Raw genomic sequence first — 57,671 nt, 5'->3', positions numbered from 1 at the left:
TTTACTGGCTTCTGTTTGCCGTCATATTTAGGATAACCGTAAATATTTGATTTCATTCACCTTTTTAAAACTGTGGCGGCAAACAGAGCTTTCCTCCCAGCTGGAGCCATGTCTCAGGCCCAATTGTTCAGCCTGCCAAATAATTGGCTTCTGCTTGCCGCATGTACAGTTTGCACACAATTGCATTGAACCATGCAAAAAATGCTTAAAAATCTGAGTAGGGTTCCAAGCTTTCTCCTGTCAGCTCTTCCTCGACCTGTAACCAGAACTCGTTCATTATCTTTAAGCGTTTGGTGAACATTTCCCGACCCGTTTCGGTATACAGGTGCAGTTCCTGCAAGCTATGAAGATCCCTGGCGGCGCGGCCAAAGCAGCCCCGATAATCCATGCCAATCCGTCCGGCGTGGATTCCTACCCAGATTACCCCCAGGGCGCCCACTTCGTCCAACCGGTCTGAATCCTTCAAGACCAAAGTCTCCAAACTCAGGTCATCTTTATAAGTATCATATGCATGATAACGTACAGCTTCCACTACTTTATGACTGTAATCAGAGGGCAGGCCTGCCTGACGCAGGTATCTTTCTGCAACCTCACTCCCCAACACTGCATGATGCGTTGTTTCCGAGCGCGGGTCCAGTTTAGCTACATCATGCAACAACACTGCCATTTCTAATACGTCCATATCGGCCCCTTCGGCTTTGCCGATTATCCGGGCATTGTTTAACACCCGCAACATATGCCGCCAGCGAAAACCGGCGGTGCTGCGCTTGCCCATCTCCGGGCGCTCTGTTTTCTCAAGGTATTCCTTGACAAAACGAGCAGCGGCGACAAACTCCTGCTCCACAATTGCACCTCCTGGCGTTATTAATACTCATCTTACACCAGCAGCGACACTCTGTGCAAAGGTCAAAGTTACTAGCAAAACGCAACCAGCAGAAGCTTTAAGCCGCCTGGGATACCCGGGCTGTCTTCCAGGCGCCCCGGCGGAAAACAACGAGCGTCAGCAGGCCAAAAAGCACGGTGGTTACAGAAATCGCTATCCAAACTCCGGTAGCTTCCAGTCCTGTTTGAGTTGCCAGCAGCCAGGCCAGCGGCGTCCGCACAAACAGCCAACTAAAAACTGTAACCTGAAACGGACGGTACGTATAGCCGGCGCCCTGCATAGTCCGGGAAAGCACAATTCCCAGGGCATGAAAAGGCTCCGACAAGGCGATTATCCGCACAAATACCACACCAACCCGAATCATATCCGGGTCATCGTTGAAGAACGCCAACAACCAGGGCGCGAAAATAAAGATGATGAGACCAAAAAAACTCATAATCCCGGCACCTACCCCGGCGGCGCTCCAGCCACTGGCTTCAGCCCGCTTCGGGTCATTGGCGCCAAGATTTATACCTGACAGGGCTGCGGCGGCAGTACCAACTGCCAGGCCGGGCATCAGGGCATATTGGTTTAGGTTCATGCCGACAGTGAACGCCGAAACTGCGGCCATATCTACCGCGGTGCGGGCCAGAATTGCAACCAGCAGAACATTGCTGATATTCCGGGCAGCGCCCTGAAACGCCGAGGGGATGCCGATTCGCAGGATCTCGCCCATCCCCTTTGTGTCAAAACTGAGTAGATGCGGGAGACTGACCTTGATTGCAAAACGCCCGCTGAGCAAGGCGCCCCAGCCCAAAGAGGCGCCGATAAACCTAGAGATAGCCGTCCCCATTGCGGCTCCAGCCACACCCATTTCGGGAAATATCCATACTCCGTAAATGAACAACCAGTTAAAAAGTACATTGGCGATGTTCATAATTATGTCGATTAACAAAGGAGTCCTGGTGTCACCGCCACCCTGAAAGACTGCCTTGGCCATAAAATGCCCCAGAAAAAATACCACACTGATATAAAAAATACGCATATAATCAAGGCCTAATTCCTTGACTAGGTCAGTGGCGCCCAGGAGGTCAAGGGTGATTCCTGCCGTTGCCAGCCCGATTGGCGACATCACCGCGGCGAACAAAATCACCAATGTGAAGGCATTGCCGATTGCCCGGGAAGTCCCGTGTTGGTCGTCGCTCCCGACAGCACGGGCCACCAGGGCGACAGCGCCGGTGGATATCGCCAGCACCAAAATCATTATTATCATAATTACCTGTCGGCCCATGCCCACCGCGGCAATTGCGTCTGCCCCCAGCACACCGACCATTTTTAGATCTACGGTACCAATCAGCACTTGCAATAATGATTGCGCGACAACAGGCAGTGCCAGGGTTAACACAGCTGTGAGAACCGGGCTACTGCGCAAATCACTTGCATATGCAGCTTGTTTGGACATATGTCTCTCCCCCCAGTTACTTCTATTGTATATTATTTCGCCTATGCAAACAATCTCTGCAGGAATAATCTCCTGCTGCGGGCGGAAAAGTACATTTAACGTGCAGAATGGAGGAGTGCAAAATGGTTAAACCCCGCAAACCTCTAAAACTATGGGAAAAAAAAGCCCGGGAACTGGAGCAGGAAAATTCGCCCGAACCGCAAGCGATTTCTGATGATTTACATACTAGTAGCGCTATCTTGGATGATATTTTTCGGGATTGCGCCGATGTGGGCAACCGGGATTTCCTGATACCGCTCAGCGCCCCCCGCCCGGCCCGTCTCTACCTGCTTAAGGGCATGATGGACAAGGACATGATTAACGAAAGTGTCATTGACCCGCTAACCGACCCACAAAGGATAAGACCTGAAAGTGAAATAACCGATTTAATAAGCGCTCACAAGTTAACGCCGGTAGAGGATTTTGAGCAGGCCACTAAATCAATTTTGAATGGAGAAGCTTTGCTTTTAGTTCACGGCAGCGCCACCGCCTGGGCAATAAACACCAGGGCAGCTCAAACCCGTGGTGTCGATGAACCGGAGACCCAATCGGTGGTCCGTGGTCCCCGGGACGGGTTTATCGAGGATTTGGAGACAAATATCGCTTTGGTGCGCAAGCGTCTGAAAACACCACTGCTCAAAAGTACAATTATCAGTATCGGGACTATGAGCCAAACCCAGATTGCCGTCCTCCATATAGACAGCGTCGCTAACCCCAAGGTGCTGGACGAGGTCCATGCCCGCCTGGACAAAATCGATATCGACGGCATCGTCGACTCGGGACAGTTGGAGCAATTAATTGAGGATAACGCGATCACCCCCTTTCCCCAGATTGCCAACACCGAACGCCCCGACGGCGCTGCCGCTGCTCTGCTTGACGGGCGGGTGGCGATTATGACCGACAATACCCCATTTGTCCTGATTGTGCCCACAGTCCTCACCGACATGCTCCAGTCCAGCGAGGACTATTATGAACGTTTTCACTTCGCCACGGCGATTCGCGCAATGCGCTATGTGTTATTCGCCCTTGCCCTTTTGGGTCCGGCCCTCTACATCGCAATAACTACATTCCATCATGAGCTGATCCCAACCCTGCTCTTAATCCGTCTGATTGGCACCCGGGCGGGCATCCCCTTCCCGGCAATTGTCGAGGCGCTGATGATGGAACTGGCCTTTGAGGCGCTACGGGAAGCGGGGGTGCGCCTGCCCAAGCCGGTGGGCCAGGCGGTAAGCATTGTCGGCGCCCTGGTCATCGGCCAGGCGGCGGTGCAGGCCGGCTTGGTGTCGCCAATCATGGTCATCGTCGTTGCTGGCACCGGCATCGCCTCATTTACGGTTCCCGGATTCAATCTGGCGATTTCGGTTCGCCTGCTGCGCTTTGTGTTTATGCTCTTGGCAGCCGGAATGGGCCTGTACGGCATTAATCTGGGCTTAAGCATTTTACTTTTCCACCTGGTGAGCCTGCGATCCTTTGGCGTCCCCTACCTGGCCCCGTTGGCGCCCATCACCATCGGCGATTGGAAGGATATGATTATCCGGGCCCCCACCTGGTGGCTGCAGGCCCGTCCCACCTTTGTCGCCAAAGAGAATATCCATCGCCAAAAAAAGGGGGCCCGCTCCGTTCAGCCCCCGGTGGAGGAAAAAGACGAATGACAAGAGCAATTGCGACCCTGTTGATACTTTTGCTGCTTATAGCAACCTCCGGTTGTTGGGATATGCGGGAACTAAACGATATCGGCCTGGTTCTGATGCTAGGCATCGATACCGACCCCAAGGGTGATGGATTTGAGGTCACAGTCCACGTTCATACTCCCCTGGCCGACCCCGGGGGTGAGGGCAGCACCGGAGAGGCGGGTATCGAAAACATCACCGTGCTCAGCGCCCGGGGACAGACCATCATGGATTGCTTCCGCAACTTGCGGGGACGGGTGGCCTTTCGACTTTCCTTTCATCATGTCCGGCTGCTGGTTATTGGCGAGGACCTGGCCCGCAAGGGGATAAAGCCGGCGATGGATTTTATGATTCGCACCCAGGAGATTCGGATAAACTCCCTGTTACTGGTCAGCGAGGGGCCCGCAAAGGAGCTTCTGCAGACCAAACCTGAGGTAGCGGAGAGTTTGCACTTGGAGCTGGAGGGAATCCTGCGAAACGAAGTCGAGTGGTCAAAAACGGCATCAATCGAGTTATCTCGCTTTTTTCAACACATGATTGACCCGGGCAGGCACGCGGTAGCCAGCCGGCTGTTTACAATTGAACCGGAAGTGTCTGACCCGGTAACGGAGGACACTGAAGCTAAAGAAATCCCCGAAGCGATTGTAGCCCAGGGATTGGCGGTTTTTAACGACGATCAGCTGGCGGGCTGGCTTACCGGAACTGAGACCACTGGCTATCGTTACATGGTCGGACTGGGCGGGGAATCGATCTTGGTGGTTCCCTGGCACGGCGGCTTGGCGGCCCTGGAGGTTAACTTTGAATCTTGCTCCAAGCTGTTTTATATGCGTGGCGATACACCAGTACTCCAGGCGAAGATCATGACCAATGCCAACCTAGTTGAATATACAGGCTATATCGATCTGGCGAACAAAGAACGGGTTCAAGAACTGGAAAAGCTGGCTGCCGATCAGTTGGCCGGGATACTGTATTCCACAGACGAAAAGGCGAAAGCGTTGGGTGTAGACATCATGGACTACGGCGGTATTGCCAGTCGTCGTAACCCCCGTCTCTGGGCAGAGTTAAATAAAAACTGGCGGGAAATTTTCCCCACCATCGAGACAATTTTTGATGTCCGTATGCAAATCGACAACTTGGGCATCATCACAACCCCGTTGCCCCGCTGAGCTAAAGGGAGGAACAGACAATGCAAAATGCTTTTGCGATTTTTGTGCTGTTGCTGGCAGTCGGTTTTATCTGGGTTTTCGGTGGCGCCATGGCCCGGGCCCGGGAATGGCCGGACCTAGTTGTTACGATAATTTTGGCCTCAATCAGCCTGGCCTACGCCCTGGTTTATATCTGGAACCTAGAACCAATCTTCCCATCCCAGGTGATTGGCGATCTAATCATGCCGCTGATTGAGGTGGTCTACGGAGACTGGCTTTAAGCGCTCCTGCAACCAGTCTACCAGCAATAGGGCTAGAGGATAGATTATTTCTACCGGCACAGCGATAAAAGGCAGAATAAAGAATGACATAAATCCAAATTCCTGTTCATTGGGGAAACGCAGCGCTGAAACAATCAACACTAGGGCCCCCACCGACAGCCATAAATTTTCCAGGCGCTTCACTCCCGTCAGTTGGGCCAACCCCAAGGTCATGGCATATAGTGTTATCACAAATTTCAGCAGCAGTCCAACATACCAGATTCCGAGAAACAATCCCTCCACCCGGTTGAAAAAATCTCCGAGGTCTACGACGCGAAATACAGTCATTATCGGCAAGGTGAACATACTCAGCAATTCAGGCCCCAGCACCATCAAAGCCACGAGCGTGCGAAGCAGCAAGGCAATGCCTGCGCCGCCAATAGCAAAGAAATAATAGCGTTCTGACCTAGTGTCTATAGACACAAACGGCAGCAGCATTGCGGGTATAAACACCTCCGCAAAGGGAAACACCAGGGAATTTATTGTGCCGACTACAACGCCATGCCAGTTGATTATTGAGAAGGGCTGTAAGGCGGCAAGGCCCAGCTCTTGGTATTCCAGGATTGGTAGCGCCACCACCAGGAGCGTCAACGGAATGAAGGCCAGCTCACACATGCGAGCGATGGACTCCACTCCTTTGTAGCATCCATATATTGCCACGAACACAAACGTAAGCCGGATTACATCAGAAGGTGTTTGGGGAAGAATCACTATCGATGTAACTATTACCAAGTCTTCGATAATTAGTAGATTAATCAAGAACATTACATACACAAGATACAAGCCAATCGGATAACCGATCCAGGGCCCAAGAATCTTAATCCCATACTGAATTAAACTCATTCCCGGGTGTTTTCTTTGCAGGTGCAACCAGATTGCCAGCAAAAGCATGCTGATTAACGGTGCGATTAGCACTGAAATCCAGGCATCCTTGCCAGCAAAAATCGCCTCTGGCACAAACAGCATGGAGGCGCCAATCAGATAAACATAGAGCATGAAGACAAATTGTTTGTGGGAAAGAACCACTTTCGGCATGAACTCATCCCCTCGTGTTGTAACACCTAAACCTCGTCACATATTTTGCACCCATACTTCACCTGAGAAAACGGCCTGCCTTCTCAGCAGAGCGTTTGTAGTTTGTCCAATTTCTACCGGGGAAATAACCAAAAACCGGCTGAAAGCCGGTTTTTGGTTAACAAATGTTATTTCACCAGGGCAATTGCCTCGATTTCGATGTCCACGTCCTTGGGCAGCCGCGCTACTTCTACGCAGGCCCGGGCGGGAGGATTATCGCCAAAGTATGTGCCGTAGACTTCATTGATGGCGCCAAACTGATTCATGTCCTTGATAAAGATTGTCAGCTTGATGCAGTTGTCCATATTGGTACCTGCTTGCTCGAGGATTGCTTTGACATTTTCCATGCATTGCTTGGTCTGGGCCTGAATATCGCCGGTTACCAGTTCCATACTACCAGGGACAAGGGGGATTTGCCCCGAGGTAAAGAGCAGGTCGCCTACCCGTACCGCTTGGGAATAGGGGCCAATGGCGGCGGGAGCTTTGTCGGTGTTGATGATGGTTCTGTTCATTTTTTTTCCTCCTTGATTTGGGTATCAATCAGTCTTTTAACTCAGTAGAGTAAAAGCCAAACAAGCATCGCTTATAGTATGAATCATAAGCAGACTTGTTAAACAAGTTTAAAAGTTGCTGTAAAGTGGCGCAGAATTGGCGGTTCGTCAACAAAGGCAACGCCCCGGACAGTTTCTGCCCGTTCCTTTATTGCAATCAGAGCGTCGGCAACCACATCCATATGTTCATTGGTGTAGACCCGTCGCGGGATTGTCAGCCGCAACAAGTCCAATTGCGGGAACAAGTTTTCGCCAGTCTCGGGATCGCGGCCAGCCAAAACTCCACCAACCTCGACACCGCGCACACCTGCCTCTTTATAAAGCTCAATACAGAGGGCCTGGGCCGGGTATTGTTCTTTGGGAATATGGGGCAGGAATTTCTGACCGTCTACAAAGACGGCGTGACCACCCACCGGCCAGACAATTGGTATACCGGCCTCTCGCAGCCTGTTGCCGAGATACTCCACCTGATAAATTCTGTATTCCAGGTAACCGGGATCGACGATTTCCTTCAAGCCAATGGCCATGGCTTCCATATCCCGGCCTGCCAGACCTCCATAAGTGGGGAACCCTTCAAACACAACCGCCAGCCGGGAAACTTCTTGATAAAGGGCTTCATCCCTAAGCGCAACAAACCCACCAATGTTTACCAAGGCATCCTTCTTAGCGCTCATTGTACAGCCGTCGGCATAGTCAAACATCTCGCGGACGATTTGGGGAATTGATTTTTGACGGTAGCCTTTTTCCCGCTGCTGGATAAACCAGGCGTTTTCCGCAAACCGGGCGGCATCAATGAACACCCGCAAATCATATTTGTCGGCAATTTTGCGAACACCACGAATGTTTTCCATGGAAATCGGTTGACCACCGGCGCTATTGCAGGTTGCAGTCACCAGGATAAAAGCAATATTTTCTTTACCCTTCTCGGCGACAAACCTCTCCAGGGCCTCCAGGTCAAAATTTCCCTTAAACGGGTGATATGTCTGACTGTCATGAGTGATGTCGGCGACAAAGTTCACTGCCCGACCCTGTTTGATCTCGATGTGGGCCTTGGTGGTGTCAAAATGCATGTTGCCAGGGATGTACTGACCGGGCTTAATCAAATGTTGGAAAAGAATATTTTCAGCGCCTCGCCCCTGATGGGTGGGAACAACATAATCTAGACCCATCAACTCCTTGACAGTGTCCCGCAGGTGATAGAAATTGCGACTGCCGGCGTAGGATTCATCGCCCTGGAGTAGTCCGCCCCACTGTTTGTCACTCATCGCAGAAGTCCCGCTGTCGGTAAGCAAATCTATGTAGACAGCGTCACTTGGCAAGGCAAACACATTATAACCAGCCTGCTCCAGCAGCTTTTCCCGTTCCTCACGGCTAATCCGGGTGATTGGCTCCACCATCTTAATCCGCCATGGCGGCGCCAGTTTCTTTTCAGTCACGATTGCGCACCCTCCCTTTGGTAAGTTCCAACTAATTATGCCACAGTGCCAATATTTTCTCAACCAGACCATGCCACAGCTTTACTAATGGAAAGTGATAATAAAATACTCGTTTTTTGCAATTTGTTGTTGACTATTATTCCCCAATGCCGTAAAATCACAGCTAAATAAAAATTTTTAGTTTAGAGTTGCCTCACCAGCAGGTGAGGTAGAGGAGCGGCTGGTTATCAGTACTGTGGGGAGCCCGGACGGGGCAGTGAAGCACAGGAAAGGAACCGCCGCCGAAGCGTCGGAGTTCGTCCGTTCCGACAGCTGGGCCGGCAATTAATAATTGCCGGACTGCTGTTGTCGTCCGCCCCTGGACGGCAGCAGTGAGCTACTTCACCCGGGGAATGAGGCCAATTATCGCCAAAAACGGCAGGCATTGGTCCGCCGTTTTTTTTGTTTTCCAAGTGATTAAGGCAAATAGCTATATAAAACTAGGAGGTTCCACTGATGCCAAAAACTAGGATTGCCGTTGTCGGTTGTGGAAATGTCGGTCAGAACGCCGTAAACGCTGTACTTACTTCGCCGGATATGGAATTAGCAGGTATTGTTGTCAGACACCGCTCCAATAACCGGGTAAAAAAAATGTATGACTTTCCGGTGACCGAAGACATTGCTCGACTGGGCAAGGTTGACGGCGCTCTCCTCTGCATTCCCAGCACAACCATCCCCCAGGTTGCGCCAGAGTATCTTCGCAAAGGTATCGCCACTACCGACAGTTACGACATCCATGGTCAGCCGTTACTTGACACCCTGGACACGCTGGAAACAGCTGCCGTCGAAGGCAACACTGCCTCGGTAAGCGCGGCCGGTTGGGACCCGGGCACCGACTCATTGGTGCGGTCGATATTCCAGATTATCGCTCCCCAAGGCATCACCCACACTAATTTCGGCCCTGGGATGAGTATGGGGCACACAGTTGTTGCCAAAGCAATTGATGGGGTTAAGGACGCTCTCTCGATGACCATTCCCAAGGGACGCGGTCTTCACGATCGACATGTTTACGTCGAACTTGAACCTGGGGCAAATTTGGAAACTGTCCGGGAGCAGATTTGCGCCGATCCTTATTTTCGCAATGACCAGACAACTGTTTTTCAGGTGGAACGGGTGTCTGATCTGCTGGACATGGGGCACGGCGTGCATATGCAGCGCCACGGCGTAGCCAGCGGCGTGCACAATCAATGCCTGGACTATAGCTGCCGAATTACCAACCCGGCGGTGACTGCCCAGGTGATGGTCGCCGGGCTGCGGGGGGCCCTGCGGCAGCGGCCCGGCGCTTATGTAATGCTAGATTTGCCACTGCTGCATTTCCTGCCAGGAGAACGCAGACAGTTGATTGAGGACCTCTGCTAAGCAAAATCTACCAAACGGTAATTTTTTCCGAGGGGAGGAATGTAGTTCTAAAAAGCGAACATAAGTACCAAACGGCGATGGAGGTGTGCGTATGGAAAGGTTGCAGCATATCTGTGATTTCTTGGAACAAGGCCTAATCGTTATCGACCGGGATGGTATCATTAAGGTTTATAATCACACGGCCAAGGATTTTTTCGGCCTGCTCCCCTCACCTGGACCCGGGCATCCATCTGGACGCCTGGAACAAGATGATATTGTCATAATCGCCAACAACCGCGTTGGCAGAGATGACGGGAACATGGATAAACAGCATTTACAGCAACTGGGTCTAGGCCAGGTTAAACTTAAGAAGGATATGGGCATACTGGCTGTCGGCCAGGTCAAAACAGGCAAAGCACGTACCGCGGTTCGCACCTTCACCAATGAATCAGAACCGGTGATAATGGATTTTCCACTTCGCGGCAATTGCAAAATATCTGCCGGCTACGACCGCAATCAGCGACTGCTTTGGATTGATGTGGAGGGTCAAAGGTTCCCATACAATTACCATATTGCTGTTGGCCACATGGTCATCCTCTCTTCAGACCTGCAGGTTAAATTTTACCAGGCCCCCGGTTACACAGCTCGGGGCGAGGCCATCGGCGATATCCTTAACGGCGCTCCCTGGACGGCCAAAGGCAATCAGGATCTGCCCCAGGTAATCGGCCGCCATATATCAGATATCCACCCGCGGAATCTAGGAATTGAGCGTCTGCTGACAGTTGCCGGCGGCCAAGAAAATGGTTTTGTAAAACAAGATTACGAAATAAACGGCATCCCCACCCGATGCTCTATCCACCCGATTGACACCAACGGTATCCGCCAGGGAGCAATGCTGCAAGTAACAGATATCAGCGAGATGCGGATTGCGGAAGAAGAACGGGATCAGGCCGTAGCCAGTCTACGCCGTCTGAAGGAAAATCAAGCCCACCCTGCGTTCGCCCGCATCACAGGCAGCAGCACGGAGATTAACCGCATTCGCGAGCTGGCTTCCCGGGCAAGCACTTCCAACTCAACCGTCCTCTTATTAGGCGAAAGCGGCACAGGCAAAGGATTACTTGCAGAGGTCATCCACCAGACCGGTCCCCGGGCAGAAGGCCCCTTTGTTTATGTAAACTGTGCGGCAATCCCAGGCACTCTTCTGGAAAGTGAACTTTTCGGTTACGCCCCGGGAGCGTTCACCGGCGCCAGCCTCCAAGGCAAAGCCGGCAGCTTTGAACAGGCCCAGTCTGGCACGCTATTCTTGGATGAAATTGGCGAGCTGGACGTAACACTACAGGCAAAAATTCTCCATGCTCTCCAAAATCGCCGCATTCAACGTCTGGGAGAAAACCACCCCATCGACTTAGATGTTCGCATTATTGCCGCAACCAACAGGAACTTGGAAAAGGCGGTAGCTGAGGGAAAATTCCGGGAAGACCTTTTCTACCGGCTAAATGTAATCAGTTTAGAGCTCCCGCCGCTCCGGCAACGCCCCGGCGATATACCTGACCTAGTCAATGTGTTGCTGCCCCGAATCTGTCAGCGGGCAGGGAAATCACTGCTGATGCCCCACCCCCAATTAATCCGTACGCTAACCAATTATCATTGGCCGGGCAACATCCGGGAGCTGGAAAATGTCCTTGAACGCTGTGTTAACTTTGCGGAAGGCAAAGTGTTGCTGCCGGAACACTTGCCCCCGGACCTGCATCAACCGCAAACCAAAGCTGCCGTAAGCGTCAACCAGGTTATCCCCCATCAACAGGCAATTGAACTAACAGAGCAATCACTGCTGGCACTTGCCCTCAAGCATACTGAAAACAATCGTACCCGGGCAATGTCTATGTTGCAAATGGGCAGAACAAACTTCTACCATAAGTTAAAGAAATACAACCTCCTCCGCTGACTGTTTGCAAAACCAAACATCACGTTCGCAAAAGCGCACACACCGCAGCCCATACAAACCCATACCCAACGCCCCAGACAAAGACATTCCATTCACAAAAGCGAACACTCCGGAGCCGTGTAATCCCGGAACAAGGATGGCACGGCTTTTGCTTTAATAATTGTCAGCAGCAACAAGGAGGAATGACTGGTGTCTAATTACAAAGTCGCTGTAGTCGGGTGTGGAAACGTGGGCAAAAACGCCGCCAACGCAGTTCTAGCGGCCCCGGATATGGAACTTACCGGTATTGTTGAGCAGCCTGAGCTCTGTGAAAAAATCGCGACAGAATTCACCTGTCCTGTTGTGGACAATCTTGGCGAACTGGCCAATCCGGATGGGGTTCTGCTATGCCTGCCAAGTATTTTGATCCCGCAGGTAGCGCCGATGCTTCTGCGCCAGGGTATAGCTACAGCGGACAGTTTTGATATCCACGGCCAGCCTTTACTGGATATGCTGGATACCTTGGAAGCCAGCGCCAAAGAGGGGGGAGCAGCCTCAGTGAGTGCAGCAGGTTGGGATCCTGGCACAGATTCAGTGATTCGCGCAATCTTTGAGATTATCGCGCCCCAGGGCATCACACATACCAACTTCGGTCCCGGCATGAGCATGGGGCACACCGTGGCGGCCAAGGCAATAAACGGCGTCCGAGATGCTTTATCCATGACAATTCCTAAAGGACTGGGGATCCACGACCGCCATGTCTATGTGGAACTTGAAACCGGCGCAGATTTTAAAGCCGTTAAAGACAGAATCTGCACCGACCCGTATTTCATCAACGATAAGACCACCGTCAGTCAGGTGGAACGGGTTTCCGACCTGCTGGACATGGGGCACGGCGTGCATATGCAGCGCCACGGCGTAGCCAGCGGCGTGCACAATCAATGCCTGGACTATAGCTGCCGGATTACCAACCCAGCTGTCACTGCCCAGGTGATGGTCGCCGGGCTGCGGGGCGCTCTGCGGCAGCAACCAGGCGCATATGTAATGTTAGATCTGCCATTATTGGACTTTTTGCCGGGGGAACGGAAACAGGTGATTAAGGAATTATGCTGAAATTTTACAAACTGAGCGGATGCGGTAATGACTTTATTGCCATTGACAACCGCGCGGACAAATTTTCAAAGCAAGATAAAGAACGCCTGGCGGCAACCCTTTGTCAACGCGGGAAATCGCTGGGAGCCGACGGCATGCTGTTTATTGAAAGTTCAACAGAAGCTGACGCACGGATGGACTACTTCAATTCCGACGGCAGCAATGGTGAAATGTGCGGCAATGGGCTCCGCTGCTTTGCAGCCCTGACAACACATCTAAAAATCTGCCCCCGGGAAATGATGGTTGAAACTAGCGCCGGCTTATATCAGGCAAATGTTCTTGACTGCAATACCGTCCGCGTCAAGATGCCGCCCATAGATTTTCCGCACGTTGCAATCCGGCCTGACCCGGAGCTTCCGGAAATGCACACCCTGGTGGTTGGCGTGCCCCATGCAATTGTCTACAACCAGGAATGCCTTGATTGGCCCCGGAATCAAGTGCACACCCTGGGGAAAAAGATCCGCCGGCTAAACTATTTTGAGAGCGGCACTAATGTTAATTTCGTTTTCCTGGAACAAGACCAGATCTGGGTGCGCACTTATGAACGGGGAGTGGAAGCTGAAACCCTGGCTTGCGGCACCGGCGCCACGGCCTCTGCACTGACCACTGCAATTACCCATCAATTTTCTAGTCCGATCAAGGTAAATATGTTGGGAGGTGAGTTACTGGTAGAATTCACGCTAGCTGAAAATCGGTTTGACGAAGTCTGGTTACAAGGTCAAGCATTGTTGGTTGCCTGCGGAGAGATATTCCCCGGCGCCTGCAACTACTAATGAGAGGAGTTATATAATATGGAATTTGGCATTTTGTCCTTACTACCACCCTTGGTTGCAATTTTGCTTGCCATGCGCACTAAGCGCGTAATCCCGGCCCTATTTTTGGGGATATGGTTGGCAGCGACGATGGTCAACGGCTGGAATCCGTTCCTGGGCTTTTTCGCAATGTTCCGGGACATGATTATCCCAAATCTTGGTTCATCCTGGAATGCTACCGTTATCCTTTACGGCGCAGCCTTTGGCGGCCTGATTGCCATGCTGCAAAAGACCGGCGGCGCCTTTGCGATAGCTGACGCTATTTCCAAAAAGGTAAAAACCGCCCGGGGCGGCCAGTTGGCAACAGCCTGCTTTGGTCTGGTCATCTTCTTCGAGGACTATTTTAACGCCCTTACTGTTGGCAGCGTGATGCGGCCAATCACCGACAAACTTAAGGTGTCGCGGGAGAAGCTGGCATACATCGTCGACTCTACCGCCGCGCCCATCTGTCTCCTGGTTCCTGTGTCCACCTGGGTTGTATATGTCATGGGCCTCATTGGCAGCGAATTTGACAAGGCCGGTATGGCTGACGCGCCGTACCTGACCTATATCAGAACCATCCCCTACAACTTCTATTCCCTGCTTGCTCTGTCTTTGGTGTTTATTCTTATCTTCACAAAATGGGAATTTGGCCCGATGGCGAAAGCCGAAAATCGTGCCCGTAAAACCGGTAAAGTCATGGCCGATGGCGCCAATCCCCCTGTTTCTAAGGAAATTACCGATGTCCAGCCTCTGGAAGGCACCAAGCCACGGATGATGAATTTAATTGTCCCGCTGATTGTGCTAATCGGCATGATCATCCCGCTGTTCCTCTGGACCGGTGGCTATGGCGGAGATGTAGGATTTGTTGAGGCAATCGGCGAGTCCAGCGGCGCACTCTCAATTCTGATCGCCGCTGTCGCAGCCGGATTTGTAGCCCTGTTAATGGGCGTTGGCCAGAAAATATTCACTTTCGGCGAAGGTGTTGACTATTACGTTGGCGGCATTAAAGGCATGATGAGCGCCTATATCATCCTGGTTCTGGCCTGGGGCATCGGCACCGGTGCCCAGGCGGTGGGAACAGACACCTTTGTGGTCGGTTTCGCGGAACAGAACCTGGCCGCGGCCTTCATCCCCGCTGTAATCTTCCTTTTGGGCGGCGTAATCGCTTTTACAACCGGAACATCCTACGGTACCTTTGCAATTCTGATGCCAATTGCGATCCCGGTTGCCCTGAGTATGGATATTAATCTCTACGCCACGATTGCTGCAGTGCTCAGTGGCGGCATCCTCGGTGATCACTGTTCACCAATCTCAGACACAACTGTTCTTTCCTCCACCGGCACATCCTGTGATCACATTGACCATGTCAATACCCAGCTGCCCTATGCGTTAACAGCTGGCATATCTGGTGTGGCCGCCTTCATCCTAATTGGCCTCACCAACTCTCTGCTGATTTCATTGGTAGGCGGCTTCGGATTCATGCTGGTGGCACTCTACTTGCTTAGTAGAACAGTGGCGGTGGACATCAAAGACCAGCCCATTGCCAAATAAGACTCTTATCACTAAAGGCAGCCACGCAGGCTGCCTTTTTTTCCCCCTTTGGCTGAATTAGCCCTTCAGGGGTTTTATTCAAATCGACCATCTCCGTGCCAATATTCCGTCTTAAGCCTAAAATATGCTACAATAAACTGATAAACCATTGTGGGGTGAACTAATGCGCAAGTACATACAGATACCTGACGCCGAAAATGAGTCCTTCCAAATAATGTCGGGCTATGCTTTTTCCCTAGAACCACAGGTGCCCAAGGATCCTGAACAGCCATTTGCCCTCTGGCGCGGCGTCGAGGTTCACGGGCAGCTGGTGGCAGGTGCTGGTCTCTACCCGCTCCCCGTTCGACTCAAAGGAGCGACCATAAACCTGGGAGGGATTGGCAGTGTTGCCACCTGGCCCCAGCACCGCCGCCAGGGCAATGTCTCCTGGCTACTGACGGAAATACTTCGGGAAATGCGGGAGCGCAAGCTTTTCTTATCCGCTCTCTGGCCCTTTAATTGGCAGTTTTATCGACGATTTGGCTGGGAACTAGCCACCACAGCCCTGTCCGCCGAGGTCAAAACCAGTGAGTTAGCGACCCTGCCTGAGCCGGACTGCGGTCAGGGAGAACTGTTTGACGGGGACCACGGCGCCCTGGAAGCAGTCCATACAAAAATGGCCGAAGAGTACCAGCTGCACTGCCTGCGAACAGCGAAGTGGCTGAGGATTGCCCTTAAGCCCTGGGGCAAAAAAGCTGTCACCTGGTGTTGGCGTGAAAATAACGGGATAACGGGCTACTTCACATGCTCTCAAGACAAAGAAAAACTGGTCGTCCACGATATATTTTGGGCGAGTGCCAACGCAATGTGGGGGATGTTTCGCCTCCTGGCCAATCATGATGCCCAGGCGGAGAAAGTCGCATTTCGGCAACTGCCCAGCAATCATCCACTACCAATTTTGCTTGGGGACCAATACCAGGATTTCCGACTCAAGCCCTTGATTATGGCGCGGATTGTCGATGTTGAACGCTTACTTGCTGCCCTGGACTGGCCAATTGTTTCGGGGCGAATTTGCCTGCAAGTTGCCGACCGACACGCCCCCTGGAATAATGGTATGTTTACCCTCAGTTTCACTGAAGGAAGCTGCGCTGTCTCACGAAACGGCGGGCGCCCGGACCTGGAGCTCGGAATTGAACAACTGACCCAATTGGTAACAGGTTATACTGGACCCCAGACTCTGAATGCAGGCAAAAAGATTACCATGCATGCCCAACACATGTTGATCAATACTCTGTTTCCGCTGCATACTCCCTTCTTTGGCGAACGATTTTAGCCCGTGCGGGCTTTTTTTTATTCCAGCTGGTTAGACTAACATTTAAGGCGCAACAATGGAGGTATTAAATGAACGAATACCTGGTAATCATCGGCCGGGTATTTATCACCTGGCCACTCCTGTATGTAGTAACGGTGCTAATGGGAAAACGAAACATGGGACAGCTGCCGGTATTAGACTTCATCATCGTCATTACAATCGGCTCGATTGCCGGCGCTGATCTTGCCGACCCGGCAGTGCCCCACGGCCCAACGTTGGCGACAATAGTCGCGATTGCCTTGATTCAGTTTGGCTTTACCTGGCTGAAGATCCGCTCTCGGCGCGTGCGACAGTGGGCGAATATTACGCCAACTGTCATTTTTGAAAACGGACGGTTTTTAACCCATAACCTGGCTAAAATCCGCTATTCAGTTAATGACATCCTGCCTTTGCTACGTAAACAGGGGGTGTTCAATCTTTCTGAGCTGGAGTATGCGATTATTGAGCCAGACGGAAATATAAGTGTACTGAAAAAGGCAGAATCCAGTCCCCTCACACCGGCGGCTATGGGACTGAAAGTTTCCAACACCGGCCTGCCCTGGTTGCTGGTGGCCGATGGTCGGCCGGTGCCAAACATCTTTAAACATGGCCCCAGGGATCGAAAATGGCTGGAAACCCAGATCCGTAAATCGGGACTCCCATCCATGGAGGACGTGTATATAGCCCAGCTGGAAGGTGACGGGAGTGTGTACATGTCACCCAAGCGCTCTAATCATCCTGGACGCAGCTTGCATTATTAAACGGAGGTCGCAATGAACGATTACTTGATAGTTCTATTCAGGATTTTTACACTGTTTCCGGCTATGTATCTGATGACAGTATTGATGGGTAAACGCAGTATCGGCGAGTTACCGATTTTTGACTTCCTGGTTGCAATAACGATTGGCTCAGTCGTTGGCGCAGATATTGCTGATCCGTCAATTCGGCATGGACCGACATTTGCAGCAGTGATAGCCATTGCACTATTTCAAATAAGCTTTACCTGGTTGAAGGTTAAGCTACCTATCGTTCGGGACTGGAGCACCCTCACCCCTACCGTTGTAGTAGCCAACGGCACATTCCTGATGCACAATATCGCCCGGATCCGTTACACGGTCAATGACCTACTTAGCATGTTAAGACAGAAGGACATTTTTCAGCTCTCGGAAATTCAATACGCCATTGTTGAACCCAGCGGACAGCTAAGTGTACTAAAAAAAACAGAAGCAACACCGCCCAGCGCCAGGGACATGGGACTTAAGGTGCCAGCTAAAGGACTACCAACATTACTGATCGTCGATGGAGAGAGGGTGCCAGGCGCCCTGGAGCAAATTGGACGCAGTGAGCGCTGGTTGAACAGTCTACTACAGAAACAGGGCCATGGAAAGATTGAAGACGTCTATCTTGCGGCGCTGGAATCTGACGGCACACTCTACACAACTGCGAAAAGGCAGGTATCGACTGGCGAGAGCATATATTATTAAAGCCCCGACACGAGCCAGGGGCTTTACATTACAGAGTTGTAGTCGCCGTGCCATCAATGCTGACAGTGATGTCTTTTATCTCAACGTCACGTCCGCAAAGTTCCAGCGCCTGCTTGACGAGATAGACCAAACCTGAACAACAGGGCACCTCCATATGGGCGACAGTTATCGATTCAATATCGTTGGCAGCAATGATTTCCGCCAACTTGCGCGCATAATTGCTGGTTTCGTCCAATTTGGGACAGGCAATTGCCACAGCATGTCCGCGCAACAGCTTCCGGTGGAAGTCTGCATAGGCCAGGGGCACACAATCGGCGCAGACCAAGAGATCAGCCCCTTTAAAGTATGGCGCGTTCACGGGCACAAGGTGCAATTGCACCGGCCATTGGGCTAACTCCGACTCCTGCGGGCCAGCACTATCACCTGTCCGGGCTTTTGGTATTTCTCTAGAGACCACCCTGCTTCCCGGACAGCCCTGGAAAGCTGCTGGCTGCTGAGGGGCTTCGGCCCGGCCTAATTCCTGCAAACGCATGGCCACGGCCGCTTCATCAAAATCATCGGCCTCCCGTTAGATGATTGTTATTGCACCCAGAGGGCACTCCTGCAAACAATCGCCCAATCCGTCACACAGATTATCACTGACCAGCTTGGCCTTGCCGTTAATAATCTGAATGGCGCCTTCGTGACACCCGGGAACGCAAATGCCGCAACCATCACATTTTTCTTCATCGATTTGCACAATTTTGCGTACTACTTTTGCCATCTCTATCCCTCCGCTTGTATGATATCTGTTCTCAATTCTACACCAGCGGTTGGAAAAAGTCTGTGATTCACATCATACTTATCTGGTCTGTTGCTACTTTTAGCATGTAAACTTTAATCCCCAAAGGCAAGCAACATCCCGGTATCTGTAGCCAGATACAGTCGCCCTTGGTCCAGCGCAAGAAAAGATACCGCACCCGCTGCCTGGCCACTGTCGAAATCCCAGAGCAGACGACCACGGTTGCTAACGGCACGCAGCCAAACCCTGCCGTCTTTAACCCCGGCAAGATAGATTGTGCCGCGACTGTCCATTAGGCAATTGCTCTCCCAGCCTTCAAACTCAAACTCCCATCGGGTATTGCCGTCAGCGTTCAGGGCCAGCAACCGGGTTCGCAGCACATTAGCGACCACATAGTCCGGCGCCGCCATAATCTGCACCACCCGTTGCCCCGCATCCACTCGCCAGCGCAAATTCCCGTCTTTGTCTACTGCATAGAGCCAGCCCGGGCTATACAGGCGATTGATATCTTCCACACGGTCGCTGCCAAAATAAACAGTGCCATCCTCGGCGGCCGCAATTGCCAACCCCACCGCCCGGGTCTCCTCGGAAACAAACTCCGATTCCCAGGCAATGGCGCCATCGGGAGCGATTGCAAGCAGGCGGTTATTGCCGGGACCGGTAGTCTCTACAAACACATAGGCCGTGCCATCGGGCTGCAAAACTGGAATACTGCCGGACCACACCGCGTCCTCATCTTCGAACTTTAAAGACCATAAGGGCTCGCCCTCCGGCGCCAAACCGTAGATTCGCAAGCCAACACTATCGGCCCCGGCCACATACTGATTGCAAACCACGGTATAACCGTTGCCGATAATCGCAGGGTTGTTGGCAGCCGGCCAGGGCAGCCATGGTTCCACATCAAGCAAATCACCCTGCTTGTTCAGGCGAAAACTTTGTTCGTGATGTAGTGTGCTTATCAAGACCTCTCCTTCCGACCCGATGCCTGCCAGCGGGGGACGAGCTCCATCTTGACTGACCCAGCTGTCATAGCGCCACTGTACCGTGCCGTCCCTGTCTATTCGGGTCAAACTGCCACCGCTGTGGGGCACATATACATTGCCTTCCTGGTCGACAACCGGGCTGCCGGGATCGGTGGCCGCTAGATTAGCAACCCATAATAACCGTTCCCGGCGGGGTCCGCGTTCATCCGCAACCAAGGCGCGGGTGCTGTCCCCTCCATAGGTAGTCCAACCGGTCGCTGATTGAGCGCAACCCGTAAGGGCGGTCAATAGAAGTAAAGCCAGAAATCTTTTCACTGCGACACCCCCTCTGACTTGTACTAATTTTATTCGCCGGAAACTGTTTAAGAACGATTGGGCCATTAATTGCTTCATAATATGATACACTTGTACAAGCACATAACATACCGAGGAGTGAGCTACATGACGAATCGTCCCAAACTCACCCGGGAAGAAAAGGAACTTTTAATAGACAGACTCAAATTATATTTTGCAAATGAGCGGGAAGAGGAAATAGGCGACCTTCAGGCGATGCTGCTTCTGGATTTTATTACCGCGGAACTTGGCCCCAGCTATTATAATCGTGGCATTGCCGATGCAATGCAGTGGCTGACAGAGAAGATAGAGGACATGCATGTTTTGGAAATCCATAAATGAAAAAACCGCCCAAGGGCGGTTTTGTTATTGACGGGACAGAGTCCGATAGAACCAGTTTAAACATTCGTCGACATTGACCGACAAGGCCGCGTGGATATTGGCCCTTTGCCCTGTCCGGCGATTAAAATCTGCCACTGTCTGCCCGCGGCAGCCGCCGCTATCTTCAACACGCACCGGCAGTTTCTGCTTTCCAAACCAGTCAGGATAGAGCGCCGCCATTACCGCCAGCGGATCATGCAACGGGCACCCTTTGTCCGGTCCTGCCCAGTGAAAATAATGTTCCAGCATTGCAGCAATTCCAATCCCCTGGTTACCGGTGGCGCGAATACTTGGCAAATCACGGGGATATACCTGCACCTGATGTGTGACATCCAGCCCGACCAGGGTCAGCGGCAGACCGCTGTCGAAGACAATCTGTGCCGCTTCCGGGTCCGCGTGTATATTAAATTCCGCCACCGGTGTCACATTGCCCGGCACCGCCAGGGCGCCGCCCATTATTACGATACGCCGGAGTAACGCAGCCTCCCTTGGGTAACGATCAACCAATAAAGCCACATTGGTCAACGGGCCGGTGGCGACCAGGGTTATTTCGCCGGCGGCCTCGCTTAACGCCGCAGCTGTATATTCCACGGCATGCTCCCGGGCCAGCCGGTGGGGGGCGTCCGGCACCTGCCAGTTGCCCAGGCCGCCGACACCATGAATATCGGTCGCCGGTTGTGGCAGCCCAAACAGAGGCGCCGCCGCTCCCTGTCGGACGGAGGCCGACGCGCCCAAGACCTCCAAGAGGCCGCAGGCATTGGCGGTGGCAGCACCCACCTCTAGATTGCCGGCGACAGTGTTCACAGCGACGACCTCAGCCTCCGGAGCCAGCCCGGCCAAGATCAGAGCGATAGCGTCATCAATGCCGGGATCCATATCGAGAATCAATTTAGTTACCATGGGGTATTCACCACTTTACGCAAAGCAGAAATCGTAGGCAACGAGGGGCGTGCACCGTGTTTGGTTACAGCCAGAGCGCCAGCGGCAGCCGCGATATCCGCGGCCTGGTCCACCGGCAACCCGTAAACCAGGCCCATTGCCAATGCGCCAACGAAAGCATCACCAGCAGCTGTGGTATCGACTGCTTCTACAGCTGGCGTGTTTATCCGCACTTCGCCGTCAGGGCCGCTAAAATAAGCGCCAAACTTGCCCATTGTCACCAGGACATTCTTTGCCCCCTGCTCCCGCAAGTTGGTGGCGGCCCGGGCCGCGGTTTTCCAGCAATGAACATCGATGCCGGTTAAATCCGTGGCCTCTGCCGCATTTGGAGTCAGTACATCTATCAATGACAAAACACCAGGAGACAACGGCTGGGCCGGGGCAGGGTCCAGTATTATCGGAACACCGGCAGAAGCGGCTATTTGCGCCGCCCACTCCACGGTATCCAGCGGAATCTCCAATTGCAGCATCAGCACCCCTGCTGATTCCAGAATGGGTACGGTCTGCGCCAGGCGTTCCGGCACAACTTTGGCATTGGCCCCGCCATAGATCGCAATCGAGTTTTCGCCATCGGGCAATACGCCTATTCCCGCACACCCTGTTGGCTCGCTGACCACTTGCAGATAAGTACAGTCCACCCCTTCCGCCTTCAGGCCCGCTACCAGCTGCCTGCCAAAGACGTCCTCGCCCACACAGCCGACCATGGAGACATCCCCCCCCAAACGGGCTGCAGCTACCGCCTGGTTAGCGCCCTTACCCCCGGGAAACAACTGAAAATCGGCGGCGGTAATAGTTTCGCCCGGGCGGGGCAAACGGGGGAGTGTAAACACCAGGTCCTGATTAATGCTGCCCAGTACAACTATCGGTTTCATGCCGCCTCCTAATAGCCGCGTACGGGGTCCACCAGATTGGGCATCGGTTGGCCGTTGCGATAGGCCTCCAGATTGCGGCAAAACAAGTCCACAGCCCGGGCCATATATTGGGGGGAAAGGGCTGCACAATGGGGGGTGATAAGGCAGTTTTCCAACTCCCAGAGCGGCGAGCTTTCAGGCAATGGTTCAGTCTCAAAAACATCCAGGCCAGCACCGCCGATAATGTTTTCCCGGAGAGCTTCAATTAGCGCCGCTTCGTCAATAACCTCACCGCGGGCAACATTTATCAGGATGCTGTCCGGTTTCATCAGCTCTAATTCCCGCCGACCAATCATCTTATCCGTTTCCGGTGTCAGGGGTACTGAGAGAACCACGTAATCGCTCTCCTTGAGCACCATATCCAGGCCCTCCATGCTGACCATACGGTCCACACCCGGATATTGTTGGCCGGGGTTGCGCTTGACACCCAAAACCCGCATACCAAATGCGGCGCCATGCTGGGCGATTTCCTGGCCGATGCTGCCCATGCCGATAACGCCTAGGGTCTTACCGTTTAACTCAGACAAACGCAAACGCTCCCAGCGCCGTTCTTTTTGCTGTCTGGCATAGCGGAAAATTCCGCGACTAAAGGCCAGCATGATTGCCATCACATGCTCGGCCATTGGCAGACCATGGATTCCACTGGAATTAGTGAGCAAAACCTCGCCACTTTTTATTGGGGGCAAAAAGAAACCGTCGACACCTGCTGCCAAAGAATGCACCCATTTAAGCTTAGGAGCTTGCAGCAAGTCGGGGACGAAATTGCTCCACCAGGTGACAAGCACTTCGCAATTGGCAATCAGCGCCTCCGCCTCATCAATCGATTCTGCGCGATGCACCGTTAAATCGGGAAAGCCGGCACGCACCCGCTCCAGATGTTCATCACTAATTTTGGTATTAAATAAAACCTCCACAGTAAAAACCTCCTTGTCATTTACGAGCCACCAGCACAGCTGCGTGATCTTTGGCGCGCAGCGGACTATGCCGGTAATTACGATATAAATCCATCTGTTTAAAGCCGGCAGTAGCAGTCAGGGCCGCCAAATCTGCCCGGCTGGCACGGTACTCATTACAGGCCACTGCTTCCACCCGGGCGCGGCCCTCTGCCTCCAAGTGTATGGTCAAGAAATTGAGATTGACAAGCCCGGGCGCCAGCGGCCTGGTCTGATAAAAACTGACCAACTGATTGAGCCCCTGGCGGCGATGATAGCTAAAGCGCGGGTGATTCCCGGTCCACTCTTCGCCTTCAACCCAGACGGGCAACTCCATAACCAAGACGCCCCCAGGCTGCAAATGCCTCCAGGCACGGGCAAAAAAATTTTCTCGTGCCCTGCTCTCGGTCAAATGGGTGAATGAATAAAGCGGGACTATGATCAAAGGGAACTTCCTTCCCAGGGAGAAATCCGTCATGTCGCCATGGATTAATTCCACTCGTGACTGTACTGGCTCGGGCTCCCGGGCCAATTTTTCTTTAAAGACACCTAACATGTCAAGCGAACGATCAAGACCGACTACGCTAACCCCGTCCCTGGCAAGGGGCAGGGATATTCTGCCCGTGCCGCAAGCCAACTCCAGCACCGGTCCGCCCTGACGCTCAGCCCATTGCCGGTAGTAGTCGAGATCTCCTGTCCAGGCCTGAGTTAAATCGTAACTTTCTGCCTGCCGGCCATGATAATCGTGCCCGACAACCACACGGCCCCATTGCACCAAGTCGGCAATGGCGCCGAAAAACTCTGCTTCAGGCATTTTCCCCCTCCTAATGCTGCTGATCGGCAAAATAGAGCAGCTTTGCTTCCGGCGCATCGCCAGAGGATGGCGCTTTGTGGTGCCCGGCTATTAGGGCGCAAAGAGTTTCGCCGCTCCCATGCATGCGCACCAGTTCTGCGCCTATCTCCGGATGCTCATAGTGTATGTAGAAGGCGTGGTAGAGACCCCTGCCTTTGCTTGCCCAACGCTGGGTGCGTCGGCCGAAGATCTTCTTGCCCAAGACAATCGCTACCCGGTCCCAGAGCCGAAGCTCCCCTGCCTGCTTACCGCAATCATGGAGCAGGGCCGCCTGGGTAAGCAGTTTTTTGTTTGTCTTCTCGCCGGCCCGGCGGAGAGCTTCCCGGGCCACATCGAGACAATGGCGCTGGTCAACTACAGACATGCCGAAAAACAAATCTTGCAGGCTTGCTAGTTCCTGCTCCACCCAGGCCCGTTCCTCGGGGCTGACCCGAGCAGTTACTGCAGCGATAAATTGTCGAACTCGGTATGTAAGCATCCCCCACCCCCGTCTATCAATACATGAATTATACCATGGAAACCAGGGGTGACAAAACTCTCAAAGTCATGAAGGTTATCGCCGGGCGAGACTCCAGCTCCGCATAAATTTCGACATGCAGGGGTATAAAAACAGAATGAATGACGCGGCTAAGGAGGGACCATGAAACGACTGATAATCATCGGCGGTGACGTTGCCGGCCTTAGTGCCGGGATATTTGCACAATTAAATGGGTTTGAGAGCATTGTGCTAGAAAAACAACCGACCCCAGGCGGCAACTGTACTGGCTGGGATTGTGACGGCTATATTATTGATGGGAGCATCCATTGGCTAATCGGGACCAAGGAGGGGACATGGCTTAACAGGCTATGGAAAATCGTTGGCGCGCTGGAGGGGATAAAACTCTACCACCTTGCGCACTTTTGTGCCCCTGGGTTATAACGCCGTCTCGGCCCTATATCCTTTGGCCGAATTTACAAAAGGAAATGCTGACATCCCCTATCAGGGCTCTAAAGCCCTGAGTCTGCGAATGGCAAAAAATATCAATCCCTGGGAGGCACCATTTCGCCGTCAAACGAAGTGATTGATTTTGAAATTAGCGGCAGCCGCGTCCACTCCCTAATCTGCCGTAACCATAAAGTTTTTAGCGCCGATTACTTCATTGCGGCCTGTGACGCTCATCATTTCTATATATCTTTGCTCAAAGGCAAGCACCTGGACAGAGCCTTTAAGAAGCGCTTCGATAACCCGCAAGCTTACCCCTTGGCCTCAAGTATTTACGTTGGTATGAGATTGGAAGATTCGCTGACTGACGTCCCGCAAACTCTAAACTTTCCGGTAAACTCCTTTAGAATCAACAGCCGGCTAATCGACCGGCTGACAATAACACATTATAGTTATGACCCTTCATTCGCGCCCCCGGGCCACTCTGTAATAACCTGCGATATACACCAGTTTCATGGCGAATTCGACGCCTGGAATGAGTTGTATACAGAAAGGCAGGCGTACCAACAGGAAGTCGACCGGATTGGAAAACAGGTGCGCGAGGCAATTGAGTAGCGTTTTCCTGATATGGCGGGCAAGCTGAAGTGTTTGATGTACGCACCCCCAAGACCTATCAACTAACATCCAATGCTTTTCGCGGTGCCTACCTGCCGTTCTTGCCCACCGCAGCAGGAAAAGTAATGTTCCATTCCGGGCGGGTCAGGGGTTTAAGGAATCTCTTTTTCAGTGGCCAATGGCTGCAGCCCCCAAGCGGTGTCCAGGCAGCATTAATCAGTGGCAAGGATACAGTTATGCGTCTCTGTCAATTGTTAAAGCAGCTTTTCTCCACATACGTGCGACCTGGCTCAAAAAGCTGCGGTCGCTATTTGGCGTCTTCTTGAGCACGTACTAAACCGGTAAAAGCTGTAGTGTTACCGGCAAGAAAATTAACTGTATATAAGTAATTGATGACATCGTTAACAATACATGGCCAAATTAAACTGTAAACCCGAGGAAAATCAAGTCCGTTCTGTATTGCCCCCAACGCCTCCAAACTGGTTTTCAACACCGGATAATTGAGCCTGTGCCAGGATAGCAACACCGGCAGCAGAAACGCCTCCAAACTTCGGAGCAATTCCCCGTGCTCAGGTTTCCACCAGGGCAAGAGAAACATAAGCTTGTCCCCCTCCCAGTCCAGGCAACCCAGGGCCACCAACAACGCAATCAGATCATCGCTTCCTGGGAATTGCTGCTTAACCTGGCGGAGGCTGGTCTCACCCTCAGATACCTTCGCCAGTATCGCTGCGCAATCAGCTGCCAGCGCCCGCAAGCGCCTATTGACGGCAACCTGATATGCTATGGGCCCCTGAACGCCCTTGCGCAGTAAACCAGGCAAGGATTGGGCAGCCTCAGGGCCAAACCCGCAAAACAGACTATTGTCAAGGGGCAAAGTAATTAGCTTCGGAGGCTTGAACGGTGAGACCAGCGACTCACATGTATACCCGGACTCCGTCAAGTAACGGGGAGAATTTTCGATTAGAAAAAAGCAGCCTACAGCTGCACCCGCCAGTACGTCTGTTTGCACAGACGGATTTGGGTAGCGGGCAAGCACTGAATAGACATCGGGTCGCTGAGCGGCAAAGGATTCTGCCAAATCGCGGGCGAAAGTAGCCGCAACACCGCGCGCCAAGCGACGGTCTGAAGCATCAAGAAGCACCAGATTCAACCGATATACCTTGCCATCCCGGCGAATCAAATCCTGCTCAACTAACTCACCCAAAAGCGCTCGGTCGGGCAATTTTGAACGCAGCTGCCATTCCGTAAGCGGTTTCCGGTGCAAGCAGGCCAGAATCCCTCCCAGCTTATGCTTACAAATAAATTCACGTGCTTTCATTCTGCGCTGCCTCCCCCCTGCTGACTTTGCCATAACCGTCCCTGCCAAGTCTGTCGCCGGGAAAACTCACGGTCTATTGCCTGAAGCACTTCCCACTTGCGACAAATCCAGGGCGGGGCGAGTAAAATCTCCCGGGGAGCGTCACCAGTCAACCGCTGCACAACTACATCTGGTGGCATTCGCTCCAAAACATCCACCACGGTTTCCACATATTGCCCCCTGTCCAAAAGGCAAATTTCACCCCGGGACCACATATGCGCCAGCTCTGTATCCTTGACAACATGCAGCATATGCAGCTTCAATCCCTGGATTGGCAATGCCGCCAGGGCATTCGCAGTTTCCCGCATCATTGCCCGGGTTTCACCAGGCAGTCCGAGGATAATATGGGGACAGACGCGAATATTTCGCGCCCTAAGCGCATCTACGGCCTGAAGAAAACTGGCATAATCGTGGCCACGCCTGATTAATTGTAATGTACGGTCATGAATTGTCTGCAGGCCAAGCTCCACCCAGAGCCAGGTTTTTCGGTTCAATTCGTCAAGTAGATCCATAACAGGTGTTGGCAGGCAATCGGGTCGGGTTGATATTGACAATCCAACCACACCGGGCTGGGCCAACGCTGTTTTATACAAAGCGGCCAAATATTCCGGATCCGCATGGGTGTTTGTATAGGCCTGAAAGTAGGCGATGAACTTCCGGACCCCCGGCCACTTGCGCTGCATACGCTGCACAATTGTTGAAAACTGACGGTCTATTGGCAGCTCCCGCGCACCGGCGCAATCGCCGCTGCCCCGGGGACTGCAGTAAATACACCCACCCCTGCCCCGGGAGTCACGGTTGGGGCAGGAAAACCCCGCGTCCAGGGAAATCTTCGCCACTTTTTCGCCAAACCGGGCACGCAAGCAGTGATTCCATGTGTGATAAGCCTTGTCAGACCATTGGCTCTTCATGATTACCACCTGTTCCTGGTTTCTCCAACCACTTTTTATTTGATATAATAACCGGAGGTGAGAAGGATGCGCAAGCTAGCAGTACCTTTAGCTCTAGTAATTTTGTCATTGCTTTTGCTGCAAACACCGGCAAATGCGCCTGAGCGCGATTTACCCGCGCCTGCCACAGTAGAGCGTCTAATGGCGGAGATGACAAAAACTGAACTTCTCGGGCAGTTGCTGGTCAGCGGATTCCCCGGCAGCGATGTGACAGAAGCAAAAGCATTACTGCTTGATGTGCCAGTAGCAGGCTTCATTCTCATGCCCAGTAATATCCAGTCATTGACACAGACCAATGAACTGCTCAACGCGCTCAAGGCCGCGAACCAGGGGCCAGCGCCCCTGTTCTTGGCCATCGACCACGAAGGTGGGCGCGTCAATCGTCTGCCGGCCCCTGTGACCAATTGGCCGGCGGCAGCGCAGATAGGACAACGCCCTCTGCTCGCTGAAGCTGTGGGCGCGGCAATGGGCAAAGAACTTGCTTCCCTTGGCTTTAATCTTAATTTTGCCCCCGTGTTGGATATAAACACTAATCCTGACAACCCTGTAATTGGCAGTCGGGCTTTTGGCAACGATGCCCAGACGGTGATTGCCGCCGGCATTCCGCTTGCCCGGGGGGTGAATGCGGAACATGTGATTGCGGCAGGAAAACATTTCCCCGGCCACGGTGATACCCTGGCAGATTCCCACCACACCCTGCCCCGGGTTGACATCCCCCGGGAAAAACTGCTGAATCGTGAACTAAAACCCTTTGCCGCAGCTGTGGAAGCAGGGCTGGAGATGATAATGACTGCCCATGTCGTCTATCCAGAGCTCAGCGCCAAACCAGCGACTATCAGTCCTGAGATACTCACAGGCATCTTGCGGGAACAACTGGGATTTGAAGGCGTTATCATCACCGATGACTTAGAAATGCATGCTCTACAGGATATTCCGGTGGAGACTGCAGCCCTGGAAGCCTTGTTGGCCGGGGCAGACTTATTACTTATCTGTCACTCGCCGGAAAAAACACGGCTAATCCACCAACACCTGGTGGCGGCACTGGAGCGTGGGGACCTGCCGATCGCCCGGGTCCGCGAAGCCGTGACCAGGGTGTTGACCCTAAAAGAAAAACGAAGACTTAAGGATAATGCCGTTGTGTGGAGCGAGCCCGACTGGGAACAACATCGCCAGCTGGCGCGGCAGTTCCCTGAACCTTGAACAGGAGGTGGTTAATATCAAAGAGATTTCTGCCGGAGGTATTGTTTACAGGCACAATCACGGTGTCCCTGAGTTGTTGGTAATCGAAGACCGCTTTCGGCACCTTACTTTTGCCAAGGGACGGATCGAAGCAGGTGAAGACTTACCTACTACAGCCCTCAGGGAAATTCGGGAAGAGACAGGCATAGTGGGACGAATCACTGCCGAATTGGGCACAGTTAAATATAATTATTATGACCCGGCCCGGGGCGAGATTGCAAAGGAAGTAACATATTACCTGATTGAAGCGCTAGGCGGACACCCCACGCCCCAGGTTGAAGAAATTAATAAAGTTATGTGGCTGCCTCTACAAGCCGTTGAGACCCTGCACAAGCAACGCGGTTATGCCAACAACAACCAGGTCTTGGCCCGAGCCCTGGAGCTGCTCCGGAACACAGCCGATGCCTGAAAAAGAAACATCCCTCTACAGGCCTGTCCGTGATTTCCTTCAACATCTAGGATATCAGGTGCGGGGCGAGGTGCAGGCCTGCGATTTGGTTGCCGTCCGTGGGGATAAATTATTAATAGTGGAGCTGAAGCTGCGATTCAACCTTGAACTAATCCTGCAAGCTGTGGAGCGGCAAAAACACAGCGGCAATGTCTATCTTGCAATCCCCCGACCCAAAAAGCAGGACAGGCGCTGGGCACAGATCAAAAGATTGTGTGCGCGGTTGGGTCTGGGCCTGCTTACCGTTCATGGTCAGGCAGTGGAAGTGATTTTGGAGGCCGATTGGCACGATTCCCGGGGCCGTGGCCGCAGCCAGCTGCTGCGGGAATTTCGCGAACGAAGCGGCGATTACAATTTGGGCGGCGCCAGCAGACGACCAGTGGTCACAGCCTACAGGGAGGATGCCCTGCGGATTGCAGCAAAACTTTCCCACCAACCGAAACAGGTGCGGGACATTGTCCGCGAGACCGGGGTGGAAAGAGCGGGGAGAATCCTCTGGGATAACCACTATGCCTGGTTTGAGCGTGTAAAGCGCGGGGTCTACCGCCTTAGCGAGTCTGGCCGTCAGGCGTTGATTGATTACGACGATGTCGTAACTGCCCATCGGCAGGCGAAATAAAGCAGCCCGTGGCTGCTTTATTTGTTTGCAAGCTATTTAGCCATCATCAATATTTGCGACCAAAATTGAGGCGGGACAGGCATTACTGACAAACGGGACAAACGTACCAACTCCCAGTCAGCAAACGTGGGCTCGGCCTTGATTTCTGACAGGGAAACCGGTCTGGGCAAAGAGCGCACCGCCCGCACATCAATCCATAAAAACCGGTGATCGCCAGGGTCGGGATATGGTTCGCTCACTACCTCGGCAATCCCCACAATCGCCCGTTGGCGCCCTGTATGATAGATAAACGCCTGGTCACCGGGGGCCATTTTTTTGATATTTGCACGGGCCTGGAAGTTGCGAACACCGTCCCAGGTATCGCTACCGGCAACCTCAAGATCGTGGTAGCTGTATGTTTCCGGCTCCGTCTTCAGCAGCCAGTACTTCATAATTTTCCTCCCGGATAGTTAGTCTTCTAGAGTAGCAGCCGTCTGTTTCAACATCTCTCGAATCGGCAAATCGTAAGGACATTTGCTTTCACAAATCCCGCACTCATCACATTCGGATGCTTTGACCGGCAAGGTATGATAGCGCTCCCGAGCCCATTCTTTTAGATTGTAGCGGGTGTAGTAGCCCTCAAACAGGAACATGGCCGGAATCTTCAAACCCCGGGGACAAGGCTGGCAGTATTCACAGCGACGACAGAAATTGCTGCCCAGGCCACTTACCAACTCCGCCAGCTCTTCCTTCTCCTGAGCACTGACTGTACGCGTGAAAATTGAACAATTCTCTTGTACTTGCTCTGCCGACTCCATGCCCGGAATCGCCACATCGATTAACGGATTTACCCGCAACCAATCAATTGCAGCCCGGGCAGCTGTCAAAGCCCCCCCTGCCAACGGCTTCATGGCAATCGTGCCCATGGAAAACTCCCGGGCCAACTTAAGCAAATCAGCTGCCTGCTGCTCCAGAGGACTGAAGGGCACCTGTACGGTGTCAAAGCGGCCGGTGCGCACAGCCGGCTCAAGAATGTCCGGCTTATGACCAGTAATGCCGATATGTTTTACCAGCCCCGCGGCCTGCGCCTGTTCCAACGCTTCCATCGCGCCTCCTGGGGCCAGGATTTTTTCCAAATCTTCTTTGCTGGCCACGTTATGGAACTGATACAAGTCAATATAGTCACAATTCATAAGCTCTAAACTGGTCCTTACTTCCCTGGCCATGCTTTCAGTGTCCCGGGCCATTGACTTGGTGGCGATGTACCACTTGCTGCGCTCATTCCCCTCTAGGAAAGCGCCAATCTTCTCTTCGCTGTCACCATACATCCGGGCAGTATCGATGAAATTCATACCTTGGTTGGCGCATTCTGCCAAGACCGCTTTCGCCCTCGGCATGTCCACCCGCTGGATTGGAATGCCACCGAAACCCAGCGCTGAAACCTTCATTGCTGTTTTACCAAGTGTCAGATATTGCATTTAGTCATCCCCCTAAATTTAAGTATTCAACACTTTGAATTTATTCGCCAACCCTGTATAATCAGGGCCGGAGGTGAAGTTATGGGCGCACCCTTTCATCAACATCTGTTTCCGTTGGTCAAGCGGGCGATGCGTGATTACGACATGCTGCACGACGGCGATTCTGTGGCAGTGGGTGTGTCGGGCGGCAAAGACAGCCTGACCACCTTGTATACTTTGGCCCGTCTTCGTCGGATGTTACCGATTAAGTTTGAACTCCATGCCATCAGTGTTGACATGGGTTGGCCAGGCAGTGACTGGTCGGATGTGGCCGCGTTCTGTCGGGATCAAGACGTCCCCTTTCATCTGGTGAAAACCGAGATTGCCCAGGTCTTATTTGATTTACGAAAGGAAACCAACCCCTGCTCACTCTGCTCCAAACTCCGTCACGGTGCCCTGAACAGCGAAGCAGTCCGCCTCGGTTGCCACAAAGTTGCCCTCGGTCATCACCGGGAAGATGCGGTGGAAACGCTGTTCTTAAACATGATCTACAACGGACGTATAGATTGCTTTAAACCTGTAACATGGTTGGACCGGCGGGAACTTTATCTCATCCGGCCGTTGGTCTATGTTAGTGAAAACACCACCCGCAGGGTCGCTGCCAAACTGGAGCTCCCAGTCCTGCATAACCCCTGTCCAGCCGACGGTTATACCAAACGCCAACAGATTAAAGAATTGCTAGCCGCTCAGGCCGCCACCGATAAAAACGTCCCCAAGCGCCTGCTAACTGCCGTGAAATCCCTCTGGGTATAAAAATATTATAATCCATACAACTACTCCCGGCAAATTTCAAGCAATATGCCCTGTCAAACGTCTGGCCAGATTGCATAATTTATATCAGGAGGCGATGTTATGCAATGGCCTGTATTACGTCCTGGAAGTAGTGGTGAAGCTGTCCGGCTACTCCAAATACAACTAAACGCGATTGCAGCGATTTTTTCAGAATACAGGGCTGTAGGCTCTGCCGGGGGCAATTTTGGACCCAACACTGAGGCAGCTGTCCGCCACTTGCAACGAGTGGAAAACATTGCTGTTGACAGCAGCGTCGGTCCAGAGACCCGTGCCCGAATTTTGGCGTTGTTGAACAAAATGGCTCAACAACGCGGGCGGGCGTTTATGCCCCAGTACAATGTTCGGGAATGGCTGATTAGCGGTAAAAACCGCCCTGGCGTTCAAATTACGCCTAAGTTTATTACCGTCCATCAAACTGGAAATCCCCGCGCCGGCGCCAACGCCGCCGCGCACCGCAACTATGCTCAAAACAATGATCGTCAGGTATCATATCAATGGGTAGTGGATGACCGGGAGGCGATTCTCTGTGTTCCCGAAAACGAAGTGGCGTGGCATGCCGGCAGAGATGCCAATTACAACAGTATTGCTATTGAAATCTGTGAAAATGAAGACGCCGATAAAGATTTAATTTACTCTGTAGCGGTACACAGAATTGCCAGTATCGCTCTGGACAACAACTTCAATCTTGATCAGATTCGCACGCATCAGTCATGGACCGGAAAGACCTGCCCCCACCAGCTTATTCCCGTTTTCCATCAAATGCTGGCAGATATCGGCGCCACTATGGAAGCGATTATTGCTAGTCAGCAGCCTGAGCCGCCCATGGAACCAGAACCGCCTACAGAACCCGATCCGCCTCAGGAACCGGAACCACCGGCAGAGCCTGAACCGCCCCAGGAGCCGGAACCGCCGGCCGAACCGGAGACCCCGGGTAACTGGCTGACCAGACTCGTATCCTGGCTGATTTCGGTGCTCTTCAATTGGCTGCGCAGACGCTCAGATCGTGAAAGCGCCTTTACCAGCATTGAGCTTGCCTGGATAATCAGTGAGTCGCTAGCCGAAGATATAAAGCTCCTAAACGACGACGAACTTATTTCCCGTCGGCAATTCCTTCAAAACCAGCTCTCGGAACTTCAAACTGAGCTCAAACCGTTTACCGGCCGCTCAATCGACACCTATAACGAGCAATAACTTACCTTTGTGCCAAAGCTGCCCCTGGCGGGCAGCTTTGTTCTTGACTGGTTTTGGCAATTTACTGCCTCACATAAATGCAGGATTTTTGTTATGCTACCGCGAAGTAGAGAGTGTTAAGGAGGTGCCCATCTAATGGCCTTTGAACTGTACCCAACACCTGCACCATCCCTTTCCGCAAGCAGCATTCCATTTGCGGATAATGTCAAGAAGTTTCCCACCACCGAAAAAATGAAGGAACTCATGCTTGCGGAGACTGACGGGGACCAAACAGTACGAAGCAATTGGGCGTACGATAATCATTGTTTATACCTGCGTGTGGAAACCACCTGGCCAACGAACGATAACCGGGAACGGGCCTGGCGTTTTGGCGATGGCTTTTTACTCACCGTCAGCCACGCTCCTGCCGACCAACCCACCGCCTTCTATACTACCCTTGGGTTTGGAGGTCCGGAAAAAGTAACAGTGGTCAACAGCAGTGGCCGCTGGTTTCCGGATTTCGACTCCGGCGCCATCGGCTACCGGCAAACCCGCAGTAAAACTGGAACAGTTTGGCAAATATCCGTGCCTTGGGCGTCACTCCCGCCAATTCGCCCACTCTGCACCAATCATTTTGCCCTTAACCTTACCTTTACCCGAACCACCGATTCCGGACCGGTTCACTGTCAATTAGTGAACGATCCAGATTTTGACAGCGAGAAGACTTTGCTGCGGCGTGTGCTGCCCTTGGCTTTTGGTGAGCCAAATTTACAGTCTCCGCTGGCCCAAACAGTGTTGACCAAAGCACGTTTACAAGGCGATGACTCCATAGTCCTCCGCCTCGGGTTGCTAACACCGGATCCCTGCCCGGCAGAACTCAAGCTCTATATCCTGCAGGGCGAAAAGGTATTGGAAAAATATTTTTCAGCTATGGAGTTGGCCTCCGGACCGCATCAATGGACAGTGAAATGGAGCCCTCACCGCGCCATGCCATCCGGTTTGTATATCTTGAGGGCCGAAGGCAAAGGCAGCCAAAAGAGCTTTAAGAAAGATCATCCATTCTACGTGCTCAACCCCGAAGATATTGAAACATTAAAACAAGATTTGGAACGTATGGCGGAAGACATAAATTATCTGCATAAGGAAGCGGTGCTCTCGGCGTTGTTTCGCCTGGATTGGATTACCCAGCTTAGCCAGTCTCCGCCGTGGGAAGTTCCGGACCGGATGGACAAGCTATTAACTGAGGCCCGGACGATGCTCCACGATATACAAGCGGGCGTCAATCCGCTCCAGGGAAAAACCGGTCTCAGCCGCAGGGCATTTCGCTCCCGAGTCGACGGTTCATTACAACCATATAGCATCTATCTTCCCAGGGCATATTCAGATGATAAAAAATGGCCGCTTCTTGTCTTTTTGCATGGCAGCGGCGTTGACGAACAGCGAATTGCCGCCAACCAGGAACTCCACAAACTGGCTGACCGCTTGGGAATTGTAATTCTTTTCCCTAGAGGACGACGTTTAAACGGGTTCTACCTGGACGACTGTGAAACAGATATCCTTGAGGCACTGGAAGCCGTTAAATCTAGTGTATCGGTCAGCTGGTCCCGAACCTTCCTGGCCGGGTTTTCCATGGGAGGGTTCGGCACTTGGCATACAGGCCTGCGTCATTCACATCTGTTTGCTGGCCTGGCCGTATTCAGCGGCAACCCCAGTCTTCCCCAAGGCATCAGTCCTATAGAAAGCGGTTTTGACGTCACTGATTTTATTGAAACGGCGAAATCGCTACCGCTTCTGGTTATCCATGGCGCCAATGACTGTGTGGTGCCAGTTGAACCGGTTCGCAAACTGGTTGAAAAACTGCAAGAAAACGAGGTGCAAGTCACCTTTAAAGAGATCAAAGCTGGCCACAGCAATTACGATTACATCAATGATCATCTCGCCAATTGGTTAAAAATGCTAATAAAAAAATAACCGGCGTCTAGCCGGTTATTTTTGTGGACCAATGCAATACTTGAGGAACGCAGTTAGTTCGCTCTGTAAATTTTTGATTCCATCTGCCTCAACTGCAACTGGTTGCAATTGTTGCTCCCGGGGAAGGCGAAGGAAATGCAACCACGCCTCTACCGGCCGTTGATAGAGCTCACCGGCAGCTTGAGCATAAAATAATAATTGGGGACGATAGTATTCAACTAAAGATTGAACGCCATCCGTAGGTATGCGGTTGGTTTTATAATCAACGACAGCGATTCTGTCCGGCCGGATAAAGACCCGATCGATTATCCCGGTGAAGAGCGCGGAATTATGACGAAGAAAAAATCTCAGCTCCCGCTGGCTTTCGACAAACTGTCCGGCGAACTCCTCCTCCGAGTAAGCCGCAAGAAGCTCAACAGCAGCCTGCAGGATTTGTCGATATTGAGCGCTGTTGATTTCCGGGAAATAGTGCGGAATGAGTTCGGCAAGCAATTTCCGGCAATCGATTTCGGTATCGATTAATTCCAATGCTCGATGCAGAAAGCTGCCAAAAGCAGGGCCGCCGGGTTCATGCTGCCATTCAAGCACCTGCTGCCGACGCACATCGGCGGTATCAGCCTCTAGCCAACGAGTGAAGTACATTTTGTCAAATTGCTCTCGATCATGCTTCCAGAGCAAAAATTGGGATATATTGTGGTGTCTATAGGTTCTTTTCCCGCCACCCACGGGCCTGAGGCCGGGGAAATGCTCCCTTACATCGCTCCGGGCGTTCGGCTTTGGAAAAGCTGGAGCTGCGCATGCATCAAGGGGTCTCACCTCCAATTGTTGACCGATTTCCTTTAGTAAATCTACCCCTTCGCTTAGGGAAGATTGTAGCCAATAGTTTAGGGAGTCCTCCGGTTTTTCCACTGGAGCGCCAATGAAAACAAGGTAATCTTCCGCTCGGGTCATGGCCACATAAAGCAAGCGTTTAAACTCTTCCCGTTGGGCAAAGGCTTCTTCAGCATGAACTGCTTCCCAAACCCGGCATTGCCACTGAAATTTCAGGGCTAATTTGCCCGTACAATCGGACAACAGCCAGGACTTGTTTCGGGGAACAGCCGAAGAAACCAAGGGCAAAAACACCACAGGAAACTGAAGCCCCTTACTGGCGTGCACAGTCATAATCCGGACCACATTGGCAGCGTCTGTAGTTATTGGCGCCTCCGGTTCCGCCTTGTCAGCTTCCTCAACCCATAGCAAAAAGTCACTGAGACTGTAGTTGCCCCGGGATTGGAAATCTTCGGCCACCGACAGCAATTTATTCACATTCGCTAGACGTTGGACACCGGCAAATTGGGCCAATATAGTTTCACGATAACCGGTGCTGTCCAAAGCAAAAGTAATCAGCTCGGCAACACCAAGCCGGTCTTTACAACCCCTTAACTCAGTGATAATCCTTCTTGCCCGGGCTAGCAATTCCTGTTGCCGTCCCTCGGTAAGGGCCTCGCCGTGGTCCAGCAGGCAGCCCCCTGCTTGTGCTTTTGCCAGCGCTAATTCGGTCAAACTGTCATCGTTGATTGCAAACAGGGGCGAGCGGAGGACGCCGACCAGGGCCAGTTCGTCCCGCAAGTTGTTGACTACAGCCAGGAGATTAAGCAGGTCTTCCACCTCCTGACGCTGGTAAAACCCGACCCCGCCAACGACAGAGTACGGTATGCCTGCCTGCCTCAGTTGGTACTCGTATTCCTTGAGGTGAGTGCGAGCGCGAATCAGGATTGCAATATCCCGATATTCCACAGGGCGCAGACCTTGATTGCTGACCACCAATTTTTCGGCGCCCATCACCATGGACTGAATACGGGCAGCCAAAAGGCGGGCTTCCGATTCGCCCCGGCCCTCCCCCTCTTGCTGTTCACAAAGAATTAGTTCCGCGCAGCCATCTTCTCCGCCCCTAAAGGCCTCGAGAGGAATATACCGCACCTCGCTATTATCAGCCAGCAAATGTGAAAAAACTGTGTTAACCAACTCAATCAGGTGCTTCCGGGAACGGTAGTTAATATTGATTGAAACCTCCCGCTCCGGATTAATTGCAACTAAATCCTTTCTAACCTCGTCGAACACCTTGACCTCGGCGCCGCGAAACCGATAGATTGATTGCTTCTCGTCGCCAACCACAAATAATTTGCCTGGGGGGATTCGCTCCCCCTGTTTCAGAAGCAGATAGACAATCTCTTTCTGGAGCCGGTCGGTGTCCTGGAACTCGTCGACCAAATATGCCTGATATTTTTCGTCCAATTCGGCCGCCACTGCTGGATGGGAGCGCAACAAGTCTCTAACCCGGAATTGTAAATCGGCAAAGTCCAAAGCGCACCTGGCTGCTTTCTGTTGTTCGTAAGCCGCTTCCAAGCGATTGAGCAACCGAATTATCGCTCTGCCCAGAATTGGTGTCAGCCCGGCAGAAAGTAAATCCTGCATGTGCCCCATTGCCTCCTGGACAAACTCCTTTTGCACCTTCACCCTGGGTTTGCCAAGGTCAAAGATTGCCAGCATCTGTGGCACCAGAGCAATTAGTTCCTGGGGCTCATTCACCGTTTGCAAGCTTGCGGCAAGCTCCGTAATCATCTGACGCCCTTGAATGTATTCTGGCTTGTCTTTACCGGATAGCGACTGGGCGATGACCGCCGCTCCTTCAGCATGCCAGCAGAATTGCTGCTTGAGCTTTGACCACGACGGCAGCTCACTGTAGCCTGTGCTTAGGTCTAAATCTGAAACTGATTGTCCGCGGTTAGCCAACGTCCTGTACAGCGAAAGCAACGAACTAAATAAAGTGCCGCCCTCTTCCACTGCTCCGGCGCCTAATACTTCGGCTAACAAATTGAAGTCAGGGCATTGTTCCGCCAGGCAGCGGCGATATAGTTGTTTGCCGGCCTTACCCAGTAACAAACCTGCATCCAGTTCATCCAGCACAGAAAAAGCCGGGTCAACTTCACTTTCCAGAGGGTACTGACGGAGCAACTGAGCATAGAAAGAGTGAATCGTGCCAATATTAGCAGCCGGCAAACTTTCCCTGATTTGACGTAGGCGGCGCAGTTCTTTCTCGTCGACGCAGTCTATCATCAATTTATCAATGGCGGCGCTGATTCGTTCTTGCATTTCTCTGGCCGCTTTTTTGGTGAAAGTAATTGCGATTATGTTTTCCGGCATTAGACCATCAGCTAATAGTTTAAGATACCGTGCTGTCAACACACGGGTCTTTCCAGAACCGGCCCCGGCATTGACAACTTTATTGTCGCTAATGTCGGTGGCCGCTTGTTGACTGGGACTGAGTGTGCGGATATCTTCCAATCTATTCAAGTCCATTGGTTACACCCCCTTACGCCGGAGTCTATTTTTATCGTGTCGGCAGCAATAGCGGAAATCACACCAGAGACAATCCCGCTCCGAATCAGGCCGGGGCGTAAACCGACCGGACATAATCTCATTATGATAATTATCAGCCATTACCGCCAGAGTATCGGTCAATTGCTCCCACGCCTCGGCGGATAGGGCCTTGAGGCGATTGCCTGTGAGAGTGTTAAATTCCTTACTCCATATGCCGCCACGCCGCTGCCCTGTTTTGAGAACATAATAGCCGCCACCCAAAACCCTGGCGTTTTTATAGCCCTGGGCCCGGAGCAATGCCTCTGCCGCCACCAAATAAACAGGGATCTGAAAGCTTTTACCCTGCATGATGCGAGAGGCGCCTATCTCTCTTGAACTTTTATAGTCATACACACAGGCCAGACATTGCCCATCCTGTTCCAAAATATCTACCCGGTCAATTTTGCCGTGGAAGCTGACTTCACCGCCAAGACTCACCGGCCCGACTTCGGAACCAGGAAGGCCAAAGGTAGCCTCCAGCAGCGCCGGCCGTAAGCCGCTGCTTTGGATCCATTCCAAATCTCCCTGAATAAGTTCCGCCAGCTGCGCCACTGCCTCCCGTAAGCGCAGCTGCCACACCGGGCTGCTCGTGTCCCAGCCATTGGCCTCCATATACTCACTTGCCACATTCGTCAGCGCTTCCGACAAACTAGTTGGAATCCTGCCGGTTAAAATATGACGTTTGTAAAAATGTTCGAGGATCCAGTGCAAAAACTCGCCCCGCTCAAGCGGAGAATACTCCGGCCGCTGCCCAGGCAGTGGCGACAACGCCAATACATAGCTGGCATAGAACGCAAAGGGACAGCGTATGTACTGTTCCAGGCGGCTGATGGAGTATACTCCACGCCGAAACCTTGTCCCCACTTTTTGGCGGGCAGATTCCAGGGCCCCGTCGAACTTATCTGCCGGCGAGCTGGATTCCCGCCCGAGTTCCATCTCCATGCAGTCCCGAACACCGTCAAACCAGTCCTGGCAGAGCAGCCAGGACCAGCCGATTTCTGTCTCCGCAGTCTGTTTGCCGGCAACCATATCCATAACCAGGCGTCCCGCAAGCTGTCGGGGATTGATTACCGCATTTAGTTGCGGAAAGGGTTCCGCGCCATCCCGAACCAGCGTTTCTACGGAAGTCAGAGCACGCACCTCCCGGAGAAAATCCGAAATCATAGCTTCTTCCTGGAGACCAGGCAGCAAACGGGACAACCAGAGACCGCTCTCGGCCATCACCACACAATTATGAAACTCAAGTTTCTGTCGTTCAAGGTCCCGTTTTGTGTCCTGCCAACTCACCGCCAGTGCGCCCGCCAACCCCTGGAAGGCAGGGCGGGACAGCAGCCAATTGGTTGATATTTGCCGGGGCAGGACACCCTGATTCAAACCGAGCACAAAAACATGTTTGAAATAAACTCCCCGTGCTTGGCTGGGGCGCAGCACTGGAATTGCCGCCGGGCTGGCATGTTCTAAAGCTACTGTTTGTTCCAGCCAAATTTTGATTTCCCGCAAGAACCCACCGGCGGTTAGGTCAGCTTGCGAAACCCGCTGCGCGGTTTGTAAATAAGCCCTGATAATTTGCTGCACCGTCTTGTATGCCAGCCTGTCGCGCAAGTCTAGTTCTCCAGCGCCTTCAGGACAAATACGTTCCCGGTTGACTTGGAGCAGCGCTTTGAGCAAAGAACAATGCCTGGCAGCAGAGTATTTTTCTGCGCCCCCCCCGGGGAACCATGCGGCGACCGCCTTAACCGCCGCCTTTATATACTCGCTGCCAGCGCTGAGCACCTCAAGCGGCTGCTGGTACTGGCCGCGCTCCCAATCATCAGAACCATTTTCCCAAGCCCGATGCAAGCGGGCTTGCTGGCTGTCAAGAAAATCTGGCCAGCACCCATTTGCATGTTCGCCGAATTGCCTGATCAACAGTTCTGCAGCATCTGGATCACCAGATTGGGGGAGATAGTGATTGATGTACTTGGCCTTGACTAGATTTGTCAGTACCCCCGGCTCCAAACTTGCAGCCGCTTCCCATATCGCCAGCAATTCACGTACCCAGGGCACACTGGTAAGACTAACAGCAATCGGCAGATTTACATCAATTTGATGGCGACGAAATTGTTCCCGTAACGGGGGCAAATACTTGTCCTGATCAGACACCACCAGACAAATCTCATTGGGTTTCACCCCGTCGGCAGCCAAATCTTTAATCGTCGCAGCCACCAGGTCCAATTCTGCTGACACTGTATCGGCGGCAAGCTCGGTTACCGGAGCGGGGGCAGGTTCTGCCCCAGGAACAAAAAGCTTATCGGCCAACTGGCTCAGGGGAGTCCTGTTTTCACCGGCCTCATGACGGACCTTGAACCCTCGTCGCTGCAATTCTGCGATTGTCTCCGATACCAGAGTGTAGGGCTCCTGGTGAACAAAAGGCATTGTCACTGTTACACTGTCAATTTTCTGAGCCAGCGCGTCCAACACGGAGAAAAGCAACGGTTCAAAGTCAAAATACTGATCGACCAGCAGCCAATCCACTTTACTTAGCCAGGCGGGAGTGATACCGGCTTCCAGTCGCCTCCCGGCTTGGAAATATACCTCCTCTAAATCCATCAACTCATTTTCAGCCAGAAAGCGCTCATAACGTCTGCACACCGTAGCTATATCCTCGACCAAAGGATTGTCTGATTTCACCATGTCGGCAGTAACAGCCGTGCGGCGCATTGTCACAACTGCTTGCAAAATTGACCCTATCATTCCAGGCTGCAATTGGTCCGGGCGAAAACACTGTAACTCCGTTGACAGTTCCTGAAGAATATGTTCGAAGACATGCTCTCTGCTGCGACCAGTCACAAGCTCAATCGGCCTGTCCAGCAAGCGCTCTGCCAATTCATCGAAAGTAAAAAGGTTAAGCTGCCGGGCGGCCCGGGTCACCAGGTGTTCCCGGGTTTGGTGGAGCAGATGACTTGTGGGAAACACCATTATAAAACTATCTTCGCCGCCCCTTTGGATCCGCGCTTGTAAGCTCGCCAGCAACGGCTCCCGGTAGCGACGGCTGCCCAGAGGAGCAGTAATCAGCTCTTTCATTATCCTCTCACCCCCGTACTATTAACAACTAGATTCGCTCTACAATCTGCAGTCCCCTGCCCCGATTATACCCCGAACCGGTGACAAAAAAAGTCAGACCGGAAACCCGGCCTGACGGTCTGCCTTTTATGAAGGAGTAAACCCTTGTTTCTCCCACCATTCTTCTCTAAGGGTGTCATAATCCTGCTGGAATTGCTCCAGATGCTGATTTTCCCAGCGAATCAAAATTTTATAAAGCTCCCTGGCGGCTGGCAGCTGAGTTTTTTCTGCAGCGCGAGAATAAAAATCAATTGCCGCCTTTTCCATATTGATTCCGATGCCAAATACAGACACAGCCAAAGAACCACTTTCGCGGCCAATGTTTTGCCAGTCATAAAGTCCGGGAGCTGGTGGTTGCTCGACTTTGGAAAGATCGAAACTTTCCGGGTCATTGGCCTTTATTTTCCCATACAAGTCACGAAGCCATTCGATATGCTTCAACTCTTCGGCTGCCAGCTGTCCAAACGCTTCCCTAGCTTCTTCCAAATCGGTTTGGGCGGCGGCAAGAGAGTAGAAATCATATCCTTCCTGCTCATTCAGGATCGCCTGACGAAGAATTTGCAGTTCATCAATTGTCATCCTAAATACCCCCTAAATTTTTATTTAATTAACCTGCGCTAGAGTACAAAGTTTCCGGTATGGGCAGTTTCAATAAACCGGGCAAGTAATGTGGCGGTCTGCCTGATATCCTGAGTGTTAATTGTCTCCACGTTAGAGTGAACATAACGGGTGGGCACAGATAGGGTGATTACTGGGCAGCCGGTGTGGGTCCGCTCCATGGCGCCAGCATCGGTGCCACCCCGGGGGAGAATTTCCATTTGGTACGGAATCTTCTCTTTTTCCGCCAGCTCACGCATAAAGTCAACCAGCTTATAGTTGGAAATTGAAGCGCTGTCCATGACCTTGATGGCAGGCCCCTTGCCAAGCTCTGTCACCTGGCTTTCTTTGCTGCCGCCGGGATGGTCGATTGCCAGTGTTACATCCAAGGCAAGTCCAATGTCGGGTTTGATACCGTAGGCGCCAGTGGTGGCACCGCGCAACCCGACTTCTTCCTGAACGGAGGCGACAGCCCAGATTTCCACCTCATGCGATTGCAATTGCCGGATGGCCTCGAGCATTACCCACACGCCAGCTCGATCATCCATGGCCTTACCCGACACAGTGTCACCAATTTGCTCCACAGGCCGGTAGAGTGTGATCGGGTCGCCAATTCGCACTAGTTTCTCCACTTCTTCTTTGCTGCGCCCAATGTCCACAAACAGATCTGTCAGTTTGAGAGCGACCTTGGCCTCTTCTGGCGTCATGACATGAATCGGCTTGAGACCGGGCATCAATGTGCCCGTTATATCTTCCCGGCCATGAACGGTAACTCGTTGGGCGACTAAGGTCCGGGGATCAAAGCCGCCAACCGGGTTGAGGCGTAAAAAGCCCTGATCCGTGATATGAGAAACGATGAACCCAATTTCGTCCATATGGGCACTGAGCATCAGCTTTGGACCCTTACCTTTTTTTATGCCGATAACGTTGCCAATGGCATCTACCCTGACTTCATCCACCAACGTTTCCATCTCTGCCTTAATCAGGGCACGGATTCGTTCTTCGCGGCCAGGAATGCCCGGCGTCTCACTAAGTCTTTTGAGCAACTCCATTGTTCTGTAACCTCCTAAACGTTGTAATTTCATTTTACCCCCGTTATTTATCAGCCTATACGGGATATGCTAATAACTATTTCGCGCTGCCTCGCTGGTTTTCCTGCATTTTCCTTGGCTTTGTTGCCGGCAGCTGCTTTTCACCGGTGGCTACGCCGCCGCCTTTTTTTCCGGGATTTACGTAGTTTGGAAAAGGATTTGGCGATTTTATCAAGAATTATATAAACAACTCAAATCGGAGTTGATGTATATGAGAAATGGCCTGGTAACATTCACGGTGGCAGAGAGTAAGCGCCTGATTGCAAAAGGTGTGAGCAAATTACCTCAGGTAGAGAACGCCCTGACCCACGGAACCGTTATCATTGCCGGTGGCACTACCAATGGTTACATAGCAGAAGTCCTCACTGGTAAAGTCTTGGACAAGGTCCGATATACCGCAGGCATCAACTGCGGGGGGCGCTGTTGTATCACTCCGGCTGACACCCGGCTGCGTCCTTTGGTATTGCAGAAGGGGGAGGTTTCCGACCAAACCTGGGAGGAGGCGCTGCCCAACCTCGGTAAGGGCGATTTATTTATCAAGGGCGCCAATGCCCTTGACCTCCAGGGAAACATCGGGATTCTCTTGGGTAGTCCCAGCGGTGGCACTATTGGCAAGGCCTTGGGAACTCTGGCGGCTAAGGGTATCGAACTGATTGCACCTGTGGGCTTGGAAAAACTGATTCCGTCTGTCCCCGATGCAAGCAGGATGTTGGGTATCCAGCGCTTAGATGTGAGCTACGGTCTCGCCTGTGGCATTCAGATTGTATCAGGGGCGACCGTCATCACAGAGGCCACAGCCTTATCGATGCTCACAGGTTGCAAGGTAACCCCTGCAGCGGCAGGCGGCGTTGGCGATAGTGCCGGATCCACAACGCTGGTTTTTTCCGGCACACAAGCGACTTTCCAACAGGCCTTACACATCATTGATGAAGTAAAAGGGGAGCCCCCATTGGTAGATAATACCCGGGACTGCCCCTGTGATAACCCCTGCCGAACTGGCGGGGCCGCAATCATACCATAAGGGGGCATGAGTTATGCATTCAATACGCGCCAAACTGCTGATAGCGATCTTGTCAACTTTGGCCATTATTTTCACGCTATCCACCGTGTTGAACGTGCATCAGGTTAGTACCGCGATGCAGGAACAAATTGACGCTACCGGCTCGACCAGGGTAGAAGAGAGGGCATTCCAGTTCACATACTGGATAGGCACAAAGTTTCAGGAACTGCGTCACCTCTCCTCCCACGCAGCGATTCAGAATCCGGACCCAGAGCTTGACGATCCCCGGGGGGAGTACCTGCGCCAACAACGCAGCCAGACTTATACCAGTTATGAAGTCTTATACTTTGCAGATGTAAACGGACAGGCCCAGATAACAAGAAACGAAGTGATAGATGTCCGTGATCGAGACTTCTTTGTTGAGGCGTTGAACGGCAATCAATTTTTGTCTTCGCCATTCCAGTCGGAGGTTACCCGCGCTAACGTTGTTGCCTTCTCTTCGCCGGTCTACGATCAAAACCGAGTGATCATGGGGGTCGTTGTAGGATACGTGCACTTGGAAACCTTAGGGCTGCTTACCTTTGGCAGCTTGGCTGATCCTGCTACCCGCAGCCAGGCAATGGTTGTCGATGGCAATGGAACCGTTGTTGTCCACCCCAACTCAGCACTGATTGGCTCCGCCAATATTAATAATCCTGAAGATATGCCCGGCATCGCCTCTGTTGCCAATGAAATCCTCCAAAACAACACCGGCCAGACCAGCTACGAGCATCGAGACAGTCAAGAGTTTGTTTATTACGATCGCTTAGCCAACACAAATAATTGGTCATTGGTTTATATTATTTCCGGTGAAACCCTTGCGGGACCGGTTGACACCATTCGAAACTGGCTGCTGATCAGCAACCTGATTGCGGTGGCTCTGGTTGCCGGGGTAATCATACTGGTGGCCGAGGCCATCACCCGGCCGCTCCGCAGAATGGTTACCGTCATGGGAGAAATAGCGACCGGCGATCTGACGCAAAAGGTTAAATCTCAATCCAGGGATGAAGTGGGTCAGACAGCACGCTACGCAAACACTATGGCAGAGAGTCTTGCAAATATTGTCCGGGAACTGAAACAAATATCCAACACAGTTGTCAGTTCCGGCCAGCAGATAGCCGCATCAATCATGGAAAGTACAACCGGCCTCGAACAGTCCAGCATCCTTGCGACCGAAATCGGCAGCAACATGCAGCTTAATGCGGCCAGTGTAGACCAAACGAAGAACTCAGCCCAACACGTGGCCAGCAGCGCCCAGGCCGTTTCTGAGCTGACCAGCGAAGCGGCCCGGGAATGTGCGACTGCTGTGCACCAGGCGACCACCGGCGGGCAGGCAGTGGCCGATGTTGTTAACGCCATGGGAGAAATCAGTTTGTCTTCAGAACAAGTTAATCAGCTGGTTGAAAACCTCATTGACTCAGCTCAGCGGATTGAGGATATGTTGGAGCTAATCACCCAGATCTCCGAACAAACCAACCTCTTGTCGTTGAACGCGGCGATTGAGGCCGCCAGGGCTGGCGAGATGGGCCAAGGTTTCGCTGTTGTTGCCAGCGAGGTTCGCAAACTGGCGACTCGCAGTACCCATGCGGTTGAGGAGATCGGCCAGCTGGTAGAAGATATCCGGCGCAAGGTAGATATCACCAGTCAGGCCGTTGGCCAAAGCAACACAATTATCCACCAGGCGGAAGAACGCTCCCAGGTAACTTTGCAGACCATCGAAAGTATGGTTGCCAGCATCAACAGTGTGGAACAAAAAATATCCCGTGTTACCGAAGCTGCTTCTGAACAGGCCGTAAACAGTAACGCGATTCGGGAGGCCGTGACCAACATCGCCGCCTCAACCCAGGAAACATCCGCCGGCGCAGAAGAGCTTGGCGCCACTCTGGAAGAGCAGGTTGCCATTCTGGCCGATATTGAGACAACAGTTGCCGATCTCACTGGCATGGTCCAGAAGCTCGACCAGATGATGCAGAAATTTGTTGTCGGCGACGAGGATCAAGAGCAAGAATAAGTCTCGGACATAAAAATAAAACCCACAAAGTGGGTTTTATTTTTATGTCCGAGACTTTTTTAACTGACGCCATGCGGCCCGCAACTGCGATGCAGCTTCAACTTTAAAACCATAAACCTCAAGAATAACCGGGCCTGTATAATCTATTGCCTGCAAATCCGCAAATATCTTGGTGAAATCAACCTCTCCATGCCCGGGTAACAACCCGGAACCACGTTCCGAAACATCGCTTAAATGCACATTTACCAGGGCGGGGGCCATGGCATCCAAAAATTCCCGATCCGGATAACCACTGCGGGCGGCCTGCTTATTATCGAACGTAAAGTACAGATTGGAAATATTCTGCTTGAGCAGCCAGCGGAACACCTTGGGCTGCCATCCCAAACACCAAGAGACATTCTCCAAGGCCAATTTCACGCCCCAAGTCCGGGCCAGCTCTGCCACCCGGATAATGCGTTCCAAAATCCTATCCGGCTCGACATTTGTTACCCGCAACGGACCGTGGAAAGTGTAACAATCACTACCCAGCCGGGCGGCGGCCTCTAGCACCCGGTTCAGGGTATCAAAACCATCCCCCACCTGCCGTTTATAGGTGTAAAACAATAGCGGTTCAAAATGTGAAGAAGGGGCATGCACCGAATGAACCTTTACTGCCAACTGGTTGCAGACAGCTTGTAAACGTTTGACATATTGCACCCGAAATTCGCTCCGGGTTTGTAAAAATACTTCCATATCCCTGCACCCCATGGCCGCAAGCGAAACCACGGCCGCTTCTGTGTGGAGCTGAGGGTAGAGACTTGCGCTAGAAATTCCCGTCCTCATCCGCAATCCCCTTTGTCAGTTTTCCAGGTTAAGATAATTAAATCGATCAGGCGCCATTTGTTCAAGCATGTCTACTTCCCGCTTCTGACAGGTAAACAACAGAATCTGACGTTCCCTTGCCAACTCTAGAAGCAAGGAGAGCATGTTCTTGAGGCGGATGTCATCGTATTGGACAAAACTGTCATCTAGAAATAAAGGCAGTTGACTGTTTTCCGTTACCAGATCGGCGATGGCTACCCGGGAGGCAAAATAAACCTGGTCGATGGTCCCCCCGCTCAGTTTTTCCAAATCCACCGGTTCACTATGCTCCGGTGTACGGACAGTGATTTTCAGCCCCTCGGCGATGTTTAATTCACGATACTTGCCGCCAGTGATGCGTTCAACCAATTGGGCGACCTTTTCATTCAATCCCGGCCCCATTTTGGTACCCAGGTTGGCGGCCTGACCTTCGATGGTTTCGATGGCCAAATCGAGCGCCTGCCGTCTGGTCTGTAATTGACGGTAATTTGTCCGGGCCTGCTCAACCGCTTCTTCAAGTTCGGCTACAGATTGCAGTGTGCCATAAATTCCTTCCAAGCGTCCGGAAATCTCACCGCGGCGCTGCTGTAACTTGTTCAACTCGGCTTCCAGGGCTTCCAACTCATCGGTTTTATCTGACATCAATGAGGCCGGGGCATCCGGGTCCGCAGTTGCCGCCGTTTGAGCAAGATGCTCGGGACTTTGGTCGCCCAACAAGTCTTGAATACGTTGACGAAGTTGCTCCAAGTGGCCCTTCAGCTCAGCGTGACGGTGATTGCTGGCGCTAAGTTGTTCCAGTTCTTCTGGGCTGCTGATCGAGTACTGTTGGTAGAACGTATCCAGTTGACGCTCCAAATCCCGTACCGCTTGCTCGCACTTGTCCACTGCTTCCGTTTCTTGCTTTTCCCGTTGTTCTGCCCCTTCCAGCAAAGTCCGGAGCTCTGCCAACTCATCTATCTTCATGCGAAACAGCTTCAGGGCGTCATCCAGGGGCAATTGATCCAGACCAGCCTGAGCCAATAGTGATTTCAGGTGGCCGTCCTTTTGATCGATTTCCTCTTGATAGTTTTCCAGTTTGCCACTGATAAATTTATGCTCACGGTGCAGTTCCCGACTACGATCGTTCAACTCCAAAAACCGGCGGAACTTTGTCTCCAGTTGGTCCAGATTATCAACCTGCGCCCGGGCCAGGAGATTATTTAATTCCTGCTGGGCCTGCTCCCGTTGGCGGACACTGTTTTGAAACTCCATTTCCAACGCGTAAATTTCCCGACGCAAGTTTCGACAGCGCTGTGCAAGTCGGTTACTGGCGCCACCTAGGGCAATGGCCGCAAATATAAAGGGGGCAGCCAGCGCAAACAGGGGGTAAATTTCTAGAAACCAGGCACTTGCACCAACCGCTGGGACCATCAACCAGCACAGAACTCGCAAAACGCCATACAATCCCATACGGGACTCGGACCAATCAAGCTGGTCCTCCAAATCTTCCTGAGAACCGTGTAATACCGAGCCCTGGGCTTTTGCTTCCAAACTCCCGGCATGCTCCAATGTATCCGGGCGAAAATAAGGCAATTGGCTGAGGGCCGTCGTCACCTCGCGAAGTTGGCTATTTATATCTTCCAGCTGTTGCTGCTGTTCTTCCATAACCTGCCGACCCTGTGCCAGTAATTGATAAGCAGATGCCAGCTCAATCAGGGTATCGTGACTGTATTGCTCGTACGCGCTAAGTGAATCAATCTTTGCACGGATGGTTTGCAAGCGCTCCCGTGCATCCTCAGCATCCCGCATCTGGGCGGTTAGTTTATTCCGTGCCGCCTCCAAATCCCTGGACAGACGCTCTTGAATCTGGCACGCATCGGCGGGCAGCTCGACAGCATTAATCCCCGCTAATTCTGCCTCCAATTCCCTTTGTTTGCTCCGCAACTCCTCGATTTGCGCAAGCTTCTTGGCCGCGGCCTGGCTGCGCCATTGGGCCAACAGTTCTTTGTATTCAAGGCGCTTCTTCTCTAACGTCTTCAGTTCTGCACTCAGACCAGCCAGCTCTGTCTCCAGCTGCTGCGCCTCAAAGGCCAGTTTTCGGTTATGCTCCAACTGATCTACTAACTGCTGCCAGTGGGACCGGGCGCCGGCCAATGTCTTACGCCCACCATCTTCGCTGCCCAACTGATTACGTTCTGCTTCGAGGCGGAGCAGTCCCTGCTGCACCGAAATACCGCTGCCCCCAGATTGGGCAAGATTGCGCAATAGTTCCCGGATCTCCGCAGCTGTTTCGACATCGGCAACCGTTCCCAATTGACTTATGCTGATGGTATTCCTGAACACAAGTTTGCTGCATCCCAAATGCTGGCCAGCAAAATCAGGTTCACCCCAAATGTTTTCTGGCAATCCGTTCACTGGTTCGCCACTGGCTGCATCAAACACTGAAACAGTGTTAGAAGCAAAATCCCTTCGCACAAGGATTGTTCCCTGTTCGCAGGTGTACGTAAGCTCCCCGGCAAACGCCTGTTGCTGCCAGGGCTGAAAGCGCAGCCAAAGCGCTTCACACTCCTTGCGCCCAACACCTGGCTGCCAAAAGCCGAATAACATCGCTTCAATGAACCGATGCAAGGTGCTCTTGCCCGCTTCGTTGCCCCCATAAATCAAATTCAATCCCGATGAGAACTGGTAGCGTCGCTGGTGGAAGCGCCCAAACCCTAATATATTTAGCTCGTTGATATTCACCATATTCTCACCCCCCTGGTTAACAAAGCATCCAACCCGTAGGACAATGCCCGCTTTTTCACTTCCGGGGGTTGTTCGCAACTGTCCAGGGCCGCAATAAATTGTCCGACCAGATTATCTCTATGCTCCGCCAACAAAGCGTTGGCGTCTATATCAGGGGTTGTGTTGTCTTGGACGCGGCAATACCAAAAATCGTTCAACGCTTCTTCCACAGCCGCCAAAGACCAACTATCTCCGTGTTGGCCAGTAAGTGTTAAACTTATCATATTTGTCTCCGGCTCAAAGGGGCGAACTATCTGCATAACCTGTTCGATTATTGCCGCCATTGCTTTATCAGGCCCAAGCTCCAAGCTCAAGTTGATACACTGCCGCCGTGCCAAGGGAATGAACTCAGTATGCAATGTCATAGAGCCGACTTTCCCAAGCACTATCCCGTGCCTGCCCTCTTCAGAAAAGCTCAAGGGCTCCGGACTACCGGGATAAACTACTGCCGGCGCCAATTTGCTGTGACTATGGTTGTGGCCCAAGGCGATATAGGCCAGACGCTCATCCTCCAAAGCAGACTGGAGTCCAAGCTGTTCTGGATCTCCATGGGCAATTAAAATCTGGGCAGCCTGTTTGTGATCTGCCAGATCCAGCCGCTCCGCCTGATCTGTTGGCGCCTGCGTCCCCGTCCATGCTAAACCATGCACCCGCAGGTTTAAACGGGAGAAGTAAACACTGGTAAGAGGGCCACTAAAAATATGCACATTGTTCGGCCAGGAAAAAGCGCTGTAATAGCTGCCCTGCCAGTAACTGTCGGCATCACCGGGAGCAATCACAACCTGAACTTGAGGAATACGCCGAAATTGATCGCTGATAAACTCAACCAGCGGCCGGGTCACATATTCTTGCTGCCATAAGTCGCCAGCAATAAATAATACATCCGCCTGTTGTCGCTGACAAATGTCAACTATCGCCGCCAGCGATAACATTAATTCTTTACGGCGCTCCCGCCCGATTTTGGGATCGATTCCCTTAAAAGCTGTGCCCAAATGCAAATCTGCGCAATGCACAAAAGTCAGTGTTTCCATGACGTTTCCCCTCCATCAATAAAACCCGGTTAGCTAACTAATTCTGTAAAACCATGCATTTTCCCTTCATATTATGCAAAAAACCTGCCTGAAACGGTTTACACTGTGCTAAATTGTGGGATACTAAGCCCACGGTGAGGTGATTAATATGAACAATAAGGAAATGCTGAAATCCATCATCAAAAAACAGCAAGATTTGGTGCGGGACTGTCAGCACTGCTTACATGCAACTGATGAAAGTCACTGGCAAAATTTTTTTGGCCAACTGGCAAAAGAATACGGGGAACTTGCCCATCGCTGCCTCGATAAATTAAACGGACATTGACAAAACAATGTCCGTTTAATTTATTCCCCCTTGAACTTCCCGTCTTCCCAGGTTCCTGTTTGCTCTTCTCCATCTGGCCAGCGATAAGTACCGGCGCCGTTAATTTTTCCTGATACCCATTGGCCCGTATAGGACTCGCCGTTGGCCCAGTGCATAACTCCGCTTCCATGCATCTCATCATACCGCCACTGGCCTTCATAGTGATCGCCATCAGGCCAGGTCATGCTCCCTGCTCCATGCAGCTGATCGGCCAGCCACTGACCTTGATAACGCTGTCCCGAGGGCCACTCCATTATACCGTAACCGTGCATTTTGCCAGCCCGCCACTCACCGGTATATATCTGACCATCGGGCCACTCCATCGTTCCCTCGCCTTCGATTACGCCGTCGACCCACTGGCCGCTGTATCGATACCCGTCAGGGTGAATCCATTCCCCCTGCCAATGGGGACGCCCATCCCTTACTTCGCCCGTGTAAGTTCCCCCGGAAAGGGTCAGGGTCATAGGTTCGACCGTCACAAGACAGGCAGCAAAGCTGCCACCCGGCTCAGAGACATATACGACAGCGCTACCAGTGCGAAGAGCGTTAATATTGCCCTGATCATCCACTGTCAGTAAACGGGGATGGCTGGTGGACCAGATAAGCTCACGGTTGATATACCACGGTTCAAGCGCTGCCTGCAGCTGCCCCGATTCACCTTGAACAATGCTTAATTCCTGTTCACTAATTATAAGCTCTATCTCCGGACTGTGGAAAGCAAACCAGTAAATCATCGCGCAAATCAGCGCCACTAAAACCAAGGCGATGCCAATTAGAAAGTAGATTTTTTTTCTGTCCACAAAATTCCTCCCCCTCTCCGTACGACCTCATATTATTTCGCTGCTTCGGCCAACTTTCCTGCACGAAAAAAAGACCGCAGCCGAAAGAACTGCCACGGTCAGACTATGCATTGGAACATTTTGTGATTTTCTAAAACCAAGTGGGTTTCCACACTGAGAACGCCCGGCAAGGTGCCCACTTCATCACGCACAAACTGATTTAAGTGATCTACTCCCCGAAAAAATCCCTGAACATGCAAAATCGTGGCGCCGGTGGTAGACAGAACCTGAGTTATGTTGGAACAGGCGCTCATCTTGGCAGCTACCTGTTTGTGAGCGCCAGGCGCAAGTGATAAATGCAAAAAAGCCAGCGTATTATACCCTACAGCCGCTGCATTGACCTGCACTGTAAATCTGCTGATAACACCCCTATCACTTAGAGATTTTACCCGGTCCCGAACAGCAACCCGCGACAAATGGGTGTGACGGGCGATCTCAGCATAGGTAATACGTCCATCCTTCTCCAACAAATCCAAAATTGTTTTGTCCGTATCGTCCAGGTTATGCAAAAACAAATATCATCTCCCCTTCCCAAGTTATACCCATCGTGTATAATTCTTTGCCCAAATCAAAATTTCCTCTTTACATTGTTATTTCTATGCCGCATATGCGCTAATAATTGTAATTATTTTCAGATTAATACGCCCAGAGCTGCCTCAAGCCCCCTACAGCATACGCTCAAATCCATTGTTGGCTTTGTCCCGTCCAAACTCTGGGTCGGAAGCAGCGGAATGTGTAGAAACCCGCCCCGACAAGCAAGCTTGTTGATATGCAAATAATGCTGCACATGATAAAACAAGGCGTTGCATACAAAGGTGCCCGCTGTATTGGACACGGCTGCCGGCACACCTGCCTCGCGAATTGTTCTCACCATCGCTTTAACAGGCAGACCGGAAAAATAAGCAATCGGGCCCTCCGGGACCAATGTCTGATCGACGGGAGTAAAACCGGCATTATCGGGCGCGCCCGCGTCAGCGAGGTTTATTGCTACCCGCTCCACAGTAATCTGACTACGGCCACCAGCTTGTCCCAACATAACAATCCAGTCAGGATTGTATGTGGCCAGGGCCTCAAGTACGAGTGCCGGCCCCTTATCAAACTGAGTGGGTACAACCATAGGCAGCACAGTTGCCCCGGCAACCGACAGTTTTTCGAGAACCAATTGCGAAGGATTCAGCTCTTCGCCACCAAATGCATCGAAACCGGTAACCAGTATTTTCATAACCTGTCCGTTCCCGGCAATTCTAAGATTGGATTTTCCGGATTTGGGCGGTAGAATACCAGATTATGGCCAATCTTCTGGACCAACTCTGAACCGGTTCCCTCTGAAAGTCCATGCGCAATTTCGTCCATCGGCTCCAGACAGTTGTTTAAAACCCGGACTTTCACCAGCTCTCTGGCAGTCAACGCTTGATCCAATGCAACTATTAAAGTATCCACCAGACCATGTTTTCCTACTTGAACAATGGGTTCTAGATTATGGGCCCGGGCCCGCAACCAACGTTTCTGTTTACCTGTCAGCATCAGAAAACTCCTTTACAGCTTTGATAACCGCCTGAAAAACCGAGTGCTCCTGTTCTCCGTCCGCATCATAAATTTCCTTTTCGATATTGTACTGCATAAACCTAGGCACTAAACCCTGGCTTCGCAATCTAGTCTCCCACTCGGGCCAGAAACCAACACCGGTTTCTGGCCGGCGCGAATTTCGGAATGTACCCGCTAGCAGCAAAGAGCCACCTGCACACAGCCAATCGGCAATTTTCGGCAGCCACGCCCAATCCCAAGCGCAGGCATCCTCCATATAGACAATATCCGCCGTACTGGCCGCCAGAGGATTATGTTCAGATGCAATCAAATCAATATTATCCCGATCGTTCAGGGCCGCGGCCAGTGGCAGAAGACGCTCAACATCCATGGCCAGGACGCTGATTTTTGGCACTTTGTCGGCCAAGGCCAGCACCTGACAGCCATCGGCTCCCATCAGCACCAAATGTCCGGGATATGGTGGTCCAATCAGGTTTGTAAGCCGTTTTTTTTCAGGCTGCGATTTGCCGCAGTTTCCGCATTGCCAGCATCCCATCCTATCACCCCCACCTGTATTATAACGCAAAAACACCTCCCCTGAACAGGAGGCGTTTTCTGCGTGCTTAACTAATCATCTTGTCACTTATCAGGGTATTGCGGATGTAGTCCAGCAGTTCCAAGGCCCTGCCTGTGCCATGCACCACACAGGAGATTGGATTATCGGCAATCAATACTGGTGTTCCAACCCGTTCAGAGAAGAACACATCCAGGCCATGTAAAAGCGCGCCTCCGCCAGTCATCACAATTCCTTTGTCAACGATATCCGAATGCAACTCCGGCGGAGTTGCCTCCAGTACCTGGGTAATGCTCCGCAAAATCGAACTCACAGGTTCGGCCAATGCCTCTCCTGCCTCATCTGACGTCACTGTAATACTGCGGGGCAGACCTGTGACCAAGTCGCGACCGCGAATTTCCATCTTTTCTTTCCGACCCCGGGGATGCACAGAGGCAATCTTGATCTTTATCTCTTCAGCTGTGCGCTCGCCAATCATAATATTATATTTGTCCCTAATATAGCGGATCAAGGCTTCGTCAAAGCGATTGCCGCCAATCCGAATGGATGCGCTTTGCACAATATCGCCCATGGACATGACGGCTACATCGGCTGTGCCACCGCCAATATCGACAACCATGCTACCCAGCGGCTGGAAAATCTCCAGGCCGGCGCCCAACGCAGCTGCCCGCGGTTCTTCAATTAAAAATACATCTTTAGCGCCTGTACGTTTGACAGCCTCGATAACTGCCCGCTGCTCCACAGAGGTGATACCTGCAGGAACACACACCATGACTCGGGGCTTAAAGAACATCATTTGTCCATAAACTTTGGAGATAAAGTGCTTCAGCATTAGTTCAGTTACTTCGAAGTCGGCAATTACACCATCGCGCAGGGGGCGGATCGCTTTAATATTACCCGGTGTCCGGCCAACCATCAAATTTGCCTCTTGGCCAACAGCCAGTACCCGGTTGTTAGCGTCCATGGCGACTACAGATGGCTCGTGCAGAACTACTCCCTTGCCTTTAATATAAATCAACAGTGTTGCGGTGCCGAGATCGATTCCAATATCCCTGGTCAGACCAAACATGAATAATTCCCCCTTGTTGCCGTATCCTGCCATATAATTCTACAACTACCTGCTAAATTCCTTTATTGCGCAATAATTAGCTGACTATTTCGTCCCGTTCCCGATACTTTTTACGGGTAGCTTCGCCCCCCCGCAGGTGCCGTTCCGCTTTGTTGTTCTCCAATACCTGCCGGACCTGTTCTGCCAAACCAGGGTTAATCTGCTGCAACCTCTCGGTTAAATCTTTGTGAACTGTACTTTTGCTAACCCCAAAAGATTCTGCCACCGAGCGAACTGTATCCCCGGTACTCAAAACATGATTGGCGATATCCAGCACCCGCTGCCAAATGTAATCATTCATGCCAGGCCCTCCCTACCTTTTACTGTTCAATTTATATGAGTCCCCGTGGCCGTATAGACCATGTTATATTGGCTCTTGCTCTGAAGACTCTGTTTCTAGATAATCCAACGGGTTTTCCGGAACATTGTCCTGCTTCAGCCCGAATTCCAAATAATCACTGGTGTAATCCGGATAATCTTTTCGTGCACATAATGTGCCCAAAATAGCTCCAGGCTGGAGCGAATCGCCGGGGACCACATAAATTGCGTCTAAATTCCTGTAAACAAAGCTCCAGGCGCCATTACTAACAACGATTTCCCCGGGTGTAAACTCGGTATGTGCGCTAACTGATTCAACCGTGCCATGCCAAGCCGAACGTACCTCATCGCCTGCATTTCCAGCAATATGTACGCCGTGGACTACTGTGTAGTTATTGGCGTAGCGTTGTCCGGGTGTAAGCAGTTCACCCTTAAGCGGCCACCGCAACTGTCCAACCACCGGTTCCACAACTGGCACGGAAACTTCGGGCTCAGTATCTGTTGGCTGCTGCGGGTCGTCCTCTTGTTCCTCATCCTGATCGGATGGCTCGGATTGTTCAGGTTCAGTAATTGTCGGGGGCAGGGTGGTATCCAGAAAACGTGCAGGATTGAACCACCACCACATTAACGAAGTAAGGGAAATCATTGCCACCAAATATACCAACGCGTAGCGAATGCCCGGAGCAAGCCGGCGCCAGCGATTGCCGACTGCGATTTTTATCCGTCCAACTGTGGCACGTATCCGCATCCAGACTTTGTTTTGCTTGTCAGACATGTCCAATCACCTCGGAGCATAGTCTGCCCCGGGACAAGCATTTTATTCTTCGCTGCTTAAGCGTTGAACCTGGATATCAGTGTAGTAATGTTGGAGGATATCAGTGAACTCAAAGCCAAGGTCAGCCATCCCATCGGCCCCATATTGACACAGTCCAACGGCATGCCCATAGCCAGTGGTTGTAAACACAATCCGGTTCTGATCCCGCAACCAAGTGACAAGACTGGACCGTAAACCCAGGGCAGTGCGAAAATCCAGGCCCCGCATTGCCTGGCCATTCACACTAACACTTATTATGCGACCGCTTTCGGTGCGTCGTTCCACGTTGATTTCGAGACTGGACCCACCTACTCCAAGTTTCTCTGCAGCTTCGGAAACAGTCATCGATACCGTTTCTGTCAGCCGGGGTGAGTGGTTGCAATACCCGCAT

54 protein-coding genes and 1 pseudogene (1 of these 55 only partly in view) are annotated in these 57,671 nt (G+C 52.2%); 23 read left to right on the top strand and 32 right to left on the bottom strand.

Features of this window, described 5'->3' with window-relative positions; all coding sequences use genetic code 11:
* Positions 1–205: 205 nt before the first annotated feature.
* Both FH749_00970 and FH749_00965 read right to left on the bottom strand, forming a co-directional pair.
* On the bottom strand, positions 206–844 hold the full coding sequence (locus FH749_00970) for an HD domain-containing protein (protein MTI94049.1): 639 nt from the start codon (positions 842–844) through the stop codon (positions 206–208).
* Between the two features lie 97 nt (positions 845–941).
* Positions 942–2,324: an MATE family efflux transporter gene (locus FH749_00965; GenBank protein MTI94048.1), complete on the bottom strand. Its 1,383-nt coding sequence runs from the start codon at positions 2,322–2,324 to the stop codon at positions 942–944.
* Positions 2,325–2,431: 107 nt separating this feature from the next.
* Between FH749_00965 and FH749_00960 the strand changes: the two genes are divergently transcribed.
* From FH749_00960 to FH749_00950, 3 genes are read left to right on the top strand one after another with little or no spacing between them, the layout of a single operon-like run.
* On the top strand, positions 2,432–4,015 hold the full coding sequence (locus tag FH749_00960; GenBank protein ID MTI94047.1) for a spore germination protein: 1,584 nt from the start codon (positions 2,432–2,434) through the stop codon (positions 4,013–4,015).
* The gene (locus FH749_00955) at positions 4,012–5,199 is read left to right on the top strand and encodes a Ger(x)C family spore germination protein (GenBank protein MTI94046.1); all 1,188 of its coding nucleotides are present in this window, start codon (positions 4,012–4,014) and stop codon (positions 5,197–5,199) included. Before FH749_00960 ends, FH749_00955 begins: the two co-directional genes overlap by 4 nt.
* Before the next feature lie 20 nt (positions 5,200–5,219).
* The gene (locus tag FH749_00950) at positions 5,220–5,459 is read left to right on the top strand and encodes a hypothetical protein (protein MTI94045.1); all 240 of its coding nucleotides are present in this window, start codon (positions 5,220–5,222) and stop codon (positions 5,457–5,459) included.
* Here the strand turns inward: FH749_00950 and FH749_00945 are convergent.
* The 3 genes from FH749_00945 to FH749_00935 form a co-directional block, all read right to left on the bottom strand.
* The gene (locus tag FH749_00945; protein ID MTI94044.1) at positions 5,415–6,533 is read right to left on the bottom strand and encodes a hypothetical protein; all 1,119 of its coding nucleotides are present in this window, start codon (positions 6,531–6,533) and stop codon (positions 5,415–5,417) included. The genes FH749_00950 and FH749_00945 overlap by 45 nt on opposite strands.
* A gap of 167 nt (positions 6,534–6,700) precedes the next feature.
* Positions 6,701–7,084: a RidA family protein gene (locus FH749_00940; GenBank protein MTI94043.1), complete on the bottom strand. Its 384-nt coding sequence runs from the start codon at positions 7,082–7,084 to the stop codon at positions 6,701–6,703.
* A gap of 98 nt (positions 7,085–7,182) precedes the next feature.
* Positions 7,183–8,631, bottom strand: coding sequence for a tryptophanase (locus FH749_00935; protein MTI94042.1), 1,449 nt, complete (start codon positions 8,629–8,631; stop codon positions 7,183–7,185).
* A gap of 423 nt (positions 8,632–9,054) precedes the next feature.
* Here FH749_00935 and FH749_00930 point away from each other — a divergent pair, with 423 nt between their 5' ends.
* The 8 genes from FH749_00930 (at position 9,055) to FH749_00895 (ending at position 18,171) form a co-directional block, all read left to right on the top strand.
* Entirely contained in the window at positions 9,055–9,957 is a 903-nt protein-coding gene (locus FH749_00930; GenBank protein MTI94041.1) for a diaminopimelate dehydrogenase, read from the top strand.
* A 91-nt stretch (positions 9,958–10,048) separates the two neighbouring features.
* Positions 10,049–11,881: an AAA family ATPase gene (locus tag FH749_00925; protein MTI94040.1), complete on the top strand. Its 1,833-nt coding sequence runs from the start codon at positions 10,049–10,051 to the stop codon at positions 11,879–11,881.
* Positions 11,882–12,070: 189 nt separating this feature from the next.
* A complete protein-coding gene (locus tag FH749_00920; protein MTI94039.1) occupies positions 12,071–12,973 on the top strand; it encodes a diaminopimelate dehydrogenase in 903 nt (300 codons plus the stop codon).
* Positions 12,967–13,785 (top strand): diaminopimelate epimerase, encoded by an 819-nt coding sequence (locus FH749_00915; GenBank protein ID MTI94038.1) that lies wholly within the window; start codon positions 12,967–12,969, stop codon positions 13,783–13,785. Before FH749_00920 ends, FH749_00915 begins: the two co-directional genes overlap by 7 nt.
* Positions 13,786–13,803: 18 nt before the next feature.
* Positions 13,804–15,357 (top strand): Na+/H+ antiporter NhaC family protein, encoded by a 1,554-nt coding sequence (locus FH749_00910; GenBank protein ID MTI94037.1) that lies wholly within the window; start codon positions 13,804–13,806, stop codon positions 15,355–15,357.
* Between the two features lie 163 nt (positions 15,358–15,520).
* Positions 15,521–16,669, top strand: coding sequence for a GNAT family N-acetyltransferase (locus FH749_00905; protein MTI94036.1), 1,149 nt, complete (start codon positions 15,521–15,523; stop codon positions 16,667–16,669).
* Between the two features lie 68 nt (positions 16,670–16,737).
* Positions 16,738–17,448 carry a DUF421 domain-containing protein gene (locus tag FH749_00900; protein MTI94035.1) on the top strand — a complete coding sequence of 237 codons (711 nt, stop codon included), beginning with the start codon at positions 16,738–16,740 and terminating at the stop codon, positions 17,446–17,448.
* Positions 17,449–17,460: 12 nt separating this feature from the next.
* The gene (locus FH749_00895; protein ID MTI94034.1) at positions 17,461–18,171 is read left to right on the top strand and encodes a DUF421 domain-containing protein; all 711 of its coding nucleotides are present in this window, start codon (positions 17,461–17,463) and stop codon (positions 18,169–18,171) included.
* A 28-nt stretch (positions 18,172–18,199) separates the two neighbouring features.
* On the opposite strand, the pseudogene FH749_00890 reads toward FH749_00895, so the two are convergent.
* Positions 18,200–18,934: pseudogene (locus FH749_00890) on the bottom strand (4Fe-4S ferredoxin).
* Between the two features lie 113 nt (positions 18,935–19,047).
* Positions 19,048–20,250, bottom strand: a complete 1,203-nt coding sequence (locus FH749_00885; protein MTI94033.1) for a PQQ-like beta-propeller repeat protein — start codon at positions 20,248–20,250, stop codon at positions 19,048–19,050.
* Between the two features lie 126 nt (positions 20,251–20,376).
* Here FH749_00885 and FH749_00880 point away from each other — a divergent pair, with 126 nt between their 5' ends.
* Positions 20,377–20,610 (top strand): DUF2164 domain-containing protein, encoded by a 234-nt coding sequence (locus tag FH749_00880; GenBank protein MTI94032.1) that lies wholly within the window; start codon positions 20,377–20,379, stop codon positions 20,608–20,610.
* Positions 20,611–20,634: 24 nt separating this feature from the next.
* Here the strand turns inward: FH749_00880 and FH749_00875 are convergent, their stop codons facing one another.
* Genes FH749_00875 through FH749_00855 form a run of 5 tightly spaced genes read right to left on the bottom strand, consistent with a single transcriptional unit; the run spans position 20,635 to position 24,762 of the window.
* Positions 20,635–21,549 (bottom strand): nucleoside hydrolase, encoded by a 915-nt coding sequence (locus FH749_00875; protein MTI94031.1) that lies wholly within the window; start codon positions 21,547–21,549, stop codon positions 20,635–20,637.
* A complete protein-coding gene (gene rbsK, locus FH749_00870) occupies positions 21,543–22,460 on the bottom strand; it encodes a ribokinase (GenBank protein MTI94030.1) in 918 nt (305 codons plus the stop codon). Before rbsK ends, FH749_00875 begins: the two co-directional genes overlap by 7 nt.
* Before the next feature lie 8 nt (positions 22,461–22,468).
* A complete protein-coding gene (locus FH749_00865) occupies positions 22,469–23,530 on the bottom strand; it encodes a D-2-hydroxyacid dehydrogenase (GenBank protein MTI94029.1) in 1,062 nt (353 codons plus the stop codon).
* Positions 23,430–24,302, bottom strand: coding sequence for a class I SAM-dependent methyltransferase (locus FH749_00860; GenBank protein ID MTI94028.1), 873 nt, complete (start codon positions 24,300–24,302; stop codon positions 23,430–23,432). The genes FH749_00865 and FH749_00860 overlap by 101 nt, the downstream gene beginning before the upstream one ends.
* Positions 24,256–24,762 carry an HDIG domain-containing protein gene (locus FH749_00855; GenBank protein ID MTI94027.1) on the bottom strand — a complete coding sequence of 169 codons (507 nt, stop codon included), beginning with the start codon at positions 24,760–24,762 and terminating at the stop codon, positions 24,256–24,258. The genes FH749_00860 and FH749_00855 overlap by 47 nt, the downstream gene beginning before the upstream one ends.
* 162 nt (positions 24,763–24,924) lie before the next feature.
* Between FH749_00855 and FH749_00850 the strand changes: the two genes are divergently transcribed.
* From FH749_00850 to FH749_00840, 3 genes are all read left to right on the top strand, one after another.
* Positions 24,925–25,203, top strand: coding sequence for an NAD(P)/FAD-dependent oxidoreductase (locus FH749_00850; GenBank protein MTI94026.1), 279 nt, complete (start codon positions 24,925–24,927; stop codon positions 25,201–25,203).
* 138 nt (positions 25,204–25,341) lie between these two features.
* Complete coding sequence (locus tag FH749_00845; protein MTI94025.1) at positions 25,342–25,821, top strand: hypothetical protein; 480 nt, start codon at positions 25,342–25,344, stop codon at positions 25,819–25,821.
* A 29-nt stretch (positions 25,822–25,850) separates the two neighbouring features.
* On the top strand, positions 25,851–26,147 hold the full coding sequence (locus FH749_00840; GenBank protein ID MTI94024.1) for a hypothetical protein: 297 nt from the start codon (positions 25,851–25,853) through the stop codon (positions 26,145–26,147).
* On the opposite strand, the gene FH749_00835 is transcribed toward FH749_00840, so the two are convergent.
* Together FH749_00835 and FH749_00830 are read right to left on the bottom strand one after the other, a co-directional pair.
* The gene (locus FH749_00835; protein MTI94023.1) at positions 26,129–27,139 is read right to left on the bottom strand and encodes a hypothetical protein; all 1,011 of its coding nucleotides are present in this window, start codon (positions 27,137–27,139) and stop codon (positions 26,129–26,131) included. The genes FH749_00840 and FH749_00835 overlap by 19 nt on opposite strands.
* On the bottom strand, positions 27,136–28,089 hold the full coding sequence (locus FH749_00830) for a TIGR01212 family radical SAM protein (protein MTI94022.1): 954 nt from the start codon (positions 28,087–28,089) through the stop codon (positions 27,136–27,138). The genes FH749_00835 and FH749_00830 overlap by 4 nt, the downstream gene beginning before the upstream one ends.
* 66 nt (positions 28,090–28,155) lie before the next feature.
* Here FH749_00830 and nagZ point away from each other — a divergent pair, with 66 nt between their 5' ends.
* Genes nagZ through FH749_00815 form a run of 3 tightly spaced genes read left to right on the top strand, consistent with a single transcriptional unit; the run spans position 28,156 to position 30,434 of the window.
* Positions 28,156–29,328 carry a beta-N-acetylhexosaminidase gene (gene nagZ / locus FH749_00825; GenBank protein MTI94021.1) on the top strand — a complete coding sequence of 391 codons (1,173 nt, stop codon included), beginning with the start codon at positions 28,156–28,158 and terminating at the stop codon, positions 29,326–29,328.
* Between the two features lie 16 nt (positions 29,329–29,344).
* Positions 29,345–29,776 carry an NUDIX domain-containing protein gene (locus tag FH749_00820; GenBank protein ID MTI94020.1) on the top strand — a complete coding sequence of 144 codons (432 nt, stop codon included), beginning with the start codon at positions 29,345–29,347 and terminating at the stop codon, positions 29,774–29,776.
* Positions 29,769–30,434 carry a hypothetical protein gene (locus tag FH749_00815; protein ID MTI94019.1) on the top strand — a complete coding sequence of 222 codons (666 nt, stop codon included), beginning with the start codon at positions 29,769–29,771 and terminating at the stop codon, positions 30,432–30,434. The genes FH749_00820 and FH749_00815 overlap by 8 nt, the downstream gene beginning before the upstream one ends.
* Positions 30,435–30,466: 32 nt before the next feature.
* Here the strand turns inward: FH749_00815 and FH749_00810 are convergent, their stop codons facing one another.
* Together FH749_00810 and FH749_00805 are read right to left on the bottom strand one after the other, a co-directional pair.
* Positions 30,467–30,865, bottom strand: a complete 399-nt coding sequence (locus FH749_00810) for an EVE domain-containing protein (GenBank protein ID MTI94018.1) — start codon at positions 30,863–30,865, stop codon at positions 30,467–30,469.
* A gap of 18 nt (positions 30,866–30,883) precedes the next feature.
* Positions 30,884–31,891, bottom strand: coding sequence for an aldo/keto reductase (locus FH749_00805; protein MTI94017.1), 1,008 nt, complete (start codon positions 31,889–31,891; stop codon positions 30,884–30,886).
* 81 nt (positions 31,892–31,972) lie between these two features.
* Between FH749_00805 and FH749_00800 the strand changes: the two genes are divergently transcribed.
* From FH749_00800 to FH749_00790, 3 genes are all read left to right on the top strand, one after another.
* The gene (locus tag FH749_00800) at positions 31,973–32,683 is read left to right on the top strand and encodes a tRNA 2-thiocytidine(32) synthetase TtcA (GenBank protein ID MTI94016.1); all 711 of its coding nucleotides are present in this window, start codon (positions 31,973–31,975) and stop codon (positions 32,681–32,683) included.
* A 99-nt stretch (positions 32,684–32,782) separates the two neighbouring features.
* A complete protein-coding gene (locus FH749_00795) occupies positions 32,783–33,913 on the top strand; it encodes a hypothetical protein (GenBank protein ID MTI94015.1) in 1,131 nt (376 codons plus the stop codon).
* Positions 33,914–34,048: 135 nt separating this feature from the next.
* Complete coding sequence (locus FH749_00790; protein ID MTI94014.1) at positions 34,049–35,863, top strand: hypothetical protein; 1,815 nt, start codon at positions 34,049–34,051, stop codon at positions 35,861–35,863.
* Positions 35,864–35,878: 15 nt separating this feature from the next.
* Here the strand turns inward: FH749_00790 and FH749_00785 are convergent, their stop codons facing one another.
* From FH749_00785 to FH749_00770, 4 genes are all read right to left on the bottom strand, one after another.
* Positions 35,879–39,205: a hypothetical protein gene (locus FH749_00785; GenBank protein ID MTI94013.1), complete on the bottom strand. Its 3,327-nt coding sequence runs from the start codon at positions 39,203–39,205 to the stop codon at positions 35,879–35,881.
* Between the two features lie 3 nt (positions 39,206–39,208).
* Entirely contained in the window at positions 39,209–42,328 is a 3,120-nt protein-coding gene (locus tag FH749_00780; protein MTI94012.1) for a hypothetical protein, read from the bottom strand.
* A gap of 126 nt (positions 42,329–42,454) precedes the next feature.
* Positions 42,455–42,946 (bottom strand): rubrerythrin, encoded by a 492-nt coding sequence (locus FH749_00775; GenBank protein ID MTI94011.1) that lies wholly within the window; start codon positions 42,944–42,946, stop codon positions 42,455–42,457.
* 38 nt (positions 42,947–42,984) lie between these two features.
* Positions 42,985–44,016, bottom strand: a complete 1,032-nt coding sequence (locus FH749_00770) for a M42 family metallopeptidase (GenBank protein ID MTI94010.1) — start codon at positions 44,014–44,016, stop codon at positions 42,985–42,987.
* A gap of 250 nt (positions 44,017–44,266) precedes the next feature.
* Between FH749_00770 and FH749_00765 the strand changes: the two genes are divergently transcribed.
* Positions 44,267–45,076, top strand: coding sequence for a hypothetical protein (locus FH749_00765; protein MTI94009.1), 810 nt, complete (start codon positions 44,267–44,269; stop codon positions 45,074–45,076).
* Positions 45,077–45,089: 13 nt separating this feature from the next.
* Entirely contained in the window at positions 45,090–47,105 is a 2,016-nt protein-coding gene (locus FH749_00760; GenBank protein MTI94008.1) for a methyl-accepting chemotaxis protein, read from the top strand.
* A 42-nt stretch (positions 47,106–47,147) separates the two neighbouring features.
* Here the strand turns inward: FH749_00760 and FH749_00755 are convergent, their stop codons facing one another.
* From FH749_00755 to spoIID, 12 genes are all read right to left on the bottom strand, one after another.
* On the bottom strand, positions 47,148–47,927 hold the full coding sequence (locus FH749_00755) for a sugar phosphate isomerase/epimerase (GenBank protein ID MTI94007.1): 780 nt from the start codon (positions 47,925–47,927) through the stop codon (positions 47,148–47,150).
* Between the two features lie 15 nt (positions 47,928–47,942).
* Positions 47,943–50,669, bottom strand: a complete 2,727-nt coding sequence (locus tag FH749_00750; protein MTI94006.1) for a hypothetical protein — start codon at positions 50,667–50,669, stop codon at positions 47,943–47,945.
* Entirely contained in the window at positions 50,663–51,739 is a 1,077-nt protein-coding gene (locus FH749_00745; GenBank protein MTI94005.1) for a DNA repair exonuclease, read from the bottom strand. Before FH749_00745 ends, FH749_00750 begins: the two co-directional genes overlap by 7 nt.
* Positions 51,740–52,084: 345 nt before the next feature.
* Complete coding sequence (locus tag FH749_00740; GenBank protein ID MTI94004.1) at positions 52,085–52,903, bottom strand: hypothetical protein; 819 nt, start codon at positions 52,901–52,903, stop codon at positions 52,085–52,087.
* Positions 52,904–53,001: 98 nt separating this feature from the next.
* Positions 53,002–53,457: an Lrp/AsnC family transcriptional regulator gene (locus FH749_00735; protein MTI94003.1), complete on the bottom strand. Its 456-nt coding sequence runs from the start codon at positions 53,455–53,457 to the stop codon at positions 53,002–53,004.
* A gap of 116 nt (positions 53,458–53,573) precedes the next feature.
* A complete protein-coding gene (gene pcp, locus FH749_00730) occupies positions 53,574–54,164 on the bottom strand; it encodes a pyroglutamyl-peptidase I (GenBank protein ID MTI94002.1) in 591 nt (196 codons plus the stop codon).
* A complete protein-coding gene (gene yhbY, locus FH749_00725; protein MTI94001.1) occupies positions 54,161–54,466 on the bottom strand; it encodes a ribosome assembly RNA-binding protein YhbY in 306 nt (101 codons plus the stop codon). Before yhbY ends, pcp begins: the two co-directional genes overlap by 4 nt.
* Positions 54,453–55,022 (bottom strand): hypothetical protein, encoded by a 570-nt coding sequence (locus FH749_00720; protein ID MTI94000.1) that lies wholly within the window; start codon positions 55,020–55,022, stop codon positions 54,453–54,455. The genes yhbY and FH749_00720 overlap by 14 nt, the downstream gene beginning before the upstream one ends.
* 67 nt (positions 55,023–55,089) lie before the next feature.
* A complete protein-coding gene (locus FH749_00715) occupies positions 55,090–56,109 on the bottom strand; it encodes an MreB/Mrl family cell shape determining protein (GenBank protein ID MTI93999.1) in 1,020 nt (339 codons plus the stop codon).
* Between the two features lie 76 nt (positions 56,110–56,185).
* Positions 56,186–56,449, bottom strand: coding sequence for a sporulation transcriptional regulator SpoIIID (spoIIID, locus tag FH749_00710; protein MTI93998.1), 264 nt, complete (start codon positions 56,447–56,449; stop codon positions 56,186–56,188).
* A gap of 63 nt (positions 56,450–56,512) precedes the next feature.
* A complete protein-coding gene (locus tag FH749_00705; protein MTI93997.1) occupies positions 56,513–57,241 on the bottom strand; it encodes a M23 family metallopeptidase in 729 nt (242 codons plus the stop codon).
* A 42-nt stretch (positions 57,242–57,283) separates the two neighbouring features.
* Positions 57,284–57,671, bottom strand: the 3' portion of a protein-coding gene (gene spoIID, locus FH749_00700) for a stage II sporulation protein D (protein ID MTI93996.1). It continues 656 nt past the right edge of the window; 388 of the gene's 1,044 nt are visible here — the last part of the coding sequence; its start codon lies beyond the right edge, outside the window; its stop codon occupies positions 57,284–57,286.

This window comes from Bacillota bacterium (assembly GCA_009711825.1).
GTDB lineage: Bacteria > Bacillota > Proteinivoracia > UBA4975 > VEMY01 > VEMY01.
The sequence above is the reverse complement of the archived record's forward strand: the minus strand, read 5'-3'. Positions and strand labels throughout refer to the sequence as shown.

What these genes read in the sequence shown, in the direction of transcription:
- FH749_00960 (MTI94047.1), top strand. Translation starts at nt 2,432, where the DNA reads ATGGAGGAGTGCAAAATGGTTAAACCCCGCAAACCTCTAAAACTATGG.
- FH749_00800 (MTI94016.1), top strand. Translation starts at nt 31,973, where the DNA reads ATGGGCGCACCCTTTCATCAACATCTGTTTCCGTTGGTCAAGCGGGCG.
- FH749_00835 (MTI94023.1), bottom strand. Translation starts at nt 27,139, where the DNA reads ATGAAAGCACGTGAATTTATTTGTAAGCATAAGCTGGGAGGGATTCTG.
- FH749_00950 (MTI94045.1), top strand. Translation starts at nt 5,220, where the DNA reads ATGCAAAATGCTTTTGCGATTTTTGTGCTGTTGCTGGCAGTCGGTTTT.
- FH749_00745 (MTI94005.1), bottom strand. Translation starts at nt 51,739, where the DNA reads ATGGAAACACTGACTTTTGTGCATTGCGCAGATTTGCATTTGGGCACA.
- FH749_00900 (MTI94035.1), top strand. Translation starts at nt 16,738, where the DNA reads ATGAACGAATACCTGGTAATCATCGGCCGGGTATTTATCACCTGGCCA.
- FH749_00780 (MTI94012.1), bottom strand. Translation starts at nt 42,328, where the DNA reads ATGAAAGAGCTGATTACTGCTCCTCTGGGCAGCCGTCGCTACCGGGAG.
- FH749_00935 (MTI94042.1), bottom strand. Translation starts at nt 8,631, where the DNA reads ATGGTCTGGTTGAGAAAATATTGGCACTGTGGCATAATTAGTTGGAAC.
- FH749_00810 (MTI94018.1), bottom strand. Translation starts at nt 30,865, where the DNA reads ATGAAGTACTGGCTGCTGAAGACGGAGCCGGAAACATACAGCTACCAC.
- FH749_00755 (MTI94007.1), bottom strand. Translation starts at nt 47,927, where the DNA reads ATGAGGACGGGAATTTCTAGCGCAAGTCTCTACCCTCAGCTCCACACA.
- FH749_00955 (MTI94046.1), top strand. Translation starts at nt 4,012, where the DNA reads ATGACAAGAGCAATTGCGACCCTGTTGATACTTTTGCTGCTTATAGCA.
- FH749_00795 (MTI94015.1), top strand. Translation starts at nt 32,783, where the DNA reads ATGCAATGGCCTGTATTACGTCCTGGAAGTAGTGGTGAAGCTGTCCGG.
- FH749_00910 (MTI94037.1), top strand. Translation starts at nt 13,804, where the DNA reads ATGGAATTTGGCATTTTGTCCTTACTACCACCCTTGGTTGCAATTTTG.
- pcp (MTI94002.1), bottom strand. Translation starts at nt 54,164, where the DNA reads ATGAAAATACTGGTTACCGGTTTCGATGCATTTGGTGGCGAAGAGCTG.
- FH749_00775 (MTI94011.1), bottom strand. Translation starts at nt 42,946, where the DNA reads ATGACAATTGATGAACTGCAAATTCTTCGTCAGGCGATCCTGAATGAG.
- FH749_00805 (MTI94017.1), bottom strand. Translation starts at nt 31,891, where the DNA reads ATGCAATATCTGACACTTGGTAAAACAGCAATGAAGGTTTCAGCGCTG.
- FH749_00720 (MTI94000.1), bottom strand. Translation starts at nt 55,022, where the DNA reads ATGGGATGCTGGCAATGCGGAAACTGCGGCAAATCGCAGCCTGAAAAA.
- FH749_00705 (MTI93997.1), bottom strand. Translation starts at nt 57,241, where the DNA reads ATGTCTGACAAGCAAAACAAAGTCTGGATGCGGATACGTGCCACAGTT.
- yhbY (MTI94001.1), bottom strand. Translation starts at nt 54,466, where the DNA reads ATGCTGACAGGTAAACAGAAACGTTGGTTGCGGGCCCGGGCCCATAAT.
- FH749_00855 (MTI94027.1), bottom strand. Translation starts at nt 24,762, where the DNA reads ATGCTTACATACCGAGTTCGACAATTTATCGCTGCAGTAACTGCTCGG.
- spoIIID (MTI93998.1), bottom strand. Translation starts at nt 56,449, where the DNA reads ATGAATGATTACATTTGGCAGCGGGTGCTGGATATCGCCAATCATGTT.
- FH749_00880 (MTI94032.1), top strand. Translation starts at nt 20,377, where the DNA reads ATGACGAATCGTCCCAAACTCACCCGGGAAGAAAAGGAACTTTTAATA.
- FH749_00760 (MTI94008.1), top strand. Translation starts at nt 45,090, where the DNA reads ATGCATTCAATACGCGCCAAACTGCTGATAGCGATCTTGTCAACTTTG.
- FH749_00965 (MTI94048.1), bottom strand. Translation starts at nt 2,324, where the DNA reads ATGTCCAAACAAGCTGCATATGCAAGTGATTTGCGCAGTAGCCCGGTT.
- FH749_00790 (MTI94014.1), top strand. Translation starts at nt 34,049, where the DNA reads ATGGCCTTTGAACTGTACCCAACACCTGCACCATCCCTTTCCGCAAGC.
- FH749_00915 (MTI94038.1), top strand. Translation starts at nt 12,967, where the DNA reads ATGCTGAAATTTTACAAACTGAGCGGATGCGGTAATGACTTTATTGCC.
- rbsK (MTI94030.1), bottom strand. Translation starts at nt 22,460, where the DNA reads ATGAAACCGATAGTTGTACTGGGCAGCATTAATCAGGACCTGGTGTTT.
- FH749_00905 (MTI94036.1), top strand. Translation starts at nt 15,521, where the DNA reads ATGCGCAAGTACATACAGATACCTGACGCCGAAAATGAGTCCTTCCAA.
- FH749_00770 (MTI94010.1), bottom strand. Translation starts at nt 44,016, where the DNA reads ATGGAGTTGCTCAAAAGACTTAGTGAGACGCCGGGCATTCCTGGCCGC.
- FH749_00815 (MTI94019.1), top strand. Translation starts at nt 29,769, where the DNA reads ATGCCTGAAAAAGAAACATCCCTCTACAGGCCTGTCCGTGATTTCCTT.
- FH749_00715 (MTI93999.1), bottom strand. Translation starts at nt 56,109, where the DNA reads ATGTTTGGTCTGACCAGGGATATTGGAATCGATCTCGGCACCGCAACA.
- FH749_00940 (MTI94043.1), bottom strand. Translation starts at nt 7,084, where the DNA reads ATGAACAGAACCATCATCAACACCGACAAAGCTCCCGCCGCCATTGGC.
- FH749_00765 (MTI94009.1), top strand. Translation starts at nt 44,267, where the DNA reads ATGAGAAATGGCCTGGTAACATTCACGGTGGCAGAGAGTAAGCGCCTG.
- FH749_00930 (MTI94041.1), top strand. Translation starts at nt 9,055, where the DNA reads ATGCCAAAAACTAGGATTGCCGTTGTCGGTTGTGGAAATGTCGGTCAG.
- FH749_00925 (MTI94040.1), top strand. Translation starts at nt 10,049, where the DNA reads ATGGAAAGGTTGCAGCATATCTGTGATTTCTTGGAACAAGGCCTAATC.
- FH749_00875 (MTI94031.1), bottom strand. Translation starts at nt 21,549, where the DNA reads ATGGTAACTAAATTGATTCTCGATATGGATCCCGGCATTGATGACGCT.
- FH749_00895 (MTI94034.1), top strand. Translation starts at nt 17,461, where the DNA reads ATGAACGATTACTTGATAGTTCTATTCAGGATTTTTACACTGTTTCCG.
- nagZ (MTI94021.1), top strand. Translation starts at nt 28,156, where the DNA reads ATGCGCAAGCTAGCAGTACCTTTAGCTCTAGTAATTTTGTCATTGCTT.
- FH749_00860 (MTI94028.1), bottom strand. Translation starts at nt 24,302, where the DNA reads ATGCGCCGGAAGCAAAGCTGCTCTATTTTGCCGATCAGCAGCATTAGG.
- FH749_00945 (MTI94044.1), bottom strand. Translation starts at nt 6,533, where the DNA reads ATGCCGAAAGTGGTTCTTTCCCACAAACAATTTGTCTTCATGCTCTAT.
- FH749_00785 (MTI94013.1), bottom strand. Translation starts at nt 39,205, where the DNA reads ATGGACTTGAATAGATTGGAAGATATCCGCACACTCAGTCCCAGTCAA.
- FH749_00750 (MTI94006.1), bottom strand. Translation starts at nt 50,669, where the DNA reads ATGGTGAATATCAACGAGCTAAATATATTAGGGTTTGGGCGCTTCCAC.
- FH749_00850 (MTI94026.1), top strand. Translation starts at nt 24,925, where the DNA reads ATGAAACGACTGATAATCATCGGCGGTGACGTTGCCGGCCTTAGTGCC.
- FH749_00830 (MTI94022.1), bottom strand. Translation starts at nt 28,089, where the DNA reads ATGAAGAGCCAATGGTCTGACAAGGCTTATCACACATGGAATCACTGC.